This window comes from Nioella aestuarii, assembly GCF_050896395.1.
GTDB classification, from domain to species: Bacteria; Pseudomonadota; Alphaproteobacteria; order Rhodobacterales; family Rhodobacteraceae; genus Nioella; species Nioella aestuarii.
Window position 1 is genome coordinate 1 of record NZ_JBPBBA010000036.1, and the last position, 41,912, is coordinate 41,912.

The window sequence follows — 41,912 nt, forward strand, 5'->3', positions numbered from 1 at the left end:
CAAGGCGCCGACGACCAGACCGGCGGCAATGCCTTCGGCCTCGCTCACGTCATCATCGGCCACGCCGGCCAGCGCGCCGATGCCCGCGCCAAGCGTGGCGCTGCCCGCTGTCTGGCGGTCGAACTGGCGTTGATTGGCGGCAAGCGTCTGGCAATCGTGCAGGTCGCTCGAATAGGCGGCGCTCGGCTCTCCGTCGAGAATGGGCGCGTAATTCGCCCCGCTCTCGGCGCAGGCAGAGACCAATGCGGCGATCATCAGGGAAGAGAGGGGCAGAACAGGTTTCAAGGAAAGTTATCCTTTTCAGAGTTTCATGAGTGGAGAGAGGAAAGGGAAGGGGTGAACCGGCAGGTGCGCGGGCCGGTCGGGCAGGCCCATATCTGCGCGCAGTCGGTCGGGCAGGGCGGAAAGCGGGCAGGCCCAAACCGCAAAGCGCCGCCGAGACAGGCGGGTGATCAGGCAGGATTTCATGACGACTTTCCTTTGGATATTTCGATGACAGCGACCTAGGCTGCAGCCTGCGTCCTCGCCATGACCTGGCGTTCCAGCCTGTTGGCAATTCGTGCCAGCGCGGCTAGGTCTGGGACAAAGTGATTGGAATGACGACATGATTGCAGCGACAGGCCCCACGGCAGCGGCGGGGATCGTGAAGGGGTTTCTGGATTACGCAGTGGCGCAGGGCGCGAACCGGGATGGTTTGCTTTCGGCCTCGGGGCTGGCCGGCACGGATCTGTCCGATCAGGATGCGCGGGTGTCACTAGGGGCCTACAAGGCGCTGATCGAGGCGGGCTGTGCGGCCACAGGGGACGGGGCGCTTTCCATTCGTTACAGCCTTGGCACCAAGCTGGAGGAGGTCTCGATCGTCGGGTTGATCGTGCATTCCTCAGCCTCGATGGCGGATTCGATGGTGCAGCTCAACCGCTATGCCAAGCTGATTGTGGAGCTCGACATCATGAACGGTGCGGAACGCTATAGCGTCAGCCCGGAAAACGGGCAGATCTGGATTGTCGACAACCGGCCAGATCCGAACAGCTTTCCTGCGCTGACCGAAACCGCCTTTGCCCGGTTCATCGGAGAGTTCCGGCGCAGCTTTCCAAAGGCGGATTTCGCGCTGGAGATGGAGGTGAGCTATCCCGCCCCGCCACATGCCGCTGCCTATGAGGAGCTCTACCGCGTGCCCGTCCGCTTCGGCGCGGCGCGCAATGCGATCCGCATTGACCCCACATGGCTGGAGGTCGAATGGGAGGACACCAGCCGCTATGTCTTTGGCATCTTCGCCAGCCGCGCCGATCAATTGCTGGAGGATCTGTCACGCGACGGGTCAGTCAAGGCGCAAGTGGAAACGCGGCTTATGGCGATCCTGCACGAGGGTGAGATCTCGATGGACAGGATGGCGCAGGATCTGGGGATGAGCCGGCAGACCCTTTATCGCCGTCTAAAGGAAGAAGGGGCCACTTTTGGTGGAATCCATGATGCGCTGCGCAGGCGGATGGCCTGTGACTACCTGTCGGCGCGCAAGGTTTCGGTTAACCAGACGGCCTATCTGGTGGGGTTTTCGGAACCATCCTCCTTCGTGCGGGCCTTTCGCCGCTGGACGGGCCAGACACCGAGCGACTTCCGCGCTGCCTGAGGGAATAAAAAAAACGGCACCCCGGAAGATGCCGTTTTCAGGTCTCTGCTCGCGCCTCGCTGTGATGCGCGGCGAACATCAGGCTTATGCTGCCGCGTCCGCGGCGTCGCCTTCTTCTTCCCGACGGGCGAGGATGAACTTGTAGAGCGCGTTGGCGCCCATCGTGCAGCATACGACAGTGGCGATGCATGCCAGATAAAGGGTCATTCTGTATCTCCTTGCTAATATGGGTTCCGGGAATTTGGCGTGGCTTTGTGGCAGGTTCACGGCGCGGACGGGGAAAATGGAGAGCATTTTTGCTGTGCAGTTGGGGCGACATGCTGAATAGTGAAACGGGCTGAAAACCGCACTACCGGCATCTAGGATCCACCGGACGCACTTGAGAGAGAAGGTATGCTGAGGGCTTTTCACTGTAGCGGCAGGGCTTTGGTCGACGCGCCTCCTTCGGCGGCGATCTGGGTCGATCTGTTCCAACCGTCAGAGGAAGAAACGGCAGCGCTGCGCGGGCTTGGCATTGCGGTGCCGAGTCTTGCAGAAATGGAAGAGATCGAGCTGTCCAACCGGCTCTACCGAGACGAAGAGACGGAAGTTCTGACTGTGGTGCTGACCGGAGAGGATGACAGCGGCACGCAGATCGTGGCGCCGGTAGCGTTCATTCTGACGCCCGAGCGCCTGGTCACAGTGCGTCATCACCAACCACGACCCTTTTCTACCTATCCGGGTCGCGCCGGGCATTCATCAGCCGGAATCGACAGCCCCGAACGGCTTTTCCTGGGCCTGGCCCAAGAAATCGTGGCGCGTCTGGCGGATCTGCTGGAGGGCGCTGGGCGGGTCCTGGACGTCACGGCCCGGCGGGTATTTTCAGGTCAGACGAGCAGCGATGCACATGCGCTGCAAGAAACGTTGCGTGAGGTGGGACAGCAGGGCGAAGCGATCGGGCGGATCCGGCTGGCGTTGCTGACGTTTGAACGGGCGCTCAGCTTTTTCGGATCCAGTGATCGCGACGCGGCAGTATCGGCGCTGATAGGTGGGTTGATGCGAGATATTGAGGCGCTGTCGGAACACAGCGATTACCTGTCGTCGCGCATTGAACTGACCGTGGATGCAACGCTTGGGATGATCACTCTGGTACAGAACTCCACGGTGCGCATCTTCTCGGTGGTGGCGGTACTGTTCCTGCCACCAACTTTGGTCGCGTCGATCTACGGGATGAATTTCGCGGTGATGCCGGAACTGAGCCAGACGTGGGGTTATCCGGCGGCGCTGCTTTTGATGCTGGCCTCGGCGGTTGGCTGCTATGTGGTGTTCAAATGGAAGAAGTGGCTATGATCAGCCAAGCATCCGGCGGAAGAGTCGGATGGGCAACACGCTGCCAAGCCGGAAGAAGGTGGCCATCGGCCAGGGGAAGGACTTGGCGAAACGGCGCGATGTCATCGCCTTGAGCGTCCGCGCGGCGGCATCCTCGGACGACAGGATGAAGGGCATGTCGAAGCTGTTCTTTTCGGTCAGCCGGGTCTTGATGAAGCCGGGGTTGATCTGCTGGACCCTTACACCGGTGCCGCGCAGGTCCATGTAAAGATTCTCCGCCAGCTGCATCAGTGCGCCCTTGCTGGCGCTGTAGCCGATGGCGCCGGGCAGCCCCCGGAACCCGGCAAGCGAACCGATTAGCACGATATGCCCGGTACCGCGTGCGGCCATGCCCGGCACCACATGGCCAAGGGTGCGCAGGGCACCGGTGAAGTTGACCTCTGAGACAACAAGTGCCTGATCGACGTCCCAATCCTGCGCGCGCATCGGCTCATAGGCCCCTGCGCAGTAGATCACGCCGTCGATGTCGCCCAGTTCCGCCACGGCCGCCTTAACCGACGCGCTGTCGGTCACGTCCATCGGAAGCGCTCGGGCGTGGGGCAGGGAAGAGGCGAGCGTCTCCAACCGGTCCGCATTTCGCGCCGACAGGATCATATGCGCGCCTTCAGCCGCCATCAGCCGGGCCAGTGCACGGCCAAGCCCTTCGGAGGCCCCGATCAGCCAATAGGTTTTTCCGGTAAACATGTCAGGCGGCGGGGCGCATGGTGGCGATCAGCTCTGCCACCCGCAGCCCGTATTTGCGCATTTCAGACCTGTTCATGATCACGCCATTGTCCATCAGGTACATCCAGTCCGTGACGTCGAGAACATGGCCACCCGCGTCCTGGGACAGCTTCAGCCGGTAGGTCATGCGCACCGTCGCGCCCGACACCACGCCGCGCCCGGTGCCGATGATGTCATCGGCGGTGGCGGTGAAGGTTCCGTCATTGGCCACGTTGAGAAACCATTTGCGGTCCTGCGTGCCGCCGCCTGCATAGCGGAAATGCTCGGCCAGTGTGCCGGTCGCTCCTGTCCATTCCCCCTGCATATCCGCGGTAAACCGAGAGGTGACGGTGCCAAGCGGGCCATAGATCACACCCTCGCAATGGATGGGGCCGTTCAGATGGCGGCGGATGTCGAAATCGGGGCCAGTATGTGCGTAGGACTCGGGCGTTTGGCGGCGAAAGCTGAACCGCGCGCGGAACACAAGCCAGAGGACAAGTGTCAGGGCAAGCGCTGCAAGAACATAGGTCATCGGTTCGCCCCCCCGGCATGGGCCAGCGCAACCTGATGAACACCGGTCTGACCGGTCAGGAATGCCGCCGTGCATGACCCGAGATAAAAACGCCACCCGCGCAGGAATTCTTCCGGCAGGCCAAGGCGGGCAATGCGGCGGTTCTCGGCTTCCATTCGGGTTTGCCATGCTTTGGTGGTGGCCGCGTAGTGGTGCCCGAAGGCGAAATCATCGACGACCTCAAGCCCCGCCTGCGCCGCCTGCGCCCGGATCACGCCCGGTGACAACAACATGCCGCCGGGAAAGATGTGCGACCGGATGAAATCGGACCCACGCCGATAGATGCCGAAATAGTCGTCGGGCACGGTGATGACCTGCAATACCGCGCGGCCCCCATCGGCCAGCCGATCCTTCAGCGCGCCGAAATAGATGGGCCAGTAGCGTTCGCCGACGGCTTCGACCATCTCGATCGACACGATATTGTCGAAACGTCCGCGTGTGTCCCGGTAATCTTGAAGGCGGATCTCGGCCCGGCCATCAAGGCGGGCATCGGCATATCCCTTTTGGCTGGGGGACAGCGTTAGCCCGGTGACACTGTGCCCCCGGTCGGCGGCGGCTTCGGCAAACCCGCCCCAACCACATCCGATCTCCAGCACGCTTTCGCCGCTGAGCTGATCGAGGATACGCGTGTTCTTGCGGTCTTGTGCGCGGGCAAGGTCGCTGTCGCCATCGGCAAAGAGCGCCGAAGAGTAGGTCATCCCCCGGTCAAGCCACAGAGAATAGAATTCGTTGCCCACATCGTAATGCTTGCGAATGTTGCGCGCGGCCCCGGTCCGCGAATTGGCCCGCATCACGGTGTTGAGCAGCCGATACCCGATACGCGCCCAGAAGCCGCCATAGACGAAGCTTTCCAGCCGGTCCATGTTCTGAAGCGCGACCTGGCACAGGTCTGAAACCGAGGGTGTATCCCACAGTCCCGCAATATAGGTTTCGCCGAACCCAATGTCGCCTTTGGCGGCGCAGGCGGTGACGACGGACCAATCGCGGATCACCATTTCAGCTTCGGGCAGACCCTGGCCAAAATCGTAGATCTCGCCTTCGGGGGTGCGCAGACGCAGGCTGCCATTGGTGATCTGGCCGCAGCTTTCCAGAAAGTCGCGTTTCACTCGGGCGGTCAGGAACAGCATCAGCTTACCTCTTCAGTGGGGGCGTCGGGGCGGGGGCGGTAGAGCGCCCCTTTGAGTTTCAGGCGAAGCGCGTGCCAGTGGATCAGAACCCATGTCCGCGCGGTGCCCGCCGGGCGGCGCATGGCAGCGGCCAGCAGCGTGGTATTTGTCATTGGGCGGCGCAGGCCGGTCAGGGTGGCGATGACGCCCTCGGGTCCGTTTTCATGGCCGATGCGGATGGCGATCCGGTCAGGGGTGATGCGGAACTGAAAGCGGTAGCCGCCGCGGATTTCCTGAAAGGGTGAGACATGCATCAGCTTTTCTGCCTCCAGCACATCCTGGGGTTGGATCGGGGTGAATCCGCCATGTGCGGACAGATAGCTGTGCCGGTCGCCGAAGGTGTTGGTGACCTCTGATATTACCGCGACCAGATCGTCGCCCCGAAAGGCCAGCCAAAAGCTGACCGGGTTGAAGACCCGGCCAAGGAAAGCGGGTTGAGTGAGCAGCAGGATGCGCGCGCCCGTCAGGCCGCGGTCTGCCAGCACCTCTTGCGCCCAGGCCACCCCGCGCCCTTCGCCCGGCGCGCCGCCGTGGTGACGGTCCTGAACGGAATAAAGCCCCGCGCCATTCCGGGCGAAAAGCGCGGGGCCGTCGCGGCTTTCGGGGTCGATCAGCACAAAATCCACCTCATGGGTGAATGTATGCCGAATGCCCCCGCGCCGCGCATGGGTGGTCTGGCTTTGCAGATGTTCTGGCCAGTGGCTCATGCCGCCATCACCTGCTGGTCCTGCAACGCACGCGCAATGCGCACCGCGCTGGCGAACCCATCCTCGTGAAAGCCGTGGCGCGTATAGGCCCCAGCAAACCACGTGTTGTTGCGCCCCTGCATGTCGCGCAGCTGCCCCTGCGCGCGCAGCGCGGCAAGGTCGAAGACCGGATGGGCAAAGGTGTTCTGGTCATAAACCAGCTCTTCGCGGATCGAGCGGGCGGGATTGAGCGTGATGAAATGCGGGTCATCCTCGGGGATGTTTTGCAGCCGGTTCATCCAGTAGCTGACGCCGATGCGGGTGCTGTCTGCGGTTTTTTCTGCCTGATAGACCCAGGACGACCAGACCTTGCGCCGCTTGGGCATCTGCGCCGGGTCGCGATGCAGCCAGACTTCGTTATCCTGAAACCGGATCGCCGACAGCGCCTGTTGTTCTTCCTTGGTGGGCCGGTCCAGAAGGCGCAGGGCCTGATCGGAGTGGCAGGCGAAGATGACATGATCGAACACCTCTGCCGCGCCATCCGTAACGACTGTGGATGCACCACCCGACCGGCGCACCGTTTTCACTGGCTGGCTAATGCGCAAATCGGTGCCCGTTTCACGAAGATACGCCTCTAACCGGCTGACATATTCGCGGCTGCCGCCATCCACCGTCCACCACTGATGCTGGCCATGTGTCGACATCAACGCATGGTTTCGGAAGAACTGCACCAGCGCCTTGGCCGGGAAGGAGAGGATCTGTTCCGGCGGGGTGGACCAGATCGCGCCAGACAGCGGCACGAGGTAGTAATCGCGGAACCAGCGGCCCAGTTTCAGGTCACGCATCAGGTCGGCAATGGTGGCGCTGTCGTCTTTGGCCAGTTCCTCGGCCCGCGCATTGAAGCGCAGGATATCACGCAGCATCCGCAGGAAACCGGGGCGCGCAAGGTTCGATCGCTGCGCCAAAAGCGCGTCGAGATCCTTCAGCCCGTATTCGATGCGGCCATTGTCCACCGTCGCGCCGAAGCTCATGTCGCTTTTGGCCACGGGCACGTCCAGATCCTGAAACATGCGTGTCATGTGCGGATAGTTTGCGTAGTTGAAGACGATGAACCCGGTATCGACCGGCTGATCCCCGTTCTTACCAGCCATCACGGTGCGTGCATGTCCGCCAAGGCGCGGTTCGGCTTCATAGAGTGTCACCGCATCCGTACGCGACAGCAGCCACGCGGCTGCAAGCCCCGAAATGCCGCCACCGATAATGGCAATGCGGCGGGCGGGGCGGAAAGGGGCGTCAAAGGACATGAGGATCTCCGTCAAGGTCGGTTGTCATGGATACGGGCTGGCAAAAAGATCGGATCAAAAATGATCCACAAATTGCGCCGCTGCGTAGAAGTCGTATGTTGATGACGGCTGATATGACACGGGGCGATGCAACGGCGCGGAAACGGCGTCCGGCGCGGCCTGTGCAAGGGAACGGGAAAGCCGTGGTCAAAGGGCAGGATATTTCGGATCAGACCGTGTGGATGCTTGCGGTGCGTGATGTGCGCGACAAGGCGGCTTTTGCGCAGCTTTTCGACTTCTATGCACCGCGTCTGAAGGGGTTCGTCATGCGCGGCGGGATGGATGCGGCGCTGGCCGAAGAGATCGTGCAGGACGTCATGCTGACGGTCTGGCACAAGGCCGCGCAGTTCGATCCGGAACGGGCGCAGGTGTCGGGCTGGATCTATCAGATCACACGCAACCGCCAGATCGACACGATCCGTCGTACCGGAAGGGCCATGCCTGAGGAATTGAAGCATGAAGACGAGCACGAGCCCGACGCCGGGCAGGTGTTGGCGATGGAACAGGAAGCAGGAAAGTTGAAACAGGCGCTCAGCCGCCTAAAACCAGATCAACGCGCGATGATCGAGAAAGCCTATCTTGGCGATCTGACACATCAGGAAATCCGCGAACAGACAGGGTTGCCGCTTGGCACCATCAAATCCCGCATCCGGCTGGGGCTGGACCGGCTGCGCCATGAGTTGAAAGAGCTACGAGAGCCATGAGTAACATCACCCATCACATCCCCGAGCCGATGCTCGCGGCCTATGCTGCCGGGACTTTGCCGCCGGTGTTCGAAACCGTCGTGGCGACGCATGTGTCCATGTGCGCGGCCTGCCGGGCAGGTATGCAGGCGCATGAAGTCGCTGGCGGCGCGGTGCTGGAAGCGGGCGACGGGGCCGATCTGTCCGACGCGCTGAAGACCGACGTGCTTGCGCTGCTGGACGGGCCCGCGCCTGAAGACCGCCCCGCGCCGAAGCGTAAGGGCATTTATCCCGGCCCGGTTATCGCAGCGCTGAAAGATCGCGAGCCGCGCTGGAAAAGCCTCGGCATGGGGGTGCGCCAGTCGATCCTTATGGATGGGCCCGAAGGCAGCCTGCGGCTGTTGCACATCCCGCCGGGGCGCGCGGTGCCCGATCATGGCCATAACGGGATCGAGATGACATTGGTCCTGCAAGGCAGCTTTGCCGATGAAACCGGCACTTTCGGCGTCGGAGATCTGGAGGTTGCGGACGAGGAGCTGGAACACACCCCGGTAGCGGGACAGGGCCTGCCCTGCATCTGCCTTGCCGCAACGGACGCGCCCTTGCGGTTCCGCACGCTGGTTCCGCGCCTGTTGCAGCCGCTTTTCCGGATCTGACATCCGCGTAGGGTGGGCAGTGTGCCCACCCTCCTTCTATCCCCTCAGCCGAATATCTGCGGTGCGGGCATGGCCTTCCATGCCTTCCAGCCGGGAAATCCGCGCGGCCGCCTCGGCCACAGGCCGCGCGCCCTCTGCCGTGGCTCGCTGCCAGGTGACGGTTTTCAGGAACTTGTGGACGGACAGCCCGCCCGTATAGCGCGCGGCACCCGAGGTGGGCAGCACGTGGTTCGGGCCTGCGCATTTGTCGCCGAAGGCCACTGTCGTTTCCGCCCCCAGAAACAGCGAGCCATAGACCCGCAGCCGGTTCAGCCACCAATCCAGCCCCTCGGCCTGCACATGCAAATGTTCGGGCGCATAGCGGTCGGCGGTACGGGCCATCTCTTCGAAACTGTCGCACAGGATGATCTCGCCATGGCGCGCCCAGGCCTGCCTTGCGTTTTCCGCATTGGGCTCGGGCAGGGTTTCGATCAAGCCGGGAACCATAGCCAGAACGCTTTGCGCCAGCGTGGCGTCATTCGTCACCAGCCACACAGGCGAGTTATAGCCATGCTCGGCCTTTCCAACCAGATCCCAGGCCACGGTTTCGGGATTGGCCTTGGTATCTGCGATAACCATGCTGTCGGTCGGGCCTGCCACCATGTCGATGCCGATCGGGCCAAAAAGCTGCCGCTTCGCCTCGGCCACATACTGGTTGCCCGGCCCCACCAGAATATCCGCCCCTGGCAGGCCGAAATGGCCATGCGCCATGGCCGCCACCGCCTGCACCCCGCCAAGCGCCAGGATCGCGTCGGCGCCCGCAAGGTCCATGGTGAAGACGATGGCATCGGGGATGCCCTGACCCGGCTTGGCCGGTGACGTCGCGGTGATATGCGGCACGCCCGCCACCTTGGCGGTGGTGATCGTCATCAGGGCCGAGGCCACATGCGCATAGCGCCCGCCCGGCACATAACAGCCCGCCGCCGACACGGGGATCAACCGCTGCCCCGCCACCAGCCCCGGCGCCAGCTCGATCTCGCAATCCGTGACCGAGGCGCGCTGCGCTTCGGCAAAGCGGCGGATATTGTCGTGGGCGTAACGTATGTCCTGCTTGACCGCGTCCGGCACACGGGCGATGGCGCGGGCGCGGTCGTCGTCCGAAAGTAGAATGTCCCCCTCCCACCGGTCGAACTGAGCGGCCATGCGGCGGACGGCCACTTCGCCCTCGGTCTCGATCACCCGCAGCATCAGCGCGACCTGATCGGCCAGATCGCGCGTGTCCGCTCGGTCCGTTGCGACCGCCTGCTTGATGTAGGAAATGGTCATAAGCTGCGCTCCAACAGGGCTGAAGATACCCATCCTGAATGTGGGAAAATCAGAATTTCGTCAATAAAATTAGTACATTAGAGCCTTCATTTCGATTTTCTGGAATTCCGGTTTTCAGACCCTGAAACCCAGATCGCCAAACCGGCGAGAGTCAAAAAAGAATATTTCACTTTCTTCCCAAGGATCGCGGCTTAGGGTGCGTCCAAGGATAGACATGCGCATGAGTGTAAGTGATCAGGACCTGGCCCTGGCGGCTGCCGGTGGCGACGAAGCGGCGTTCGAGGCGCTGCTCGCGCGCAACTATGACCGGCTGTTTGCATTGTGCTTTCGTCTCACCGGATCGCGGGCAGAGGCAGAGGATCTGACGCAGGATATCTGCGCTGCGCTGCCCGCCAAGCTCGCCAGCTACCGGGGGCAAGCGCAGGTGACGACATGGCTGTACCGTGTGGCGGTGAATGCCGCGACCGACCGCCGGCGCCGTGCCGCCGCCCATGCCCGCGCGGCAGAAGGCTGGGGTGATTGGGAAGTGAACCGCCGCAAGGCCGCCGCCGAGGATAGCGAACAGGTCGCTTGGCTCTATCGCGCCATGGCGCAGCTCTCTGACAGCCTGCGCGACACGCTGGCCCTTGTGCTCGACGACCTGACCCATGCCGAGGTGGCCGAGATCCTGGGTGTTTCCGAGGGCACGATCAGCTGGCGCATATCCGAGGCCAAAAAGGCGCTCGCCCGTATTCGCAACGAGGAGGAGTCAGCATGACCCCCCGCAATGATGATTTCGATCTGGACGACCTGAAGTCGGCCATGACAGCGGCCACCCCGGCCGCCGATCCCGCGCGCCGCGCCGAAAATCTGGCGCTGGCGAAAAAAAATTATGAAGCGACCCAAGGATCGCGGGCCGAGGCCCGTCAAAGCTCTGATCGTCCCCAAACGGGGGGCTTTTTCAAAGGAGCTTTTGACATGCTGATTTCACGAACTGCCCTTGGCGGATTGACCGCCACCACCGCCATCGTCGCCGTTGGCTTCCTGTTTCTCAGCCCGCAGGGGCAAAACCTGCTGCGCCCGCCCGTTGACACTGGTCCGGTGATTTCCGAGCCCGAGGTTGTTCTGGGCGTTGACCGGGAAGTTGCGGATGCCAGTGACGCCGATATCTCGGGCGATGTCATCATCGCCGAAACCGCGACCGAACGCCCGAGCGAGGCAGCGCAGGAGACGGCAGGGGAAGGCCGCCTGCAATTGTCTGATGTCCAGGCCGAGCCCATGGCACCCCCGTCCCCCGCCCCGACGGACGGTCTGCTCAGCCTGTATTCTAGCGGCGATGCCGGGGGTGGTGCCTTCCAGCAGCAGGGCTACGGAAACACCGCTGTGATGAACTCTCGTGGCACGCTGGCCCCCGGTGTCGTGGGGGGGCTCGTCGCCTCGCCCGACATGATCGCTCCGCCCGAGGCCGATACCGAGGAGTTTGCCAACGAAGACGACAACCCCCTGCGCATCACGGCGGAGGACCCGGTCTCGACCTTCTCGATTGACGTGGACACGGCCTCGTGGTCGCTTCTGCGTTCCTCGCTCAACCGGGGCCAGATGCCGAACCCCGATGCCGTACGCATAGAGGAGATGATCAACTATTTCCCCTATGACTACGCTGCCCCCGATGCGGACGATGCCAGCCCCTTCCGCCCCACGGTGAACGTCTTTGAAACCCCGTGGAACCCGGACACACGGCTGGTCCGCATCGGTTTGCAAGGGGAACTTCCTGCCATCGACGACCGCCCGCCGCTCAACCTCGTGTTCCTCATCGACACTTCAGGGTCGATGAACGATCCGAGCAAACTGCCGCTTCTCATCCAGTCCTTCCGCATGATGCTGGACCGGCTGGACCCCGAGGATGAGGTCGCCATCGTTACCTATGCGGGCTCTGCCGGCGTGGCGCTTGATCCGACGCCTGCCAGCGACCGGGGGGCCATCGAAGCGGCGATCACCAGCCTTCAGGCGGGCGGCTCCACCAATGGCGCCGGCGGCCTGCGCGAAGCCTATCGTCTGGCCTCCGAGATGTCGGAAGAGGGCGAGGTCAGCCGCGTGTTGCTGGCAACGGACGGTGATTTCAACGTCGGCATTTCCGACCCCGAAGAACTGACCGATTTCATCGAGGACCAGCGCGACAGCGGCACCTATTTGTCGGTGCTCGGCTTCGGGCGCGGCAACCTGCAGGATGACACGATGCAGGCCCTGGCCCAGAACGGCAACGGCACCGCCGCCTATATCGACACGCTGAGCGAGGCCCGCCGTGTGCTGGTCGATCAACTGGCGGGCGCGCTGTTCCCCATTGCCGATGACGTCAAGATCCAGGTGGAGTTCAACCCTGCCGTGATCGCCGAATACCGGCTTATCGGCTATGAAACACGGGCGCTGGCGCGTGAGGATTTCAACAACGATGACGTGGATGCCGGCGAGCTTGGCGCAGGCCATTCCGTCACGGCCCTTTATGAAGTCACCCCCGTGGGCAGCCCCGCCCGCCTGACCGACCCGCTGCGCTATGCCAGCGATACGCCCGAGGCCGAAGCCGCCGACCATTCCGACGAGTTAGGCTTCCTGCGCCTGCGGTGGAAGGAACCGGGCGAGGAGGAAAGCGCGCTGATCGAGTTCCCGATCGAGATGACCGACAGCCCCGATCCCGAGGCCGCCTTCGCCGCCGCCATTGCCGGTTTCGGCCAGCTGCTGCGCGGGTCCGACTTCCTCGGCGACTGGACCTATGCGGATGCCATTGCGCTCGCCAATGCCAACCGGGGCGAGGATGAGTTCGGCTACCGCTTTGAAGCGGTGCAGCTGATGCGCCTGGCCGAAAGCCTCGACGCCAACTGAGCGAACCACGCCACAGCGCGGAGCGATCGAGCAGCCTGTCCCCCCGCTTCTCCGCGCCGGGACCCCGGGGGATGTCCCGCCTCCGGGGTCCCCTTATTGCTGGATGGTGGCCAAATAGGCGGCCATCTCGCGCACCTCCTCGGACGAATAGCGCGCGCCCCAGACCGGCATGGGTGATCCATGGGCCCGCACACCTTCGCGCCCGTCAATAATCGCGATCACCATATCCATGGGAAAGCTGCCACCGTTTACCGCAGAAAGCGTTGTCAGATCGGGGGCCAAGGCGCCGGGGCCCTGGTTCTGGTGACAGGAAAGGCAGGCGTCGCGATAGACCTGTTCAGCATCGGACGGTTGGTCTACCGGCGCTTGGCAGGCTCCAAGCGCAAGACCAAGGATCGGTGCGGAAAGTGCCCTTTTCAAACCTGGTTTCATGCGCCTCACTCCCGGAGATGTGATCCAATTCATCCCATTGACGGTGGCAATTATCTTCGCCGAAATCAACGTTCTTTCATCGTCGTCCAACGGCCGTCGCGCGCAGAGATGCCTTGGTCAGTGCGTGGGGCGTTGTGGCCAGAGTGCAATGATTATTGCTGGATCGAGGCCACATAGGCCGCAAGATCCCGAACTTCCGGCGGCGTCAGGAATGCACCCCAGACCGGCATGGCCGAGCCATGGGCCCGCAGCCCGGCGCGCCCGTCGATGATGCGAGTCACCCGGTCCATGGGAAACTGCCCGCCATTCATTGCCGCAAGCTCTGTCAGGTTGGGCCCCTGAGGGCTGCTGCCTGGCTCATGGCAAGTGGCGCAGGTTGCCCGGTACATCATCGCCCCCCGTCCGGCATCGGGGCCCGGCGACTGGCAGGCGGCCAGCCCCGACAGGCCCAGAACACACGAGACAGCAAAGATCAGTCGGTTCGACATCGCTCCCGGCCCTCCCGTGGCCCTTTCTCCGCATTCTTGACAATGCCAAGTAAGCCACGATCAGGCAACCGCCCTGGCCTTCTTCTTTGCCCAAATACTCCCGCCGGAGGCATCCCGACCTCTCCGCCGACGCAGCGTTTGTGTCTAGAGGGCAGGCCCATCCGCTCGGTCGTGGCAACACGGCCCGACGAGGCCTCCCGCGCAAGCGGGGGGTTGAAGAGGGGCGTTCGCGGATCGGCGCGCATGGCGCGGCGAAACGGCTCAGAGCTTGTCGCGCAGGGAAAACCAGAGCATCGCCAGCACCAGAAGCGGCCAGCGAAACGCCACGCCGCCCGGAAAGCGCGGGGTCGGGACTGCAGCCATCACGTCGAAGCGTTCCGCCTGTCCCGCGATGGTCTCGGCGGCGATCTGGCCCGCCAATGTCGCCATCGCGACACCGTGGCCGGAATAGCCCGACAGGCTCAGGATATTGCCTGCGACCCGCTCAAAATGTGGCATCCGGTTCATGGTGATGCCAAGCGTGCCGCCCCAGCCATGGGTGATTCTCACGCCTTTCAGCTGCGGAAAGATTTCTTCCAGCGGCTTGCGCACTGCGCCCGCGATGTCGCGGGGGAAGCGATAGCGATAGCTTTCGGTGCCGCCAAACAGCAACCGGTGATCATCGGAGAAGCGGAAATAGTTGACCACGAACTTGCTGTCCGCAACCGCGTGGTTGCCCTTGATGATCTCTTCCTGCCGCTCCGGGCCAAGGGGCTCTGTCGCCACCACGTAATTGTTGATCGGCATGACCCGCGCCGCGACTTTGGGCGCGAGATTGCCCAGATAGCCATTGCAGCCCAGAACGACGTGGCGCGCCGTGACCTGCGCCGTGTCCGTCACGAGACGAGCGGGATCGCCTTCTTCCAGCCGCTCGACCTTCGACATCTCGAAGATCCGCGCCCCCGCGCCCGTTGCCAGCCGGGCCAGTCCAAGCGCCAGTTCCAGCGGGTCGATATGGCCCGCGCCCATGTCGATCGTGCCGCCGTGATAGGCAGGGGAATTCACCAGAGCGCGCAGTTCCTCGCGGTCCAGCGCCCTGATCTGGTCATAGCCATATTCTGTTTGCAGCTTTTCGGCGTAGGCTGCGTAGTCCGGCACATAGCGAGCCCGGTGCGCGGCGTGGATGACGCCGGGGTGGAATTGCGCATGGACCTCCTCGCGCCCCGCGATCTCGCGCACCAGATCAACCGATTGGTTGGCGATATCCCAAAGCGCGCGGGCCGGGCCTGCGCCCATCATCGCCTCCAGCTCATCCTGCTCCAGCCGCTGGCCTTGCCCGACCTGTCCGCCATTGCGTCCCGATGCGCCAAAGCCCACGCGGGAGGCTTCCAGCAGCACCACGTCATAGCCGCGCATGGCAAGGTGCCAGGCAGCGGACAGCCCGGTAAAGCCGCCACCCACCACGGCCACGTCGCAAGTGATTTCGCCCTCTGCCGCCGGAAACCGGGGCAGGGCGGTGGCCGCATGGGCGTAGTAGGACGGGGGATATTCCCCCGGCCTGTCATTGATGCTGAGAAGGTCCATGACGGATCAGGCGGGTTCCATCAGCCCGCGTTCCTTGGCAATGGCGTGGGTTTCATCCAGCGCCTTCGTGGCCCGCTCGATCAGCGTGTCGATATGGTCGGGCGTCATCACCAGCGGTGGCGAGATGATCATCCGGTCGCCCACGTGACGCATCACCAGGTTGTTGGCGAAACAGCGGTCACGGGCGATAAGCCCGACGGTGCCCGCGGGTGCTTTGAAGGCGGCACGACTTTCCTTGTGCGGTGTCATGGCGACGGACCCCATCATGCCCACGATCTTCGCTTCCCCGATCAGCGGATGGTCGGCCATCGCTTCCCATTTCGTTTTCAGGTAAGGCGCGGCCACGTCGCGGACGTGATCGACGATCTTTTCCTCTTCCAGGATGCGCAGGTTTTCCAGCGCCACGGCGGCGGCAACGGGATGGCCGGAATAGGTGTAGCCGTGGTTGAACTCGGTTGATCCGATGACCTCTGCCACCTCGTCCGAAAGGATTGACCCGCCAATCGGCGCATAGCCAGAAGACAACCCCTTTGCGATGGTCATGATATCGGGGCGGATGTTCAGCGTCTGGCTGCCGAACCAGTTCCCCGTGCGCCCGAAGCCGCAGATCACCTCGTCGGCGATCAGCAGGATCTCGTACTTGTCACAGATGCGCTGGATTTCCGGCCAGTAACTGTCGGGGGCCACGATGACCCCACCCGCGCCCTGCACGGGTTCCGCGATGAAGGCCGCGACGCGGTCCTCGCCCAGTTCCAGGATCGCCTCTTCAAGTTCCTGCGCGCGCTTCAGCCCGAATTCCTCAGGCGTCATGTCGCCTCCCTCGGCCCACCAATTGGGCTGGCCGATGTGATGGATGTTCGGGATCGGGATGCCACCCTGCGCGTGCATATGGACCATGCCACCAAGCGAGGCAGAGCCAACCGACGAGCCGTGATAGGCGTTCTTGCGGCTGATGATGACGTTCTTTTCCGGCTTGCCCTTGACCTGCCAATAGGTCCGCACAAGGCGGATATTGGTGTCATTGGCATCGGATCCGCCAGCGGCAAAGAAGGTGTGGTTCAGATCCCCCGGCGCCAGCTCTGCCAGCTTCGCGGCCAGGGCGATCGCCGGCACATGGGTGGTCTTGAAGAAGGTGTTGTAATAGGGCAGCTCGCGCATCTGGCGGGCGGCGACCTCGGCCAGTTCATCGCGGCCATAGCCGATATTGACGCACCAAAGCCCCGCCATGGCATCGAGGATCTCGTTGCCGTCGCTGTCGGTCAGGGTCACACCGCTGGCGCGGGTGATGACACGGGCACCCTTTTTGCCAAACTCCGAATTGGCCGAGAACGGGTGCACATGGTGGGCCGCATCGAGCGCTTGAAGCTCTGCTGTTGGCATGTGGTTGCTGATCATGTTCATTGTCTTGTTTCTCCCATCAGGCCGTCAGACGTTCAGCAGCAGATGCTGGCGTTCCCACGGTGAAATCTCTCGTTGATACTCTTCATTCTCGGCGCGTTTGATGTCGCCATAGAGCTGGCAGAACTCCTCGCCCAAAACGGCGCGGATCTCTGTCGCCTCTTCGAACGTGTCCAGAGCCTCGCCCAGGCTGGCGGGCAGCGCATCTTCTGTCTCCCAGACCTCGACCTCGACGGGAGGGCGCGGCGTGGTGCGGTTCATCATCCCGAGATACCCCGCCGCCAGAGAGGCAGCGATCGCCAGATAGGGGTTGCAGTCCATACCGGTCACACGGTTTTCCACCCTCCGGCCATCCGGGCCGGAATGTGGAATGCGCAGGCCGGTTGTGCGGTTGTCGCTGGCCCATTCGAGGTTCGAAGGAGCGCTTTGGCCTTCCACGGTGATCCGACGATAGGAATTCACGTAAGGGGCCAGCAGCGGAACCAGCTCCATCAGGTATTTCTGCGATCCGCCGATGAAATGGTGGAAGGCGTCGGACGGGCTGCCATCCTTGTTTGAAAAGATGTTCTTGCCGGTTTTGATATCCACCACGCTTTGATGCAGGTGCATCGCGCTGCCGGGTTCGTCGCGAATAGGCTTGGCCATGAAGGTGGCGAAGATGCCGTTCTTCAGCGCCGCTTCGCGGATCGAGCGTTTGAAGTAGAACACCTGATCGGCCAGCCAAAGTGGATCGCCATGCAGAAGGTTGATCTCAATCTGGCCTGCACCGCCTTCCTGGATCACCGTGTCGATGCGAAAGCCCTGATCCTCGGCGTAGTCATAGATCGTGTCGATGACCGGCCCGTATTCATCCACCGCGGCCATGGAATAGACTTGGCGGCTGGCGCCCTTGCGCCCGGTGCGTCCAAGCGGCGGCTCGATTTCCTCGTTCGGGTCGGTGTTGGGCTTGGTCAGGTAAAATTCCAGCTCAGGCGCGACCACGGGTTTCCAGCCCTGCGCCTTGTATAGCCCCAGAACCCGGCGCAGCACGTTGCGCGGGGCGATGCCCAAAGGCTGGCCCTCGCGGGTTCCCAGATCGCAGATAATCTGAAGCGTCGGGTCATCGGCCCAGGGAACGGCGGTAGCGGTGGACATATCCGGCGTCAGCACCACGTCGCGTTCCAGCCACTGGTTCTCGATCTCCATATCCACATATTCGCCCGAGATCGTCTGGTAGAAGAGCGAGATCGGAAGGAAGAAGGTTTCGTTCGGGCGGAACTTGTAAGACGGCATCGCCTTGCCGCGCGAGGTGCCGGCAAGGTCTGGAATGATGCACTCCACTTCCTCCAGAGAGCGCCCGTCCAGATATTCGAGAAAGGCTTCGGGCAAATCGGCAATCCAATCGGCCTCGGATTTCGCTTTTCGGGGCGTTCGCATGGGGTCCTGTCGCGGTGTTTGGTCGGTGAAGGCCCGGCACGGGGGATGTGGCCGCATTGTCGCGGGGGCCGTTCGGTCGCCTGCTGAAAGAATATGATCAAAATTTTGAGTCTGTCAATCAGGCTGTCGGTTGGTTTCGCCGGGCCTCCGGCCACGTCGACCCGCGGGGGGGGTCCTGCCCCGCACCCCCTGGGGTATAGTCACAAAGAAGAAGGGTCTTGTTCAGGAAAGTGGGCTTCGACCACGAACCCGCGTGCATGAGGGGTGCACGCCCGGTGCACGGGGGGTGCCGGAGGCTTTCAGGTTCAGCTGCCCAGTGCCTGGGTCATCAGATCGAGCCCCTGCTGGATGTCTTCCTCGATGGCGCGGGCGGCGGCGGCGCTGTCGCCACGGCGGAGCGCCTCGATGGTTTCCGAATGCATATCGGGCAGGTTCGAGGTGCCGAACCGGCCGCTGACGACGCGCAGAGAGGGGCCGAATTGCAGCCAAAGCGACGTGACGATCTTGCGCAGGATGGGGGTGTCCGCCATGTCATACAGAGCGAAATGGAAGCGGAAATTGCTTTCCAAATAAGCCTCAATATTGCCGGTTTCTATGGCCTGATCCACTTTTGCATCAAGGGTTTCGAGCCGGGCAATGCCTGAATCGGTAATCTTTTCAGCCGCCAGCTGCGCCATCTTGGGTTCCAGCGCGAAACGGGCGTAGTAGATCTCGTCTATGCGCTGCGGGGACAGCTGCGGGACACAGACCCTGCGATTGCCAAGCGCCTCAAGCGCGCCCTCGGCGGTCAACCGGCGAATCGCCTCCCGTACAGGGGTGACGCCTGCCCCGACCGCATCTTTGAGCCCCAGAATCGTGACCCCCTGACCGGGCAGAACCTCGCCAAAAAGAATCATGTTGCGGATCTTTTTATAGATCGCCTCATGTTCAGGCAGCTTTGGATCACTTGCAGTCACATTAAAGGCCTTTCATGATCATTTCCGGGTCATGGATACCCGATTTGCCGGGCTTGGGGAGTGATTCTCATAAAATTCTTGCGCCGAATCGGGTTTTTGATCAAATAAAAAAGAAATCACTCAGTCCAACGGGAGAACTGCGGATGTCTAACAGGGTAGTCATGCTGGCGGCAGCGGGATCTATGATCGCGCTTTCTGCGGCAGCGGAAGAGGTTCGGGTCTATAACTGGTCCGACTATATCGACGAGGCGCTTCTGGCGCAGTTCGAGGAAGAAACAGGCTATGACCTGATCTATGACGTGTTCGATTCCAACGAGCTTCTGGAAACCCGGATGCTGGCCGGTGGTTCGGGCTATGACGTCGTGGTCCCCTCGGGCACATTCCTGCAACGCCAGATCGAAGCGGGTGCTTTCCAGCCGCTTGATTTTGACCTGCTGCCCAATTCCGGCAACATGTGGGATGTGATCAGCCAGCGCACTGCGCAATACGACCCCGGCAACGTCTACGCGATCAACTACATGTGGGGCACGACCGGCATCGGCGTAAACGTGGATCGCGTGCGCGAGATCCTGGGCGAAGATGCACCGCTTGCCTCGCTCGATCTGATTTTCAACCCCGAGAACATGGAACGGCTGGCGGAATGCGGCGTCTATTTCCTTGACGCTCCGACCGAGATGATCCCGGCCGCGCTGACCTATATCGGTGAAGACCCCGACAGCCACGACCCCGACGTTCTGGAACTGGCGGAACCGGTCCTGACCGCCGTGCGCCCCTATGTTCAGAACTTCCACAGCTCTGAGTATATCAACGCGCTTGCCAACGGCGATATCTGCGTGGCCTTCGGTTGGTCGGGCGACATCCTGCAGGCGCAGGCCCGCGCGATCGAGGCCGATAACGGCGTGAACATCGCTTACAACGCCCCCAATGAAGGCGCGATGATGTGGTTCGATATGATGGCGATCCCGGTTGATGCGCCGAACCCTGCCGGCGCACATGCCTTCCTGAACTTCATCATGGATGCCGAGAACATGGCCGCCGCGTCGAACTATGTGTTCTATGCAAACGGTAACCTCGCCAGCCAGGAGTTCCTGCTGGAAGAGATCATCAATGACCCGGCAATCTACCCCGATGAGGCGACACTGGCCAACCTCTACAGCACCCGTCCCTATGACGCCCGCGTGCAGCGTCTGGTGACTCGCATGTGGACCCGGATCAAATCGGGCACCTGATCGGCTCGGCCTGAACCACAGAACTGTCGTGTCCGGGGTAGACCCCGGGCGCGATGCCCCGCACGGGCCAAGGAGCCATCATGAAACCCGCCGCCAAACCTGCCGAGTTCGCCCCATGGCTGGACCCGAACGAAACGCCCCTTATCCGATTTGATGGTGTGACCAAGCGCTTCGGCGACTTCACCGCCATCGACAACATCGACCTCAAGATCTACCGCAAGGAATTCTACGCTCTGCTCGGGCCATCGGGCTGCGGCAAGACAACCCTGATGCGGATGCTGGCCGGTTTCGAAACCCCGACCGAGGGGACGATCACCATTGGCGGCCAGGATATGAAGGGCATTCCGCCCAACAAGCGCGAAGTGAACATGATGTTCCAATCCTACGCGCTGTTCCCGCATCTTTCGGTCTGGGACAATATCGCCTTCGGGCTGAAACGCTCGAAAATGGGCAAGGAAGAAATCCCCGAACGGGTGAAGGAAATGCTTCGCCTGACCCGTCTGGAGAAATTTGCCAATCGCAAGCCGCACCAGATTTCCGGTGGTCAGCGACAGCGCGTGGCGCTGGCCCGGTCGCTGGCCAAGGCTCCGAAACTCTTGCTGCTCGATGAACCGCTCGGTGCGCTCGACGCGAAGCTGCGCCAGCAGACCCAGTTTGAGCTGATGGATATTCAGGAAAAGACCGAGACCACATTCGTGATCGTGACCCACGACCAGGAAGAGGCGATGACCGTGGCCAGCCGCGTGGCGGTGATGGACAACGGCAAGGTCATCCAGGTCGACACGCCCGCCCGCATCTACGAGACGCCGAATTCAGTCTATGTGGCCGATTTCATTGGCGACGTGAACCTGATCTCCGGCAATGCCTCGCTGAAGGACGAGGGGCTTGCAAGCCTGTCCTGGGCAGAGGGCCAGCCCGACATCATCGGCACGGCGGGTGATGGTCTGGCCTCCGGTTCTGCCACCTTTGCGATCCGGCCCGAGAAGGTCGCGATCAGCGCCGAACGGCCCGAGGGCATGAACAATGTCGTCCAAGGCCGTATCCATGATATCGCGTATCTGGGCAATATCTCGACCTATCATGTAGAGCTGGCAGACGGCACGATGATGAAGGCGCAGACCGCCAATAACCGGCGGCTGTCGCGGCGCAGTTTCACCTGGGAAGACGAGGTTTGGCTGTCCTGGACGGATACCGCCGGCCTTGTGCTGGCCGGGTAGGGGGGCATCATGAACCTCGCCCGCCGCACCCTGATCGGGATACCCTATCTCTGGCTATTGCTGCTGTTCCTTGTGCCCTTTGGGATCATCTTCAAGATCTCGCTGTCAGATTACGCTGTCTCGATCCCGCCCTATACGCCCACGCTCGATCTGTCCGAAGGCTGGCAGGGGATCCGCAGCTTCTTTGCCGCGCTCGACTGGGAAAACTATGTTTTCCTGACAGATGATGATCTCTACTGGCGGGCATATCTATCATCGCTCAAGATCGCCCTGATATCGACCTTCCTGACGCTTTGCGTGGGCTATCCGATTGCCTATGGCATGGCCAAGGCGGCCCCGGAATGGCGGCCGATGCTGATGATGCTGGTGATCTTGCCGTTCTGGACCAGCTTTCTGATCCGCGTCTACGCATGGATTGGGATCCTGTCGACCGAGGGCTATCTGAACCAGTTGCTGCTATGGACCGGCATCATTTCCGACCCTTTGCAGATCATGAACACACCCACAGCGGTCTATATCGGCATCGTCTATACCTATCTTCCGTTTATGATCCTGCCCATCTACGCGACGCTGGAACGCATGGATGACAGCCTGCTGGAAGCGGCCGAGGATCTGGGGTGTTCGCGCCTGTCGGCCTTCTGGATCATTACCTTGCCGCTGTCGCGGTCGGGCATTATCGCGGGCAGTTTCCTCGTCTTCATTCCGGCTTTGGGTGAATTTGTGATCCCCTCGCTTTTGGGTGGGTCGTCGACGCTGATGATCGGCAAGGTGTTGTGGGAAGAATTCTTCTCGAACCGCGACTGGCCGGTAGCGTCTGCGGTGGCGATCATCCTGCTGTTGATCCTCGTGATCCCCATCATCCTGTTCCAGAAGAACCAGGAAAAGAACCAGGAGGCCGACGCATGAGACGCTTTTCCTGGTTCAACGCCACAGCACTGACGCTTGGCTTCGCCTTCCTCTACATCCCGATGATCATTCTGGTGATCTACAGCTTTAACGAAAGCCGACTGGTGACGGTTTGGGCGGGCTTTTCCACCCATTGGTACGGAGAGCTGTTTCGCGATCAGGCCTTTCTTGATGCGGCTTGGGTGACGCTGCGGGTGGCCTTCGTATCCTCGACCATCGCGACTGTCCTGGGCACCATGGCGGCCTATGTGCTGGTGCGCGGCGGCAAGTTCATGGGGCGGACGCTGTTTTCGGGAATGATCTATGCACCACTGGTGATGCCAGAGGTGATCACCGGTCTGTCCCTTCTGTTGCTCTTCATCTCGATCGGGCTGGATCGCGGGATCTTCACCATCATCCTCGCGCATACGACGTTCTCGATGTGCTACGTGTCGGTGGTGGTGTCCTCGCGTCTGGTCAGCTTTGACCGCTCGGTAGAGGAAGCCGCACTGGACCTTGGCTGCACGCCCTTCGATGCGTTCAAATCCGTGACCCTGCCGCTGATTGCCCCTGCCGTCATCGCGGGCTGGCTGTTGGCCTTCACCCTGTCGCTCGATGATCTGGTGATTGCCTCGTTCACCGCCGGGCCCTCTGCAACGACTCTGCCGATCAAGATCTTCTCGTCTGTGCGCCTTGGCGTCAGCCCGGAAATCAACGCTCTGTCGACAATCCTCATTCTCATCGTGACCATCGGGGTGATTTCGGCCTCGTTGGTCAGCAAACGCCGGATCGTGCAACAACAGCGCGACGAACAAATGGCGGAACAGGCATCACAATGAACCAGGAATACGAGGCCTATTGCGCGGCGCACGGGCGGCCGGAGCGCATCGAGCTGATGCTTTGCGATATCAACGCAGTGCTGCGCGGCAAATGGCTGCCCGGCGACGCCATCGGCAAACTGGAGGCGGGCACCGTGCGGTTGCCCTATTCCACCTACGCCCCCGCGATCATGGGAAACGAGGTGGAAGCAACCGGGCTTGGCATCGTCGTGGGCGATCCCGACGGGGTTCTGGTGCCTGTGCCCGGCACATTGTGCCCGGTGCCGTGGATGCCCGGCAATGTCGCGCAGCTTCAGGTGGAAATGCTGACACCAGAGGGCGGGCCCAGTCCAATTTCTCCGCGTGAGCAGCTGAAAGATATGCTGGATCGGTTTAAGGATCGCGGCTGGCATCCCGTCGTTGCGACCGAACTGGAGTTCTACATCCTGCGCCCGCGTGAACGCGGTGATGACGCGCCAATACCGCCAGCGCGCACGCCAATGGCTCAGAACTACGATCTGGAGGTCGTGGCCCGGCAAGAGGCGATCCTGACCGAGATCCTCAATGCTTGTGAAACGCAAGGTCTGGAAACCGACACGCTGATTGCGGAATACGGGCCGGGCCAGTTTGAGGTGAACTTTCACCATACGGACGACGTTCTGCGCGCCGCTGAGACGGCGATTTTCTTCCGTCGTTTGGTGCGGGGCATCGTGGCTCGGCACGGGATGGAAGCCACCTTCATGGCCAAGCCCTACGCCGACGCGCCGGGCAACGGGATGCATGTGCATTGTTCGATTCTGGACGATGACGGCAACAACGTCTTTACACCCGCGCCCGGCCAGACCGGACCTTCGCCGGTCCTGAAACAGGCGGTGGCGGGGGTGCTTGACACCATGGCCGACCTTCAGGTGATCTTTGCGCCGCACATGAATTCCTACCGTCGTTTCCAGAGGATGAGCTTTGCGCCCTCCGGTCCCGATTGGGGGCTCGACAACCGGTCCGCCGGGGTGCGTCTGCCTGAGATCGAGGGCAAGGGGGCCCGTCTGGAACACCGGATCGCCGGGGCCGATGTGAACCCCTATCTGGTGCTGACAGCGATCCTTGGGGGCATCCTGCACGGCATTGATACCGACCCCGAGCTGCCGCCGCCATTGGATGAACCGGGCGCTGAGCCTGCCGATCCCTTGGGCCATGACTGGTTCGACGCGGTAGAACGCTTCGCGGAATCCGACCATGCGGCGGAAATCTTCGGTGAGGAATATCGCTTCGTCTATACGGCCGTGAAAAACGACGAGGTACAGACCCTCACCAGCCTGATCACGCCGGTGGAATATCGCTATTACCTAAGCCGTCTCTGACTTATGCGCCGCCTTTATGAACCCATGGCCTATGGCCCGGACCCGATCGCGGGCAGCTTCTGGCCGACCACGGTCGATGCCGTGCCGGTCCATGCGCCGGTGAACGGTGCATTGGAGGCCGAAATCGCGATCATCGGCGCAGGCTTTACTGGCCTGAACGCGGCATTGGCACTCGCCGAGGCGGGCCGCGATGTGGTGGTGCTGGAAGCCGAGCAACCCGGATGGGGGGCCTCTGGGCGCAACGGCGGCTTTTGCTGTCTCGGGGGGGCAAAGGCAGGGCCTGCGACGTTGCTGAAACGCTACGGAGAGGCGGATACGCAAGCCTATTACAACGCGGAACACGCGGCGGTGGATCATGTCGCCAGCATACTGGACCACCACGGGATAGATGCGGACACCCATTCGCAGGGCGAAACCCTGTTGGCGTTCCGCCCCAAGGACATTGCGGTGCTGGAAGGGCTGGCAGAGGAAATGCGCCGGTTCCAGCGGGTGGAGAGCGAGCTTTTGCCACGCGATGCGCTGCCGGAACGGGGGTTTGCCAGCCCCGAGTTTCACGGCGCACTGACGACTCCGATTGGCTTTGCCCTGAACCCGATGAAATACGCGCTTGGTCTGGCCCGCGCGGTTCAGGCGGCAGGCGGGCGGATCTTCGGGCATTCCGCAGTCACCAAGATCGGGCGGGACAACGGGCGCCACGTTCTGACAACAGCGGGCGGGCAACTGCGTGCAAAATCCCTGATCGCGGCCACAAACGGCTATAGCTCGGACGACCTGCCGGGGTGGATGGCGGGGCGCTATCTGCCGGTACAATCCAACGTTCTGGTGACACGGCCCCTGACCGATGAGGAACTGGCCGCGCAGGGCTGGACTAGCCACCAGATGTGCTATGACACCCGGCATTTGCTGCATTATTTCAGGCTGATGCCTGATAAGAGGATGCTCTTTGGCCTTCGCGGCGCGATGAAGACGACGCCCCGCGCCCATGACCAGACCCGCGCCATTGCGCGGGCCGATTTCGACCGGATCTTCCCCGAATGGCAGCATGTTGAAACGCCGCATTTCTGGTCTGGTCTTCTGGCCTTGTCGCGTAATCTGGTGCCTTTTGCGGGGCCGATCGGCGGCATGGAGAACGCCTGGACCGCCATGTGTTATCACGGCAATGGCGTCGCCATGGGCAGCTATGCAGGGCGGCTTTTGGCCGCTCAGATCACTGGCGAAGGGCCAGCAACACCCGCCCTCTTGCGTTCCGATCCGGGACGGTTTGAACTGGGTCGCTGGCGGCGCGCGGTTCTGCTCTTCGCCTACACGTTTTACGGCCTTCAGGACCGGGGATAGACCATGACCAAAGCACCCGTGATCGGCATTCTGGAAACCGGCCGCCCGCCCGAGGAGCTGGCGCCCACCCATGGCAACTATCCGTTGATGGTGCAGGATTGGCTGAACGTGCCCGAGGCAGATTTCGTCAGCTTTGCCGCCCTTGATGGTGAACTGCCCGACAATCCGCATCTGGCAGATATCTGGGTGATCACCGGGTCGCGATTTGGCGTCTACGAAGGGCATCCCTGGATTGCCCCGCTAGAGGGGTTCGTTCGAGATTGTCGTGATGCGGGGGTGCCCATGGTGGGCATCTGTTTCGGGCATCAGGTGATCGCACAGGCGCTTGGTGGGGACGTTGGCAAATCGGACAAGGGCTGGGGTCTGGGGGTGCATGACTACGCCCCCCATGACTGGCCAGAGGCGCTTGGCCAAGCACCTGAAAAGATTTCCATTCAGGCCTACCATCAGGATCAGGTCTTTACCCCTCCGCAAGGGGTGAAAACCATTGCCAGCAGCGATTTCTGCGAACATGCGGCGCTGTGGTATCCCGGCTTTGCGCTGACCGTGCAGGGGCACCCGGAATTCGGCAAGCCCTACACAAAGGCGTTGCTTGAAAGCCGCCGGGGAACGGTGCTCAAACCCGAAGAGGTGGACATGGCGCAAAGCTCCATGGGCAAGGATGTGACACGGTCCGATCTGGCGCGGATCGTGCGCGAACATCTGCTGCCAAAACGGCCATGAGCGACGCGGAGGCCATCGCCGCGAACCGTGCGGCCTGGGATCACTCGGCGCGCCATCACCGGGGCAATGCGGAATGGCAGCGGCTGGTGGAGGGGTTCGCCGATCCCGGCTTTTCCTGCTTTGACGCAACCGCCACGGCGGCCCTGCAATCCCTTGGTGTGGAAGGAAAATCCTGCGTTCAGATCGGCTGCAACAATGGCCGGGAATGCCTGTCGCTGAAGGCGCTGGGGGCCGGACAGGTTCTGGGGATCGACCAGTCGCAGGCCTTCCTTGATCAGGCGCTGGACCTCGCGACGCTGTCGGGGCGCGATGTGGCGTTCCTGTGCGCCGACATTCATGCGCTGCCCGAAGGGTTGGGGCGGTTCGATCTGGCACTCATCACCATCGGGGTGCTGAACTGGATGCCTGATTTGTCACGATTTTTCAAAGCGGTGGACCAACTGATTGCGCCGGGCGGCGCTCTCTTGATCTACGAAACTCACCCGTTTCTGGAAATGTTCGACCCCGATGCGCCCGACCCGTTCAAGCCCTCGATCAGCTATTTTCCCGACGGCCCGGACGTGGCGGCGGAAAGCATCACCTATGACGGCAGCACGCCCGAGGAGGAGGCGCCGGTAAGCTACTGGTTCGCGCATCGTTTGGGCGACGTGATCGGCGCCATTGCCGCGGCAGGGCTGCGGGTGGAGCGGCTGGAAGAACACGCCCATTGCAACCGGGAGGTGGCCTATGAGCAGTACCAGAACCGGGCCGCGCAACTGCCGTTATGCTATGTGCTGACCGCTCGTAAGACCGTCTGAAAAAGGGACGGCACCCCGCGTGCACCTGGCGACACCCCCCTGCATACGAAACGCCTGGTCCCGGCGCGGGACGGCTGTTCGAACAGCCGTTGAAAGATCCTTCGAAGGATCTTACCCGCGCCGAACCAACCGTTGCCCCACTTCCTCGGCCAGCCAATCGCGCAGCGCCACCAGTGGCGGATAGTCAGCCCAGGCCTCGGGCCAGACCAGGTAGTAGGACCCGAACCGCCCGGCCTCTGATTGCGGCAGCGGCACCAGCGCGCCGGATGCGAGTTCCCCCCCGATCAGAAAGCGCGGCACCAGCGCTGCTCCCAACCCCTGTTTCGTCGCTTCGATCATGGTTGCGAACTGGTCGAACTGTACCGCCACCCGGTCTTCTGCCCCCAGGCCATGCGCCATGAACCAGCGCCGCCAGGCGCCCTTGCGGCTTTCGATCTGAAGCCGGGGCAGGGCGGCAACGTCGGCGGGGCTATCTACCCCGCGCCCGGCCAGCAGCGTGGGCGCGGCCACGGCAACGTTTTCTTCCTCCATCAGCTTCAGAAACCCCGCACCGGGCCAGTCGCGCTGACCGAAATGGATTGCGGCGTGGAAGTCCTCTCTCGCGAAGTCGAACGGGTGGGTGCGGGTGGCGAGGTTGACTGTCACTCCGGGATGGGCGGCCATGAATCCGGGCAGGCGCGGGGCCAGCCAATAGGTGCCGAAGGCGGGCAGAATGGCAAGGTTCAGCAGGCCGCCATGGGGGTTGGAGGACAGCGACAAGGTCGCACTGGCGATCGTGGCCAGCGCACCGCGCAGTTCCTTGGCATAAGTGGCACCTGCGGGAGTCAGTGTCAGACGCTGACGTTCGCGGGCGAAGAGCCGCTGGCCGAGCCGGTCCTCCAGCTTCTGCACCTGGCGACTGACCGCGCCTTGGGTCAGGTCCAACTCTGCCGCCGCCTCGGTGACGGACCCAAGCCGCGCGACGGCCTCAAAAGCCGAGAGCCAGGACAGAGGAGGAAGGAAGCGGCGCGGATAAGTCATTCCATTTTGTAATGATCTTCTGACGGAATGTCGATAGAATTAACATTGCGCCACCGTTATCCCATGCGCATCAGTCAAAAAGGCCCCTCGCGATGTCTGACTTCTGCCGTTCCCGCCGCGCCAGCAACCTTGCCCTGTCCGAGATCGTCCGCATTTCCGAGGCCGCCCGCGCATTGCGGGCCCAGGGGCGCGACGTGCTGACCTTCGGCACCGGCGAGCCGGATTTCCCGACGCCGTCCCATGTCATCGAGGCCGCGCATCGGGCCGCGCTGGCGGGCGAGACGACCTATCCGCCCACGCAAGGCACGCCCGCGCTGCGCAAGGCCATCGCCGCTTCCGCAGGCTTTGCCGCCGATCCGGCCGAGGTGCTTGTCTCCACCGGGGCCAAGCAGGTGATCGCCAATGCGTTCCTTGCCACGCTCGATCCGGGCGACGAGGTGATCCTGCCCGCGCCCTACTGGACCAGCTACGCCGATATCCTGACCGTTTGCGAGGCGGAATTGGTCGCGCCGCAATGCGGGGCCGAGACCGGGTTTCGCCTGACGGCAGAGGCACTGGCGGCTGCGATCACGCCGAAGACGCGGTGGCTGCTTCTGAACAACCCCGGCAACCCTTCGGGGGCGCTCTATTCCAAGGCCGAGCTTGAAGCGCTGGCCGAGGTGCTGCGCGCCAACCCGCATGTCTGGGTGATGGCCGATGAAATTTACGAACATATCGCGTTTGAGCCGTTTACCTCGTTTCGCAACGCAGCCCCCGATCTGGCCGACCGAACCCTTGTGGTGAACGGGGCCTCCAAGGCCTATGCAATGACCGGCTGGCGGTTAGGCTGGGGGATCGGCCCTGTGCCGCTGATCAAGGCGATGGTGGCGGTCCAGGGCAGCTCCACCTCGGGCGCGTCGTCGATTTCGCAGGCGGCGGCGCTGGCGGCGTTGACCGGCCCGCAAGAGCTGCTGGCCGAGCGCTGCGCCGCCTTCCGCGAGCGGCGCGATATGGTGGTTGCGGCGCTGAACGCGATCCCCGGTATCGACTGCCCGGAACCCGGCGGAGCCTTCTACGTCTTCCCGTCCTGCACGGGGTTGATCGGCAAGCACCGCCCCACGGGCGAGGCGTTGGAAACCGATGCCGATGTCTGTGACTACGTCCTGTCCGAGGTTGCCGTTGCGCTTGTGCCGGGCCGCGCCTTCGGCCTGCCGGGCCATTTCCGCCTGTCCTACGCCTATTCCACCGATGACCTGATTGAAGGCCTGAGCCGGATTGCCCGCGCCGTGGCCGCCCTGACCTGAGGAGACGAAGATGAGCCTGAAAGCCAAAGACCGCCCCGACCTGTCCAGCTTCCAGTGGGACGATGCGCTGCTGCTGGAGGGCCAGCTGAGCGAAGACGAACGGATGCTGCGCGACGCGGCACGGGAATTCGCCCAGTCCGAACTGCAGCCGCGTGTGATCAAGGCCTATGCCGAGGAAACTGTCGCGCCGGAGCTTTTCCCGCTTATGGGGCAGGCGGGGTTGATGGGGGCGACATTGCCCGAGGAATATGGCGGGCTTGGCGCAAACTATGTCACCTACGGTCTGATCGCGCGCGAAATCGAGCGCGTGGATTCCGGCTACCGCTCGATGATGTCGGTGCAGTCCAGCCTCGTGATCTACCCGATCTATGCCTATGGGTCCGAGGAGCAGCGGCAGAAATACCTTCCCGGCCTGTGCTCGGGTGATCTTATCGGCTGTTTCGGCCTGACCGAGCCCGATGCTGGATCCGACCCCGCAGGCATGAAGACGCGGGCCGAGAAGACCGAGACGGGCTATCGCATTAGCGGCTCGAAAATGTGGATCTCCAACGCGCCGATTGCCGATGTGTTCGTGGTCTGGGCGAAATCCGAGGCACATGGCGGCAAGATCCGCGGCTTCGTTCTGGAAAAGGGCATGGCGGGGCTGTCTGCGCCGAAGATCGCGGGCAAGCAATCGCTGCGCGCCTCCGTCACGGGGGAAATCGTGATGGATGGCGTCGAGGTGGGCGAAGACGCGCTTCTGCCCAATGTCGAGGGGCTGAAAGGGCCGTTCGGTTGCCTCAACCGCGCGCGTTATGGCATTGCCTGGGGTGTGATGGGCGCGGCCGAGTTCAGCTGGCACGCGGCGCGTCAGTATGGGCTCGACCGCAAGCAGTTCAACAAGCCGCTTGCGCAGACCCAGCTGTTCCAGAAGAAGCTGGCCGATATGCAAACCGAGATCACCCTTGGCCTTCATGCCGCGCTGCGCGTCGGGCGGCTGATGGACGAGGCCGCAGCCGCGCCCGAGATGATCAGCTTGATTAAGCGCAACAATTGCGGCAAGGCGCTCGATATTGCGCGGATGGCCCGCGACATGCATGGCGGCAACGGCATCTCCGAGGAATTCCAGGTCATTCGCCACATGATGAACCTGGAAACGGTGAACACCTACGAGGGCACCCATGACGTGCACGCGCTGATCCTTGGTCGGGCGCAGACCGGGTTGCAGGCGTTCTTCTAAGACGCTTACCCTGGTCCCGCGCGATCTGCGGGGCCGGGATTACCAGCGCGGGTCGTCGATGCCCGACGGAAAGCGGCGTGGCATCAGCCCCGCCTGAAACCACGTCACGAAACTGTAGATCGACCAGACCGGCAGGCCGGTCGCGGCGCGGATATCGGCGGCGTAGGGTACCATATTGGTGCATTCCAGTACGATGCCGCCCACATCCGGGTTCCGCTGAACAAGCTCTCGCGCGGCGTCAAGAAGGTCCAGCCGACAGGCGTCGAAATCAATCTCGGGCTTGTCGCCCAGGATGTCGCGGGTGAAGACGCGTCCGCCCTCGGTGCCGACCACCGGGGTATCCAGCGCAACGCCCGCCGCGCGCAGGTGATCGGGGCTGAGCGTGCTGGCAGAGACCGTCAAAATCCCCACCCGCTTGCCCGGCGGCAAAAGCCGTTCCACCAGTGGTACCTGCATAAGCGACGAGGTCGCCACCGGCACGCCAAGCGCCTTTGCCATGTCGCCCTGCAACAGCGACAGGAACCCACAATTTGTGGTGATCCCGTCGCAACCCATGTCCACGAGGTCCTGTGCTGCGGCGATAAAATCCTGCACCCTGTCCAGCGGTGCGCCGCGCACGATATTGTCGGGCGTCGCCCCGCGCACCACCCGGAAATGCACCGGGAAGGGCCATGTCAGCGCGTTGCCGATATCGCCCGGAATGCGCGGGAATTGCGTTTCCAGCATCAAGATGCCCACGGTTGCCCCGAATACCGTCTTTCCGCCGCGTGTGGTCATGTCAGCCTGCCTGTACATAGATATGTGAAAACGCCTCGCGCACGGCGCGGGTCGCGTCCTCTTTGCGCAGGGAAATATGGGCGCGGAGCGTGGCCAGCGCGCGGCGTTCGTCTCGGTCCGTGAGGGCATCGAGGATGGCGCGATGCGCGCTCATTCGGCTGGCTTCGCCGCGCTCCATGTTTAGCCCGATCATGCGGACATAGCGGATGCGGCCGTTGATATTGTCCAGCATATTGGCCAGTTCCGCGTTTCGCGACAGCCGGGCGAGAGCCATGTGAAAAGCTTCGTCCATATCGAGCAGCGCGATGCGGTCGGTTGCCGAGTTGTAAAGCGGCTCGGTGCGGTCAAGCTCGTCCTTCAAGGCGCGGATATCGGAATCTGTCGCTCGGGAAATGGCCAGCCGCATGGCCTCGCATTCCACCCCTGCGCGTGCTTCATAGAGGTCGAGGATACGCTCGGGCGTCAACGAGCGGCAGAAGAACCCTTGCCCGCCGGTGAAAGTGAGAAACCCCTCCGACACCAGCCGATTGAGCGCTTCGCGCAGCGGCGTGCGGCTGACGGACAGGCGCTTGGCCATCTCGCCCTCTCGGATGCGCTCGTCCGGTTTGATCTCGAACTCCGCCGCCATGCGCCGCAGCTGTGCGGTGATGCGGTCGACATTGCTCTCAGATTTCTGGGCGGGATCAGTCATGTGTGCGGCTCTTTCCGGCGATTTGTCGGCACAGTGATATTTCGGGTTGAGTTTTGCAAGATATTTTGAGCTGTATACAGCATGAAATACGAATCCGGGGATGCGAGTCGATGAGCAATCAGATGAACGGGGCCGAAGCGCTGGTGAAGATGTTGGACGCACAGGGGGTGCGGCACGTCTTTGGGCTGTGCGGCGATACCAGCCTGCCTTTCTATGACGCGATGCGCGGGATGGATCATGGTATGACCCATGTGCTGACCCGCGATGAGCGATCTGCCACCTATATGGCCGATGCCTATGCCCGCGTGACCGGTCGGCCCGGAGTGTGCGAGGGGCCATCGGGCGGGGGCGCGACCTATATTTTGCCGGGTCTGATCGAGGCGTCGGAAAGCAGCTATTCGGTGCTAGCGATCACCTCGGATATTTCTGTTGGAACCTATGGGAAATACCCTCTGACAGAGGTGGACCAGGACGCGCTAATGCGGCCTCTGACCAAATGGAACACGGTCATCAAGCAGGCGGTACATATCCCACGCATGGTGCGTGGGGCCTTCCGGGCGATGACCACGGGGCGGCCGGGCGCGGCACATCTGGGCCTGCCCTATGACATCCAGTATGATCCGGTGGATCCAGCCGATATCTGGGCCGATCCGGCCACCCATGTCTTTCCCGCCTACCGGCAGGGCCCTGAACCCGGCGCGGCCGAGGCGGCGGTGGATGCGATCCTGTCGGCGAAACAGCCTTTGATCGTCTGCGGCGGCGGTGTGGTGATCTCGGGCGCGTGGGAGGAACTGGCGCGTCTGGCGGAGCGGTTGGATATCGCGGTGGCCACCTCGATCTCGGGGCAGGGAAGCCTTGCGGACAGTCATCCCAACATGCTCGGGGTCGTAGGGTCAAACGGCGGCACGGATGAGACTTGGGAAGCGATGGAAGCCGCCGATCTGGTGGTGTTCATGGGTATTCGGGCTGGGTCCACCACCACAGCAAGGTGGGAGGCCCCCAAGCCCGGCACACGCATCGTGCATTTCGACAGCGACCCGATGGTGATTGGTGCGAATTACCCGACCGAGGTGGGCGTCGTGGGCGACCTGCGCCTGTCACTGGCCGAGGTGAACGCGGTGCTCGACAAGCGCGGCGCGGGCGAGGTCTTTGGTGGCGCTGAAGCAGTGGCCGCGCGCAAGGCGCGCAAGTTCGATCGGTTCCTGGAACTGGCGGAGAGCGATGAGGCCCCGATCCGGCCGGAACGGGTGATCGCGACGCTCAATCGCCTGCTACCGCCCGACGCCACCATCGTCTCGGACCCTGGCACGAGCTGCCCCTACATGTCGGCCTATTACCAGCAGGAACTGCCGGGGCGCTTCTTCATCACAAACCGGGCGCATGGGGCGCTTGGCTATTCGCTCTCGGCCTCGCTAGGCGCTTGGTACGGGCGGCCTGCGTCCAAGACCGTGGCGCTGATGGGGGACGGGTCTTTCGGCTTCACGGCGGGCGAGCTGGAGACCGTGACGCGCCACCGCGCGCCGATCACTTTCGTGGTCTTCTCCAACGCCAATTTCGGTTGGATCAAGGCCAGCCAGATGGCCGACAAGGGCGCGCGGTACTACAATGTTGACTTCGCACCCGTAGACCATGCGGCAGTGGCGGCGGCCTACGGGGTGAAATCCTGGAGGGTGGAGGACCCTGCCGAGCTCGACAAGGTGATGGCCGAGGCGATTGCCCATGACGGGCCGACCCTGGTCGATATCGTCGTGCAGCCACTGGAAGAAGCCGCCGCCCCCGTCCGTCGCTGGATGGGGTGAGGCGCCGGGCAGGCGGGGCCCTGGCTTCTCTCCCTCAGGGTTCCGCCTGATAAGGCTCCAGCTCTTGCAGCAGGAGCGCAAGGAATTCCTGCCCGACGGCCGACATGGGCCGGGTGCGCGAGGTTATGACCGCCATGTCCATCAGGATGCGGGGCCGGAAGGGGCGTGTGATGAAGCCGCCCTCGAAGTCAAAATGCAGCGCGAAAGGGTCCAGCACCGCGACCCCCATGCCTTCCTTCACGAAACTCAGCAGGTTTTTGAACAGATGCGAATGTACCCGTGTACGCAGGGGTACGCCGGCATTGTGAAACGCCTCGCGCGTGCGCCGGAGGGTCATGTGTTCGGGGCCCATGACGATGAAGGGCGTGCCGTCGAGCAATTCGGGTGTCAGCACGTCATGGACGGCCAGTGGGCTGTCCTCTGGTAGGGCCAGCAGGGTTTCGACAGTCAGCGGGTGAACGTTAAGCGCGTCGTGCAGAAGCGGCAGCTCGCAGATTCCGATTTCGAACAGGCCCGACTGCACCCATTCCTGGATTTTCGTCGAGTATTGTGACTGAAAGGTAATCGACATGTCCGGTCGATCCTTGGCGAAGCGGGCGATGAGCTTGGGCATGAAGCCGAAGGACATGGAGTGTTGCGAGGCGACCTGAAGCTGCCCGGCCTGCTTGTTCTGAAGGTCCACGACCGCCTGGCTGACATGGTCCAACCCGCGCACCACGGTGTCGACTTCTTGAAACAGCACTTCGGCCTCGGGAGTGGGCAGAAGCCGCCCCCGCGCCCTTTCGAACAGCTTGAAGCGCGTTTCACGTTCGAGCTGCGCGATCAGATTCGAAATGCCGGGTTGCGAGATGCCCAATTGGTGGGCAGCGGCGGTCACGGTGCCGGTTTCCACGATGGCGTGGAAGGCTTGGAGCTGTCGAAAGCGGAGGGACATGGGCCACCTATCATTTCAAGTGATGGGCCGTTGATAAAATAGTATTGGAAATGATGAAAGCGCCAAGGCAGGGTAAGCCCAGGGAAAAGACGGGGGCAGCATGTCGGCTTGGGACCAGACGATCACGAGTATGGATCTGTGGCATCTTGCGCTGCCGGTGAACGCGCGACGCGACCACGGCATCGGCTCGGTTGAACATGCAGTGGATATCGTCGTTTTGCGCCTGACGACCGAGGGCGGGTTGGAAGGCTGGGGCGAGGCGAGCCCATGGGTGGTGTTCACTGGCTCGGCCGAGGCAAGCTTTGCGGCGCTCGACCGATATTTCCGGCCCCTCGTGGTGGGGCGCAAACTGTCCGACCGGGCGCGGATCATGGCCGATGCGCAATACGCGGTGGCCCATTGCACCGAGGCGAAGGCGGCGCTGGAAACGGCTTTGCTGGACCTGATGGGCAAGGCTGCTGGGCTGCCGGTATCGGAATTGCTGGGCGGGACGTATCGCGCACGCATTCCGCTATCCTGTTCCATCGCCGATCCCGATTTCGGGCGTGATCTGGCGTTGATGGACCGGCTGCGGGACGACGGCGTTCGGATCATCAAGCTCAAAACCGGCTTCAAGGAGCATGGCTTTGACATGATGCGGCTGGAAACGCTGCGCGCCGATTACCCGGAGTTTGATATCCGGGTGGACTATAACCAGGGGCTGCATCACGACATTGCGCTGGCTTGCGTCCGCGATGTGGCGACGTTCAGGCCCACCTTCATCGAACAGCCTGTCAAGGCGCATCTGAGGGAGCTGATGGCGCGGATTAGGGGCGAGATCGACGTGCCCTTGCTTGCGGATGAGAGCGTATTCGGGCCGGAAGAAATGGCGCTTGGGCTATCCATGGGGATTGCCGATGGCGTGTCGATCAAGATCATGAAATCGGGCGGGTTGAGCCGCGCGCAGACCGTGGCGCGGATGGCGGCGGCATCGGGTCTGTCGGCCTATGGCGGGGACATGTTCGAAGCGGGCATCGCCCATCTTGCGGGCGCCCATATGATCGCGGCGACGCCGGAAATCACGCTTGGCTGCGAGTTCTATCAGGCGAGCTATTTCCTGGTGGAGGATGTGCTGGCCAGCCCCTTCCCGGTGGAAAACGGTGCAGTGGTGGTGCCGACGGGCCCCGGTTTGGGCATCGACCCGAACCTAGACGTGTTGGACAAATACAGCCGGAGGGCAGGGGGATGAGCCTAGTAGGTCGTCGCGGCACGGGCCGCCTGATCGTACTGCCCGGACATGAGACGCAGAAGCGTGCTAAGGCGGCTGATCTGCTCGGGCTCGAACCCAAGCTCGTGGACCGCGCGCAAAAGCAGCGCCTCGCGGATCTCACGGTAGCGTTCACAGGCGGACGCCCCCGCCTCGGTCGCCGCCACGGTCTTTTCCTTGCCCTGCCGACCCTCGCGCACAAGCCCCGCCTTGGCGAGCTTCTTGATCGCGTAATTGACCGTGTGGGTGTCTTCGATGCCAAGCACAAGGCAGAGATCGGCGAGCGTCTTGGCGCGACCCCGGTGGTAAACGGAATGCATTACCTGAACCTCCAGCGCCGACATATCCGGGTACCCCGACGCCGCCATCGCCCGCATCATCCAGCGTTGAAAGGCATTGTTGGCAAGGGTCAGGCCATACTCGAATTCCGAGATTTGCGGAAAGCTGCCATCGGCGAGATGGGCAGAGGATACGACGGGGCCAAGATCAGTGTGTGACATGAGAATAGACTGCTGGTTTCTGATAAAATGTCAACAAAATGTTGACGTATTGTCGATTAACGGCAAAGCTGACCTTAGGGAATCGCCTAATGCGGGTGTCTTTTCCCGCAACCTGATCGGAGGACGGCCCGAATGAGCGGTCGCATCGTAGTCATAGGTGCTGGAATTGTCGGCGTGTCCGCCGCGATCTGGCTGCGCCGTGCCGGGCGCGAGGTGATGCTCGTGGACCGGGGTGATCCTGGGCAGGGCACGAGCTATGGCAACGCGGGCGTACTGGCCAGCTGCGCTATTGTTCCGGTGACCTCGCCGGGGTTGATCCGCAAGGGGCCGGGCTATGTGATGGACCCGAATTTCCCCCTGTTCCTGCGCTGGTCCTATGTGCCGCGGATGATCCCTTGGCTGGTGAAATATCTCAGCCACGCCAATGACCGCGACACGCGGCGCATTTCCGAGGGGCTGAACGCGGTTATCGGCGACAGTGTCGATCAACACCTGGCGCTTTCTCGGGGGACGCGGGCCGAGGAATGGGTGGTCGAGGGCGACTATACCTTCGCCTATGCCGACCGCGCAGCGTTCGAGAAGGACAGCTATGTCTGGACCCTGCGCAGCGAAGGTGGCTTTGTGCCCGAACTGATCGAAGGCCCGGCGGTGCACGAGTACCAGGACTGCTTTTCCGACAAGGTCGGGTGCCTCGCGGTCATGAAGAACCACGGGTTCATCCGTGATCCGGGCGGCTACGTGGCGGCGTTGGCCGAGGAGTTTCAGGCTCTTGGCGGCACCTTCCGAAAGGCGGATGTCAAGGATTTCACCCTGACGGATGGCAAGGTTAGTGCCGTGCAGACCACCGAAGGCGAGATTGCCTGCGACCAGGTGGTGCTGACCACCGGCGTCTGGTCGAAACCCCTTATGAAGAAGCTCGGGATCAGCGTGCCGCTGGAAACCGAACGCGGCTATCACATCGTGTTTGAGAACGCGACCGGCGGGCCAACAGTGCCGGTGATGGTCGCCAGTGGAAAATTTGTCGCCACACCAATGGCTCAGGGCGTAAGGTGTGCGGGTGTGGTGGAGTTTGGCGGGCTGGACGCAGGGCCATCCAGGGCACCGTTCGAGCTGCTCCGGCGGCAGGTGGCAGACACCTTCCCCGCGCTGAAGGCCACCGACGAGATTGAATGGCAGGGCCACCGCCCGGCCCCCACGGACAGCCTGCCGCTGATCGGAGAGGTGCGGGGTACCGGCGTTTTCGCAGGGTTTGGCCACCATCACATCGGCCTCACGGGCGGGCCGAAAACCGGGCGAATGCTGGCGCAGATGATGACCGGCCAGCGGCCCAACACCGATATGACCCCTTATGACCCACAGAGGTTTGCAGGGTGACCCAAGATAACAAGACCAAGAATGCAGCAATCAACAAGGAGACTGACATGAAGACCTTCAAACTGACCCTCGCCGCAGCGGCGACCGTGCTGGCAGGACCGGCGCTGGCCGATACCTGGGATATGCCGATGGCCTATTCGGGATCGAACTTCCATTCCGTGACCGGCGCAGAATTCGCCCAGTGCGTCACCACCGGCACCGGCGGTGAGATCGAGATCGTGACCCATCCGGGCGGTTCGCTGTTCGCAGGGGCTGACATTAAGCGTGCTGTTCAGACCGGCCAGGTGCCGATCGGTGAGCGTCTGCTGTCGGGCCACCAGAACGAAAACGCGCTTTTCGGCGTGGACTCGATCCCCTTCCTCGTTTCTTCCTTCGAAGAGCATGACGTGCTGTGGGAAATCGCAGAGCCCTATATCACCGACCTTCTGGCCGAGCAGAACCTCGTGCTGCTCTATTCCGTGCCGTGGCCGCCGCAGGGGCTTTACTTCAACCAGGAAGTGAACTCGGTCGCAGACATGGAAGGCATCCGCTTCCGGTCCTACTCCAACGCCACCAACCGTCTGGCGGAACTGACCGGAATGCTGCCGGTGACCATCGAAGCGGCTGAAATCAGCCAGGCCTTCGCAACCGGCGTGGCCTCGTCCATGGTGTCCTCGGGCGCGACCGGCTATGACCGCCGCGTGTGGGAAAGCCTGAGCCACTTCTACGAAGTCGATGCATGGCTGCCGCGCAACTACGTGTTCGTGAACGCGGATGTCTGGTCCGACACTTCGGAAGCCAACCAGAACATCGTGCGCGCGTGCGCAGGGATGGCCGAATACGCAGGTGCATGGCGCGCCCGTGAATATACCGGCTTCACCCTTGCGGGTCTCGCCGCAGGCGGCATGACCGTGCAGCGTGCCGGTGATCAGCTGGTTGCCGACCTTCAGGAAATCGGCGCCACGATGACCGCGGAATGGCTGGCAGATGCCGGTGAAGACGGTCAGGCGATCGTTGACGCCTATCGCGCCGCCATGGCTGCACAGCAGTAACTCTGTGTCTCCCACCTCGGGGGTGCTGGACCCAGTCCGGTGCTCCCGAGGATCTTTCCCTTCCGAAAAGAGGCTGATCCATGACCGGAACTCTTGGAGTGTTGCGTTGGCTGCTGGACGGGCTTTACAGGATTGCCGGTGTTTTGGCCGCCCTCTGCCTTGTCACCATCCTTCTTCTGATCGTCGCCCAGATGGTGGCCCGCTGGACGGGCGAGCTGTTTCCCGGTGCGCCTAACTACGCGGGATATGTCATGGCGGCGGCAAGCTTCCTGGCCTTTGCCAGCGCCCTTAATGGCGGCGCGCATATTCGCGTGTCGATCCTACTTAACGCTGTGCCCGAGCGCGTGAAATGGTTGCTTGAAATCTGGTGTTTCGGGATTGCCACGGCCATCTCGGCCTACTTCGTCTACTATGCCTATTGGTTCGTTTACTGGTCGTGGAGGTTCAACGAGGTCAGCCAGGCGCAGGACGCCACGCCCCTGTGGATCCCACAATCCGTCATGGTCGTGGGTGGCGCCATCCTGACCATAGCCTTCCTCGACAATCTGATCTCCGTCCTGTTCAAGGGCGAGAGCAGGCTGGGAAGCAATATCGTCGATCAGAGCTTCGGGGAGTGATGACATGACCGAACTTCTCGCCATCATTATCTTTCTCGCGGTTCTCTTCTTCCTGCTTGGCACCGGTGTCTGGGTTGGTGTTGCCCTGATGGGCGTGGCCTGGGTTGGGATGGAACTGTTCACCTCGCGCCCTGTGGGCGACACCATGATCACAACGATCTGGGCGTCGTCATCCAGCTGGACCATCACGGCCTTGCCGCTCTTCATTTGGATGGGCGAAATACTGTATCGAACGCGCCTATCAGAGGACATGTTCCGAGGGCTGTCGCCCTGGCTGGCGCGGCTTCCGGGCGGGCTCGTGCATACCAATATCGTCGGCTGTACGGTGTTTGCAGCGGTCTCGGGGTCTTCTGCCGCGACGCTGACCACCGTGGGCAAGATGTCGATCCCGGAGCTTCGTGCCCGCAAATACCCGGAGCACCTTGTCATTGGTACGCTTGCAGGGGCCGCCACACTTGGCCTGATGATCCCGCCGTCGCTGGCGTTGATCGTCTATGGCGTTGCCGTGAACCAGTCGATCACCGAGCTGTTCTTCGCAGGGGTGTTCCCCGGCCTTGTGCTTGCCCTGATGTTCATGGGCTATGTTGCTGCCTATTCCTTCCTCTCGAAGGGCTGGCAACCCACCATTGAAACCGCGATGAGCTTTGCCGAGAAGATTCGGAACTCACGGTTCCTGATCCCGGTTATGCTGCTGATCCTTATCGTGATCGGGTCAATGTATACCGGCACCGCCACCGCTACCGAGGCCGCCGCAATCGGCGTGATCGGGTCACTGGTTCTGGCGGCCAGCCAGGGGTCGCTAAACTGGGACAGCTTCCGTGAAAGCCTGATGGGGGCGACGCGGACCTCGGCCATGATCATGCTGATCCTTGCCGGTGCGGCCTTCCTGAAACTGTCCATGGGCTTTACCGGGCTGCCGCGTGCGCTGGCAGATGGCATCGCGGCGATGGAGCTGAGCCGGTTCGAACTCTTGATGATGCTTCTGGTGTTCTACATCATCCTGGGCATGTTCCTTGACGGGATCTCGTCCGTGGTGCTGACCATGGCGGTTGTCGAGCCGATGGTTCTGGAGGCCGGGATTGACCTGATCTGGTTCGGCATCTTCGTCATCGTCGTGGTCGAGATGGCCCAGATCACGCCGCCGATCGGTTTCAACCTCTTTGTATTGCAAGGCATGACGGGGCACGAGATGAGCTATATCGCCAAGGCAGCACTGCCGATGTTCGCGATCATGGTTCTGATGTGCTTCGTGCTGATCTGGTTCCCGGAACTGGCCTTGTGGCTGCCGGAATCGATGCGCTCGGTTCCACAGTGATGCAGACAATCGGGCGGGCGCTGGAGATCTGCGCCCGCCACGGTCGCCTTGTCCTTGTGGCGGGGCTTGTGGCCGGGATTTCCCTTCCGGATCTCGCGCAAGCGATGCGGCCCCATCTTCCGTGGATGGTGGCCGTTTTGCTGTTCTTCTCGGCTTTTCGGATCGGCCCGGCGGAGACCATCGGGCAGCTGACACGCCTGTGGCGCCCCTTGCGCGACGTGGTGGCATTGCAGTTGCTTCTGCCCGTCATTGGTTTTGCACTGTTTACGCTGGCAGGTGTTATCGAAACGGTCCCGGCCTTGGCGGTGATGCTGATGCTGGCAGCGCCTTCGATCACCGGGGCACCCAATTTCATGGTGCTCGCTGGCAAGGACCCGGCCCCCGCGATGCAGATCCTGATCTTCGGGACGGCTTTGTTCCCGCTGACCGTGCTGCCCATCCTGTGGCTGATGCAGGGCGCGATGCCGGGGGCAGGGGACGTGCTGGCCGCTGCGGGTCGGCTGGTGGCCGTGGTCGCGCTGGCGGTGG

General features: G+C 62.5%; 42 protein-coding genes and 1 pseudogene. 23 read left to right on the forward strand and 20 right to left on the reverse strand.

The features are described 5' to 3' along the window. Together ACROHD_RS16805 and ACROHD_RS16810 are read right to left on the reverse strand one after the other, a co-directional pair. Positions 1-255 (reverse strand): glycine zipper family protein (locus tag ACROHD_RS16805; protein ID WP_432679519.1); only part of this gene is annotated, 255 nt, incomplete at its 3' end. 45 nt (positions 256-300) lie between these two features. Continuing rightward, entirely contained in the window at positions 301-468 is a 168-nt protein-coding gene (locus ACROHD_RS16810; RefSeq protein WP_432679520.1) for a hypothetical protein, read from the reverse strand. A gap of 136 nt (positions 469-604) precedes the next feature. Here ACROHD_RS16810 and ACROHD_RS16815 point away from each other — a divergent pair, with 136 nt between their 5' ends. Beyond that, positions 605-1,627 (forward strand): AraC family transcriptional regulator, encoded by a 1,023-nt coding sequence (locus ACROHD_RS16815; RefSeq protein WP_432679522.1) that lies wholly within the window; start codon positions 605-607, stop codon positions 1,625-1,627. An 84-nt stretch (positions 1,628-1,711) separates the two neighbouring features. Here the strand turns inward: ACROHD_RS16815 and ACROHD_RS16820 are convergent, their stop codons facing one another. After that, positions 1,712-1,834: a hypothetical protein gene (locus ACROHD_RS16820; RefSeq protein WP_432679524.1), complete on the reverse strand. Its 123-nt coding sequence runs from the start codon at positions 1,832-1,834 to the stop codon at positions 1,712-1,714. Between the two features lie 186 nt (positions 1,835-2,020). Here ACROHD_RS16820 and ACROHD_RS16825 point away from each other — a divergent pair, with 186 nt between their 5' ends. Continuing rightward, a complete protein-coding gene (locus ACROHD_RS16825) occupies positions 2,021-2,956 on the forward strand; it encodes a CorA family divalent cation transporter (RefSeq protein ID WP_432679525.1) in 936 nt (311 codons plus the stop codon). Here ACROHD_RS16825 and ACROHD_RS16830 read toward each other — a convergent pair whose 3' ends face one another. Genes ACROHD_RS16830 through ACROHD_RS16850 form a run of 5 tightly spaced genes read right to left on the reverse strand, consistent with a single transcriptional unit; the run spans position 2,957 to position 7,424 of the window. Continuing rightward, positions 2,957-3,679 carry an SDR family NAD(P)-dependent oxidoreductase gene (locus ACROHD_RS16830; protein ID WP_432679526.1) on the reverse strand — a complete coding sequence of 241 codons (723 nt, stop codon included), beginning with the start codon at positions 3,677-3,679 and terminating at the stop codon, positions 2,957-2,959. It abuts the gene before it with no gap. A 1-nt stretch (position 3,680) separates the two neighbouring features. After that, positions 3,681-4,229: a DUF3833 domain-containing protein gene (locus ACROHD_RS16835; protein ID WP_432679527.1), complete on the reverse strand. Its 549-nt coding sequence runs from the start codon at positions 4,227-4,229 to the stop codon at positions 3,681-3,683. Continuing rightward, positions 4,226-5,395 (reverse strand): class I SAM-dependent methyltransferase, encoded by a 1,170-nt coding sequence (locus ACROHD_RS16840; protein ID WP_432679528.1) that lies wholly within the window; start codon positions 5,393-5,395, stop codon positions 4,226-4,228. Before ACROHD_RS16840 ends, ACROHD_RS16835 begins: the two co-directional genes overlap by 4 nt. Beyond that, on the reverse strand, positions 5,395-6,141 hold the full coding sequence (locus tag ACROHD_RS16845) for a DUF1365 domain-containing protein (protein WP_432679529.1): 747 nt from the start codon (positions 6,139-6,141) through the stop codon (positions 5,395-5,397). The genes ACROHD_RS16840 and ACROHD_RS16845 overlap by 1 nt, the downstream gene beginning before the upstream one ends. Further along, positions 6,138-7,424, reverse strand: a complete 1,287-nt coding sequence (locus ACROHD_RS16850; RefSeq protein WP_432679530.1) for an NAD(P)/FAD-dependent oxidoreductase — start codon at positions 7,422-7,424, stop codon at positions 6,138-6,140. The genes ACROHD_RS16845 and ACROHD_RS16850 overlap by 4 nt, the downstream gene beginning before the upstream one ends. Before the next feature lie 221 nt (positions 7,425-7,645). On the opposite strand from ACROHD_RS16850, the gene ACROHD_RS16855 reads away from it, so the two are divergent. Together ACROHD_RS16855 and ACROHD_RS16860 are read left to right on the forward strand one after the other, a co-directional pair. Then, positions 7,646-8,167 (forward strand): sigma-70 family RNA polymerase sigma factor, encoded by a 522-nt coding sequence (locus tag ACROHD_RS16855; protein ID WP_432679570.1) that lies wholly within the window; start codon positions 7,646-7,648, stop codon positions 8,165-8,167. Continuing rightward, on the forward strand, positions 8,164-8,802 hold the full coding sequence (locus ACROHD_RS16860; RefSeq protein ID WP_432679531.1) for a ChrR family anti-sigma-E factor: 639 nt from the start codon (positions 8,164-8,166) through the stop codon (positions 8,800-8,802). The genes ACROHD_RS16855 and ACROHD_RS16860 overlap by 4 nt, the downstream gene beginning before the upstream one ends. Before the next feature lie 36 nt (positions 8,803-8,838). On the opposite strand, the gene hisD is transcribed toward ACROHD_RS16860, so the two are convergent. Further along, entirely contained in the window at positions 8,839-10,107 is a 1,269-nt protein-coding gene (gene hisD / locus ACROHD_RS16865) for a histidinol dehydrogenase (RefSeq protein WP_432679571.1), read from the reverse strand. A 220-nt stretch (positions 10,108-10,327) separates the two neighbouring features. On the opposite strand from hisD, the gene ACROHD_RS16870 reads away from it, so the two are divergent. Together ACROHD_RS16870 and ACROHD_RS16875 are read left to right on the forward strand one after the other, a co-directional pair. Further along, positions 10,328-10,864, forward strand: coding sequence for an RNA polymerase sigma factor (locus tag ACROHD_RS16870; RefSeq protein ID WP_432679533.1), 537 nt, complete (start codon positions 10,328-10,330; stop codon positions 10,862-10,864). After that, a complete protein-coding gene (locus tag ACROHD_RS16875; RefSeq protein ID WP_432679534.1) occupies positions 10,861-12,963 on the forward strand; it encodes a vWA domain-containing protein in 2,103 nt (700 codons plus the stop codon). Before ACROHD_RS16870 ends, ACROHD_RS16875 begins: the two co-directional genes overlap by 4 nt. A gap of 93 nt (positions 12,964-13,056) precedes the next feature. Here ACROHD_RS16875 and ACROHD_RS16880 read toward each other — a convergent pair whose 3' ends face one another. From ACROHD_RS16880 to ACROHD_RS16905, 6 genes are all read right to left on the reverse strand, one after another. Then, positions 13,057-13,395: a c-type cytochrome gene (locus ACROHD_RS16880; RefSeq protein WP_432679535.1), complete on the reverse strand. Its 339-nt coding sequence runs from the start codon at positions 13,393-13,395 to the stop codon at positions 13,057-13,059. A 152-nt stretch (positions 13,396-13,547) separates the two neighbouring features. Then, positions 13,548-13,883, reverse strand: coding sequence for a c-type cytochrome (locus ACROHD_RS16885; protein ID WP_432679536.1), 336 nt, complete (start codon positions 13,881-13,883; stop codon positions 13,548-13,550). A gap of 261 nt (positions 13,884-14,144) precedes the next feature. Continuing rightward, positions 14,145-15,446 (reverse strand): NAD(P)/FAD-dependent oxidoreductase, encoded by a 1,302-nt coding sequence (locus tag ACROHD_RS16890; protein ID WP_432679537.1) that lies wholly within the window; start codon positions 15,444-15,446, stop codon positions 14,145-14,147. Positions 15,447-15,452: 6 nt separating this feature from the next. Then, a complete protein-coding gene (locus ACROHD_RS16895) occupies positions 15,453-16,847 on the reverse strand; it encodes an aspartate aminotransferase family protein (protein ID WP_432679538.1) in 1,395 nt (464 codons plus the stop codon). 24 nt (positions 16,848-16,871) lie between these two features. Then, the gene (locus ACROHD_RS16900; protein ID WP_432679539.1) at positions 16,872-18,260 is read right to left on the reverse strand and encodes a glutamine synthetase family protein; all 1,389 of its coding nucleotides are present in this window, start codon (positions 18,258-18,260) and stop codon (positions 16,872-16,874) included. 305 nt (positions 18,261-18,565) lie between these two features. Continuing rightward, complete coding sequence (locus ACROHD_RS16905) at positions 18,566-19,216, reverse strand: GntR family transcriptional regulator (protein ID WP_432679540.1); 651 nt, start codon at positions 19,214-19,216, stop codon at positions 18,566-18,568. A gap of 143 nt (positions 19,217-19,359) precedes the next feature. On the opposite strand from ACROHD_RS16905, the gene ACROHD_RS16910 reads away from it, so the two are divergent. From ACROHD_RS16910 to ACROHD_RS16945, 8 genes are all read left to right on the forward strand, one after another. After that, positions 19,360-20,445: a polyamine ABC transporter substrate-binding protein gene (locus tag ACROHD_RS16910; RefSeq protein ID WP_432679542.1), complete on the forward strand. Its 1,086-nt coding sequence runs from the start codon at positions 19,360-19,362 to the stop codon at positions 20,443-20,445. A gap of 80 nt (positions 20,446-20,525) precedes the next feature. Next, a complete protein-coding gene (locus tag ACROHD_RS16915; protein WP_432679543.1) occupies positions 20,526-21,662 on the forward strand; it encodes an ABC transporter ATP-binding protein in 1,137 nt (378 codons plus the stop codon). 9 nt (positions 21,663-21,671) lie between these two features. Further along, positions 21,672-22,568, forward strand: coding sequence for an ABC transporter permease subunit (locus ACROHD_RS16920; protein ID WP_432679544.1), 897 nt, complete (start codon positions 21,672-21,674; stop codon positions 22,566-22,568). Beyond that, positions 22,565-23,386: an ABC transporter permease gene (locus tag ACROHD_RS16925; RefSeq protein WP_432679546.1), complete on the forward strand. Its 822-nt coding sequence runs from the start codon at positions 22,565-22,567 to the stop codon at positions 23,384-23,386. The genes ACROHD_RS16920 and ACROHD_RS16925 overlap by 4 nt, the downstream gene beginning before the upstream one ends. Continuing rightward, positions 23,383-24,723 carry a glutamine synthetase family protein gene (locus ACROHD_RS16930; RefSeq protein WP_432679548.1) on the forward strand — a complete coding sequence of 447 codons (1,341 nt, stop codon included), beginning with the start codon at positions 23,383-23,385 and terminating at the stop codon, positions 24,721-24,723. The genes ACROHD_RS16925 and ACROHD_RS16930 overlap by 4 nt, the downstream gene beginning before the upstream one ends. 3 nt (positions 24,724-24,726) lie before the next feature. After that, the gene (locus tag ACROHD_RS16935; RefSeq protein ID WP_432679550.1) at positions 24,727-26,058 is read left to right on the forward strand and encodes an NAD(P)/FAD-dependent oxidoreductase; all 1,332 of its coding nucleotides are present in this window, start codon (positions 24,727-24,729) and stop codon (positions 26,056-26,058) included. Between the two features lie 3 nt (positions 26,059-26,061). Further along, positions 26,062-26,781, forward strand: a complete 720-nt coding sequence (locus ACROHD_RS16940; protein ID WP_432679551.1) for a type 1 glutamine amidotransferase — start codon at positions 26,062-26,064, stop codon at positions 26,779-26,781. Continuing rightward, positions 26,778-27,578 carry a class I SAM-dependent methyltransferase gene (locus ACROHD_RS16945; RefSeq protein ID WP_432679552.1) on the forward strand — a complete coding sequence of 267 codons (801 nt, stop codon included), beginning with the start codon at positions 26,778-26,780 and terminating at the stop codon, positions 27,576-27,578. Before ACROHD_RS16940 ends, ACROHD_RS16945 begins: the two co-directional genes overlap by 4 nt. A gap of 111 nt (positions 27,579-27,689) precedes the next feature. Here the strand turns inward: ACROHD_RS16945 and ACROHD_RS16950 are convergent, their stop codons facing one another. Beyond that, positions 27,690-28,598, reverse strand: a complete 909-nt coding sequence (locus ACROHD_RS16950; protein WP_432679554.1) for a LysR family transcriptional regulator — start codon at positions 28,596-28,598, stop codon at positions 27,690-27,692. 92 nt (positions 28,599-28,690) lie between these two features. On the opposite strand from ACROHD_RS16950, the gene ACROHD_RS16955 reads away from it, so the two are divergent. Beyond that, positions 28,691-29,881, forward strand: coding sequence for a pyridoxal phosphate-dependent aminotransferase (locus ACROHD_RS16955; protein WP_432679555.1), 1,191 nt, complete (start codon positions 28,691-28,693; stop codon positions 29,879-29,881). A gap of 10 nt (positions 29,882-29,891) precedes the next feature. Beyond that, on the forward strand, positions 29,892-31,100 hold the full coding sequence (locus tag ACROHD_RS16960; protein WP_432679557.1) for an acyl-CoA dehydrogenase: 1,209 nt from the start codon (positions 29,892-29,894) through the stop codon (positions 31,098-31,100). A 39-nt stretch (positions 31,101-31,139) separates the two neighbouring features. On the opposite strand, the gene ACROHD_RS16965 is transcribed toward ACROHD_RS16960, so the two are convergent. Both ACROHD_RS16965 and ACROHD_RS16970 read right to left on the reverse strand, forming a co-directional pair. After that, positions 31,140-31,877 carry an aspartate/glutamate racemase family protein gene (locus tag ACROHD_RS16965; protein ID WP_432679559.1) on the reverse strand — a complete coding sequence of 246 codons (738 nt, stop codon included), beginning with the start codon at positions 31,875-31,877 and terminating at the stop codon, positions 31,140-31,142. 1 nt (position 31,878) lies between these two features. Next, entirely contained in the window at positions 31,879-32,568 is a 690-nt protein-coding gene (locus ACROHD_RS16970; RefSeq protein ID WP_432679561.1) for a GntR family transcriptional regulator, read from the reverse strand. A gap of 110 nt (positions 32,569-32,678) precedes the next feature. Between ACROHD_RS16970 and ACROHD_RS16975 the strand changes: the two genes are divergently transcribed. Continuing rightward, a complete protein-coding gene (locus ACROHD_RS16975) occupies positions 32,679-34,367 on the forward strand; it encodes a thiamine pyrophosphate-binding protein (RefSeq protein WP_432679562.1) in 1,689 nt (562 codons plus the stop codon). Positions 34,368-34,401: 34 nt separating this feature from the next. Here ACROHD_RS16975 and ACROHD_RS16980 read toward each other — a convergent pair whose 3' ends face one another. Then, complete coding sequence (locus tag ACROHD_RS16980) at positions 34,402-35,301, reverse strand: LysR family transcriptional regulator (protein WP_432679563.1); 900 nt, start codon at positions 35,299-35,301, stop codon at positions 34,402-34,404. A gap of 100 nt (positions 35,302-35,401) precedes the next feature. Between ACROHD_RS16980 and ACROHD_RS16985 the strand changes: the two genes are divergently transcribed. Then, positions 35,402-36,529 (forward strand): enolase C-terminal domain-like protein, encoded by a 1,128-nt coding sequence (locus tag ACROHD_RS16985; protein ID WP_432679564.1) that lies wholly within the window; start codon positions 35,402-35,404, stop codon positions 36,527-36,529. A 2-nt stretch (positions 36,530-36,531) separates the two neighbouring features. On the opposite strand, the gene ACROHD_RS16990 is transcribed toward ACROHD_RS16985, so the two are convergent. Beyond that, positions 36,532-37,047: a winged helix DNA-binding protein gene (locus tag ACROHD_RS16990; RefSeq protein WP_432679565.1), complete on the reverse strand. Its 516-nt coding sequence runs from the start codon at positions 37,045-37,047 to the stop codon at positions 36,532-36,534. 132 nt (positions 37,048-37,179) lie between these two features. Between ACROHD_RS16990 and ACROHD_RS16995 the strand changes: the two genes are divergently transcribed. The 5 genes and pseudogenes from ACROHD_RS16995 to ACROHD_RS17015 all read left to right on the forward strand — a co-directional run. Further along, positions 37,180-38,421, forward strand: a complete 1,242-nt coding sequence (locus ACROHD_RS16995; protein ID WP_432679566.1) for an NAD(P)/FAD-dependent oxidoreductase — start codon at positions 37,180-37,182, stop codon at positions 38,419-38,421. 47 nt (positions 38,422-38,468) lie between these two features. Continuing rightward, positions 38,469-39,452, forward strand: coding sequence for a TRAP transporter substrate-binding protein (locus tag ACROHD_RS17000; protein ID WP_432679567.1), 984 nt, complete (start codon positions 38,469-38,471; stop codon positions 39,450-39,452). 80 nt (positions 39,453-39,532) lie between these two features. After that, positions 39,533-40,069 carry a TRAP transporter small permease gene (locus ACROHD_RS17005; protein ID WP_432679568.1) on the forward strand — a complete coding sequence of 179 codons (537 nt, stop codon included), beginning with the start codon at positions 39,533-39,535 and terminating at the stop codon, positions 40,067-40,069. A gap of 4 nt (positions 40,070-40,073) precedes the next feature. Next, the gene (locus tag ACROHD_RS17010; RefSeq protein ID WP_432679569.1) at positions 40,074-41,384 is read left to right on the forward strand and encodes a TRAP transporter large permease; all 1,311 of its coding nucleotides are present in this window, start codon (positions 40,074-40,076) and stop codon (positions 41,382-41,384) included. After that, a pseudogene (locus ACROHD_RS17015) lies at positions 41,384-41,912 on the forward strand (hypothetical protein); the annotation flags it as partial. The gene ACROHD_RS17010 and the pseudogene ACROHD_RS17015, both read left to right, overlap by 1 nt.

Bases quoted from the DNA above. Each gene is read 5' to 3' on its own strand.
- ACROHD_RS16810 (WP_432679520.1), bottom strand. From the start codon at position 468: ATGAAATCCTGCCTGATCACCCGCCTGTCTCGGCGGCGCTTTGCGGTT.
- ACROHD_RS16815 (WP_432679522.1), top strand. From the start codon at position 605: ATGATTGCAGCGACAGGCCCCACGGCAGCGGCGGGGATCGTGAAGGGG.
- ACROHD_RS16820 (WP_432679524.1), bottom strand. From the start codon at position 1,834: ATGACCCTTTATCTGGCATGCATCGCCACTGTCGTATGCTGCACGATG.
- ACROHD_RS16825 (WP_432679525.1), top strand. From the start codon at position 2,021: ATGCTGAGGGCTTTTCACTGTAGCGGCAGGGCTTTGGTCGACGCGCCT.
- ACROHD_RS16830 (WP_432679526.1), bottom strand. From the start codon at position 3,679: ATGTTTACCGGAAAAACCTATTGGCTGATCGGGGCCTCCGAAGGGCTT.
- ACROHD_RS16835 (WP_432679527.1), bottom strand. From the start codon at position 4,229: ATGACCTATGTTCTTGCAGCGCTTGCCCTGACACTTGTCCTCTGGCTT.
- ACROHD_RS16840 (WP_432679528.1), bottom strand. From the start codon at position 5,395: ATGCTGTTCCTGACCGCCCGAGTGAAACGCGACTTTCTGGAAAGCTGC.
- ACROHD_RS16845 (WP_432679529.1), bottom strand. From the start codon at position 6,141: ATGAGCCACTGGCCAGAACATCTGCAAAGCCAGACCACCCATGCGCGG.
- ACROHD_RS16850 (WP_432679530.1), bottom strand. From the start codon at position 7,424: ATGTCCTTTGACGCCCCTTTCCGCCCCGCCCGCCGCATTGCCATTATC.
- ACROHD_RS16855 (WP_432679570.1), top strand. From the start codon at position 7,646: ATGCTTGCGGTGCGTGATGTGCGCGACAAGGCGGCTTTTGCGCAGCTT.
- ACROHD_RS16860 (WP_432679531.1), top strand. From the start codon at position 8,164: ATGAGTAACATCACCCATCACATCCCCGAGCCGATGCTCGCGGCCTAT.
- hisD (WP_432679571.1), bottom strand. From the start codon at position 10,107: ATGACCATTTCCTACATCAAGCAGGCGGTCGCAACGGACCGAGCGGAC.
- ACROHD_RS16870 (WP_432679533.1), top strand. From the start codon at position 10,328: ATGAGTGTAAGTGATCAGGACCTGGCCCTGGCGGCTGCCGGTGGCGAC.
- ACROHD_RS16875 (WP_432679534.1), top strand. From the start codon at position 10,861: ATGACCCCCCGCAATGATGATTTCGATCTGGACGACCTGAAGTCGGCC.
- ACROHD_RS16880 (WP_432679535.1), bottom strand. From the start codon at position 13,395: ATGAAACCAGGTTTGAAAAGGGCACTTTCCGCACCGATCCTTGGTCTT.
- ACROHD_RS16885 (WP_432679536.1), bottom strand. From the start codon at position 13,883: ATGTCGAACCGACTGATCTTTGCTGTCTCGTGTGTTCTGGGCCTGTCG.
- ACROHD_RS16890 (WP_432679537.1), bottom strand. From the start codon at position 15,446: ATGGACCTTCTCAGCATCAATGACAGGCCGGGGGAATATCCCCCGTCC.
- ACROHD_RS16895 (WP_432679538.1), bottom strand. From the start codon at position 16,847: ATGAACATGATCAGCAACCACATGCCAACAGCAGAGCTTCAAGCGCTC.
- ACROHD_RS16900 (WP_432679539.1), bottom strand. From the start codon at position 18,260: ATGCGAACGCCCCGAAAAGCGAAATCCGAGGCCGATTGGATTGCCGAT.
- ACROHD_RS16910 (WP_432679542.1), top strand. From the start codon at position 19,360: ATGTCTAACAGGGTAGTCATGCTGGCGGCAGCGGGATCTATGATCGCG.
- ACROHD_RS16915 (WP_432679543.1), top strand. From the start codon at position 20,526: ATGAAACCCGCCGCCAAACCTGCCGAGTTCGCCCCATGGCTGGACCCG.
- ACROHD_RS16920 (WP_432679544.1), top strand. From the start codon at position 21,672: ATGAACCTCGCCCGCCGCACCCTGATCGGGATACCCTATCTCTGGCTA.
- ACROHD_RS16925 (WP_432679546.1), top strand. From the start codon at position 22,565: ATGAGACGCTTTTCCTGGTTCAACGCCACAGCACTGACGCTTGGCTTC.
- ACROHD_RS16930 (WP_432679548.1), top strand. From the start codon at position 23,383: ATGAACCAGGAATACGAGGCCTATTGCGCGGCGCACGGGCGGCCGGAG.
- ACROHD_RS16935 (WP_432679550.1), top strand. From the start codon at position 24,727: ATGCGCCGCCTTTATGAACCCATGGCCTATGGCCCGGACCCGATCGCG.
- ACROHD_RS16940 (WP_432679551.1), top strand. From the start codon at position 26,062: ATGACCAAAGCACCCGTGATCGGCATTCTGGAAACCGGCCGCCCGCCC.
- ACROHD_RS16945 (WP_432679552.1), top strand. From the start codon at position 26,778: ATGAGCGACGCGGAGGCCATCGCCGCGAACCGTGCGGCCTGGGATCAC.
- ACROHD_RS16950 (WP_432679554.1), bottom strand. From the start codon at position 28,598: ATGACTTATCCGCGCCGCTTCCTTCCTCCTCTGTCCTGGCTCTCGGCT.
- ACROHD_RS16955 (WP_432679555.1), top strand. From the start codon at position 28,691: ATGTCTGACTTCTGCCGTTCCCGCCGCGCCAGCAACCTTGCCCTGTCC.
- ACROHD_RS16960 (WP_432679557.1), top strand. From the start codon at position 29,892: ATGAGCCTGAAAGCCAAAGACCGCCCCGACCTGTCCAGCTTCCAGTGG.
- ACROHD_RS16965 (WP_432679559.1), bottom strand. From the start codon at position 31,877: ATGACCACACGCGGCGGAAAGACGGTATTCGGGGCAACCGTGGGCATC.
- ACROHD_RS16970 (WP_432679561.1), bottom strand. From the start codon at position 32,568: ATGACTGATCCCGCCCAGAAATCTGAGAGCAATGTCGACCGCATCACC.
- ACROHD_RS16975 (WP_432679562.1), top strand. From the start codon at position 32,679: ATGAGCAATCAGATGAACGGGGCCGAAGCGCTGGTGAAGATGTTGGAC.
- ACROHD_RS16980 (WP_432679563.1), bottom strand. From the start codon at position 35,301: ATGTCCCTCCGCTTTCGACAGCTCCAAGCCTTCCACGCCATCGTGGAA.
- ACROHD_RS16985 (WP_432679564.1), top strand. From the start codon at position 35,402: ATGTCGGCTTGGGACCAGACGATCACGAGTATGGATCTGTGGCATCTT.
- ACROHD_RS16990 (WP_432679565.1), bottom strand. From the start codon at position 37,047: ATGTCACACACTGATCTTGGCCCCGTCGTATCCTCTGCCCATCTCGCC.
- ACROHD_RS16995 (WP_432679566.1), top strand. From the start codon at position 37,180: ATGAGCGGTCGCATCGTAGTCATAGGTGCTGGAATTGTCGGCGTGTCC.
- ACROHD_RS17000 (WP_432679567.1), top strand. From the start codon at position 38,469: ATGAAGACCTTCAAACTGACCCTCGCCGCAGCGGCGACCGTGCTGGCA.
- ACROHD_RS17005 (WP_432679568.1), top strand. From the start codon at position 39,533: ATGACCGGAACTCTTGGAGTGTTGCGTTGGCTGCTGGACGGGCTTTAC.
- ACROHD_RS17010 (WP_432679569.1), top strand. From the start codon at position 40,074: ATGACCGAACTTCTCGCCATCATTATCTTTCTCGCGGTTCTCTTCTTC.